This window comes from Streptomyces sp. NPDC046805 (assembly GCF_040645355.1).
GTDB lineage: Bacteria > Actinomycetota > Actinomycetes > Streptomycetales > Streptomycetaceae > Streptomyces.
Map to the genome: position 1 here is coordinate 1 of NZ_JBEYYC010000041.1, position 57,200 is coordinate 57,200.

Sequence of the window (57,200 nt, forward strand, 5' to 3'; positions counted from 1 at the left end):
CGGCCCGAAGAAACCCGCCACCACACCCAACGACCACCACCCGAAAAGGTCACCCATTCGACAGACAAACTCCAGTTCCCCACTGCGCGAGATGCGCACCCCGGCCCGTGCACTCGCTCATGCACACCAGAACACCCTTGTGTGCCGTCACGCATCAACAGCTCACAACCCCCTGACGTCGTCCCGGCCGGTCAGTCCTCCAGCCGGTCGATCTGCCGCAGTTTGTTGGTGGCGTCCAGGGCGGCGACCTTGTACGACTCCGCGAGCGTCGGGTAGTTGAACACCGCGTCGACGAGATAGTCGACCGTGCCGCCGCAGCCCATCACCGACTGCCCGATGTGGATCAGCTCGGTGGCCCCCGTGCCGAAGCAGTGCACGCCCAGCAGCGTGCGGTCCTCGGGGGAGACCAGCAGCTTGAGCATGCCGTGGGAGTCGCCGATGATCTGTCCCCGGGCCAGTTCGCGGTAGCGGGCGATGCCGACCTCGAACGGTACGCGGTCCTCGGTGAGTTGGTCCTCGGTGCGGCCGACGAAACTGATCTCGGGGATCGTGTAGATGCCGATCGGCTGCAGGTTGTGCATGCGCCCGACGGGCTCACCGCACGCGTGGTACGCGGCCGCCCGGCCCTGTTCCATCGAGGTCGCGGCCAGTGCCGGGAAACCGATGACGTCACCGACGGCGTAGATGTGCGGCACCTCGGTGCGGTAGTGCTCGTCCACCCTGATCCGGCCGCGCGGGTCGGCGGACAGACCGGCCTTGTCCAGGTCGAGTTCGTCCGTGAGGCCCTGACGTCCGGCGGAGTACATCACCGTGTCGGCCGGGATCTTCTTCCCGCTCTCCAGAACGGTCAGGGTGCCGCGGGGATGGCGTTCGACGGCGGCGACCGTCTCACCGAAGCGGAAGGTGACGGCCAGGTCCCGCAGGTGGTACTTGAGCGACTCGATGACCTCCACGTCGCACATGTCCAGCATCCCGGCGCGCTTCTCGACCACCGTGACCTTGCTGCCGAGCGCGGCGAACATGGAGGCGTACTCCATGCCGATCACGCCCGCGCCGACGATCACCATGGAGCCCGGCACCCGTTCCAGGGTGAGCACGTTGTCCGAGTCCATGATCGTCCGCCCGTCGAACTCGACGCTGTCCGGGCGCGCGGGCCGGGTGCCCGTGGCGATCACGATGTGCTCGGCGCTCAACAGCCGCTCGTGGCCGGTCACTTCGCGCAGGGCGACGGTGTGCGGGTCGACGAAGCGGCCGGTGCCGGCGTGGAGGGCGACATGGTTGCGGGACAGCTGGTTGCGGATGACGTCGACCTCGCGGCTGACCACGTGCTGGGTGCGCGCGGTCAGGTCGGCGACGGTGATGTCCTCCTTCAGCCGGTAACTCTGCCCGTACAGATCGCGCTGGGTGAGACCGGTGAGGTACAGCACCGCCTCGCGCAGTGTCTTGGACGGGATGGTGCCGGTGTGGATGGAGACCCCGCCGACCATGTCGGGGCGGTCGACGACGGCGACCCTGCGGCCGAGCTTGGCGGCGGCGATGGCGGCCTTCTGGCCGCCGGGTCCGGAACCGATGACGAGCATGTCGAAGTCGAAGTCGGGCACCTTCCGGAGTCTGTCAGCTCACCGCGTCCCTCCGTAAGGGTGAACTGCTATTTGATCCACGGGAGTTGACCGGCCCTGCCCGGCTCTCCTCGCCGTACCCGCCCCCCGGAGGGACAATGCGGGCATGGGCCGTCGACTCGGTGACGTGAGCGCACCCGCCCGGCTGGCCGGCCCCGGCGAGGGCATCGGCCGCGACGAACTCGCGCTCGCCGTCCGCAACCACGGCCTCCCCCTGGAGGCCCTGCGCCACGACGTCACCCCGCCCGGCCTGCACTACGTCCTCACGCACTACGACATCCCCTACGTCCCCGACGGCGCCGGCTGGACGCTCACCGTCGACGGCGCCGTCCGCCGCCCGCTCCGCCTCACCCCGGCCGACCTGCGAGCGTTCCCCCAGGTCACCACCCGGGTGACGCTGGAGTGCGCGGGCAACGGACGCGCCCTGCTGACGCCCCGCCCGGTCAGCCAGCCCTGGCTCGTCGAGGCCGTCGGCACCGCCGACTGGACCGGCGTACCCCTGCGGCTGCTGCTCGCCGAGGCGGGGGTCGCGCGGCGGGCCGTCGACGTGGCCTTCACCGGCGCCGACCACGGCGTGGAGCGCGGGGTCGAGCAGGACTACCGGCGGGCCCTGCCGGTCGCCGTGGCCACCGGCCGCGATCCCGAGGTGCTGGTCGCGTACGCGATGAACGGCGCCCCGCTGCCTCCGCAGCACGGCCACCCCGTGCGCCTGATCGTGCCGGGCTGGTACGGCATGGCCCACGTGAAGTGGCTGCGGTCCGTCGTCGTCGGCGACGTGCCGTTCACCGGGTTCCAGAACAGCGTGGCCTACCGGCTCAAGCGGGACTCCGGCGACGAGGGCGAGCCCGTCACCCGTATCGCGCCGCGCGCCCTGCTGGTGCCGCCCGGCTTCCCGGACTTCATGTCACGGACTCGGGTCGTACGGCCCGGACCGGTCACGCTGGAGGGACGGGCCTGGTCGGGGCAGGGCCCGGTGACGGCGGTGGAGGTCACCACGGACGGCGGCGCGACCTGGCACCCGGCGACCCTCGACCCGGCCGACGACCACCCCTGGGCCTGGCGCCGCTGGCACACGACCTGGACCGCGGAGCCCGGATCCCACGTCCTCGCCGCGCGTGCCACCGACGCCGCCGGCCACACCCAGCCGACGACCCAGAACTGGAACCGGGGCGGCTTCGCCAACAACGCGATCCACCCCGTCCCGGTCCTGTGCCTGCCCTGACGTCCCGACCGCCCCCGTCGATCCGCCCGACCGCCCTGGCGGGCGTCCCGACCCGCGCCGGGCGGTCCTACGGCAGGATCCGCTCGATGGCGCTCGATCCCTCGCTCTCCAGCTTGCGCTTGGCCCACTCCATGTTCGCCGGTGTGAGGTCCCTGCCCGAGGCCAGCACCAGGTCCTCCGGTGCCACTTCGGTGCCGGTACGGGCGTGGAGCAGGTCGTCCGGAGTGGCGCGCTCGCCGGACGACCAGGACGTTTCGGGTTGTGACGTCGACATGATGTCTCCTCCTCGGGTCCGCTTGGCCGCATCGGTACCCGTGCCGCGAGACCGTGGCACACTCTTACGATTCACCGGTTCGGCCCACCCTGCATCCGGAACGGTGGCGGGCCCGCGCCCCGTGCCGCTCGGCAGCCTTCGCTCCTAAGCTGGGAACACGCCGCAAGCCCGCGCGTACCCGCCTCCGGGAGGCTGCCGCGATGACCGAGACGCCGACGCCGTTTTGCCTGGACCCCTCCGCGAGCCCCCGCTATCTGCCGATCGCCGAGCACGGGCTGATCGGCGACCTGCGCAGCGTGGCCCTGGTCGGCAGCAACGGCACGATCGACTGGTACTGCTGCGCGCGCTTCGACGCCCCCAGCGTCTTCGCGGCGATCCTCGACGCCGAGCGCGGCGGAGCCTTCGAACTCGCCGCCGCCGTACCGGCCCGCACCAAGCAGTTCTACTTCCCCGACACCAACGTGCTGATCACCCGGTTCTTCACCGAGGAGGGCGTCGGCGAGATCCAGGACTTCATGCCGGTGACCTCAGAGGCCGACGGCCGTGACGAGGCCGCACGGCACCGGCTGATCCGGCGCGTGCTGTGTGTGCGCGGAACCGTCCCGTTCCGGGCCCGGATCGCCCCGCGTTTCAACTACGGCGCCGACCCGCACACCCTGCGGATCCTCGGCGACACGGTCCTCTTCGAGTCCCCGCACAAGTCCATCGCCCTCACTTCCACCGTGACGCTGGAGAGCGACGGCCAGGACGTCAGCGCCGACTTCAAGCTCGCCGAGGGCGAGTCCGCGGTGTTCGCCCTCGACCAGGCCGGGGCCGCCGTGGCACCCCGCGCCTGCGCCCACGCCGAGGCCGAGCGCCAGTTCGCGGCCACGGTCGCCTACTGGCGCCGCTGGCTCTCCCAGTCCCGCTACCGCGGCCGCTGGCGGGAGATGGTGCACCGCTCCGCCCTCACCCTGAAGCTGCTCACCTACGCGCCGACCGGCGCCATCGTCGCCGCCCCGACCACCAGCCTCCCCGAGCAGGTCGGCGGCGAACGCAACTGGGACTACCGCTACGTGTGGATCCGCGACGCCGCCTTCTGCGTGTACGCGCTGCTGCGGCTCGGCTTCTCCGGCGAGGCCGCGGCGTTCATGCGGTACGTCACCACCCACATCAGCCCCGGCGACGGCTGCCCCTCGGGCCCGCTGCAGATCATGTACGGCATCGACGGGCGCCGCGACCTGCCCGAGCGCATCCTCGACCATCTGGAGGGCCATCAGGGCTCCGCCCCGGTCCGGGTCGGCAACGGCGCCGCCGAGCAGCTCCAGCTCGACATCTACGGCGCGCTCATCGACTCGATCTACCTCTACGACAAGTGGGCCGAGCCCATCTCCAGCGGCCAGTGGGACGACGTGATCCACCTCGTGAACTGGGTCTGCGACCACTGGGACCAGCCCGACGAGGGCGTGTGGGAGACCCGCGGCGGCCGCAAGAACTTCCTGTACTCGCGCCTGATGTGCTGGGTGGCCATCGAGCGGGCCATCCGCCTCGCCAACCACCGCGGCCTGCCCGCCGACCTGCCCCGCTGGCGCCAGACCCGCGACACCATCTACCGGCGGATCATGGACCGCGGCTGGTCGGAGCGGCGCCACGCCTTCGTCCAGCACGAGGGCAGCGACGTCCTCGACGCGGCCGTGCTGATGATGCCGCTCGCCAAGTTCATCGCGCCCACCGACCCCAAGTGGCTGTCCACCCTGGACGCCCTCACCGAGGACCTGGTCTCCGACTCCCTCGTCTACCGCTACGACCCCCAGGCCAGCCCCGACGGACTGCGCGGCGACGAGGGCACGTTCTCGATCTGCTCCTTCTGGTACGTCGAGGCGCTGGTGCGCGCCGGACGCCTCGAGGAGGCCCGGCTGGCCTTCGAGAAGATGCTCACCTACGCCAACCATCTCGGCCTGTACGCCGAGGAGATCGGCCGCACCGGCGAGCAACAGGGCAACTTCCCGCAGGCGTTCACGCATCTGTCGCTGATCAGCGCGGCCTTCAACCTGGACCGCGCCCTCAGCTGAGGCCCGCTCGACCGCTGAAACCGCTCAACCGCCGGGCAGCGCCTGCTCCGCCCAGATGATCTTGCCGTGGGGGGTGTACCGGGTGCCCCAGCGGTCGGCGAGCTGCGCCACCAGAAACAGGCCGCGCCCGCCCTCGTCCGTGCTCGCCGCGTAGCGCAGGTGCGGCGAGGTCGTGCTGGCGTCGGAGACCTCACAGATCAGGGAGCGGTCCCGCAGCAACCGTACGCCGACGGGCGGACGGCCGTAGCGGATGGCGTTGGTGACCAGCTCGCTCAGGATCAGCTCCGTCGTGAACGTGAGCTCCTCCAGCCCCCACTCCGCCAACTGCCGTGTCACCGACGCCCGTACGTCCGAGACGGCCGCGGGTTCGCTCGGCACCACCCACTCGGCGACCTCGTCGGGGCCGAGCGCGCTCGTGCGGGCGACGATCAGGGCGACATCGTCGCTGGGCCGGGCGGGAAGCCGTTCGAGCACGGCCCGGCAGGTCTCCTCGGGGGTGTCGCCCGCCTGCTCCAGGGCGTCCCGCAGCAGACCGAGGCCGACGTCGATGTCCCGGTCCCGGTCCTCGACCAGGCCGTCGGTGTACAGCACGAGCCGACTGCCCTCGGGCAGCTCCAGATCGGCCGTCTCGAAGGGCAGGCCGCCGATGCCGAGCGGGGGACCCCCGGGCACGTCGGGGAACTCCACCGTGCCGTCGGGCAGGACCACCGCGGGCGGCGGATGGCCGGCCCGGGCCACGGTGCAGCGCCGCGAGACCGGATCGTAGATCGCGTACAGGCACGTCGCACCGGAGACCGCGTCACCGCTGTCCACGGCCGTCTCGTCCTGGTCGAGACGCCCCACCAACTCGTCCAGGAGGCCGAGGAGTTCGTCGGGCGGCAGGTCGAGCGCGGAGAAGTTGTGCACCGCCGTGCGCAGCCGCCCCATCGTGGCCGCGGCGTGCAGACCGTGCCCCACCACGTCCCCGACCACGAGCGCCACCCGGGCGCCGGACAACGGCAGCACGTCGAACCAGTCGCCGCCCACTCCGGACTGCGCGGGCAGATAGCGGTAGGCGATCTCCAGCGCGTCCTGCTCCGGCAGCGTGCGCGGCAGCAGGCTGCGCTGGAGCGTGACCGCCATGCTGTGCTCGCGGGTGTAGCGGCGCGCGTTGTCGATGGACACCGCGGCGCGGGCGACGAGCTCCTCGGCCAGCGCCAGCTCGTCCTGGTCGAACGGCTCGTGGCGCTCCGAGCGCCAGAAGTTGGCCAGCCCCAGGACCAGGCTGCCCGCCCGCAGCGGCACGGTGATCAGCGAGTGGATGCCGTACTGCACCACCCAGTGGGTGCGCTGGGGGTCCTGCGCCAGCCAGCCCGGCGCGTCGCCCAGCCGCGGCTCGACGACGCCCTGGCCGGTGCTCAGGCTGTGCGCCTGAGGGGAGGACGGCACGAACCGGATCGTTTCGCCCAGCGGGTACAGCGGGGCGTCCTTGCGGATGCCGCAGAAGGCCGCGCGGCGCATCACCGAACCGGGCCGCGGCTCCTCACCGTGCAGTACGGCGTCGTACAGGTCCACGGTCGCGAAGTCCGCGAAGCGGGGCACGGACAGCTCCGCCAACTCCTCGGCGGTGCGGGACACGTCCAGGCTGGTGCCGACGCCCACACCGGCGTCGTACAGCATGTCGAGACGTTCGCGGGTCAGCTCCGCCCGGCCGGACAGGGCGCGCAGCTCCGTGGAGTCGCGCAGCGTGGTGACGCTGCCCGGCGGTCCGCCGCGTACGTCCGTGGGCCGCTGGTTGATCGCCAGCAGCCGGTCCTTGACCAGGTGCACCTCGTCCGTCGCGACGCGCCCCGAGGCCAGCAGCCCGGCGGTCTCCGGGTCCAGCCCGAGATCGAGGACGGAGCGCTGCTCGGCGTCCTCGGGCAGGTCCAGCAGGCGGTGCGCCTCGTCGTTGGCGAGCAGCAGACGGCCGTCTCCGCTGACGATGAGCACGCCCTCGCGCACCGCGTGCAGCACCGCGTCGTGGTGCTCGTACATCCGCGTCATCTCGTACGGCCCGAGGCCTCGCGTCTGCCGCCGCAGCCGTCTGATCACCAGGGCCGTCCCCCCGGTGGCGAAGGCGAGCGCGGCCGCCGCGGCCGTCAGCAGGAGCGGCAGCTGCCGGTCGGCGACGCCACCCGCGTGCTCGGTCGTGATGCCGGCCGACACCAGGCCCACCACGGTGCCGTCGGCCGCCTTGACCGGCACCACGACCTGGACCAGCCGCCCTATGGTCCCGTTGATCTCCTCGACGACGGTCCCGCCCGCCCGGGCGGGCGCGATGGTCCCGACGAACTTCTTGCCGATGCGGTCCGGCTGGGGATGGGTGTAACGGATCCCGTCGGTGTTCATCACCACGATGAAGTCCACGCCGGACGCCTTGCGCGCCGCTTCGGCCCGCGGCTGGAGCACGGCCGTCGGATTCGGGCTGCGCAGCGCCGCGGCCGTACCGGGGGCGTTGGCGAAGCTCTCGGCGGCGGCGAGCGAACGGTTGCGGGCATCCTGTCCGCTGTCGTGCTCCACCTGGAGCACCTGCGCCGCGACGGCCGCCACGACGAGCAGCAGGACGATCACCACTTGCAGTACGAAGACCTGCGCGGCGACGCTGCGCCCGCTCAGCGCCGACCACAGCCGGGCCGGCCAGGCCCGGTGCTGCCCGTTCGCGTCGTGCTGCCGCGGGCCCGGCGATGCGTACGGCATCCCGGGACGACGGGGCTGCCGAGTCTTGGACCGGCCGGGCACTCGGACCATGTGCCCATATCTACACTGCCCGGCCTCAGTAGGCGAGAGACGTCACACGAGGTGACCGGCGACACCGCAAGCCACGCGCTCCGGCTACGCAGTGCTTCCCCTGCTTACGGCCCCGTCACCCGGGTGAGGCACGGGTGTGAGGGCACCGGGGAGCCCCGGTCGGACGCCGGTCAGATCCCGGTCCCGGTGCCGTCCGTCGGCAGGGCCCGAGCGGCGCGCATGCTGCGCAGCGCGAGCAGCAGGACGCCGATGTCGTCGAGGTACACCGGGTCGGGCAGCAGATCGGTCGGCAGGACCAGATAGAGGACGGCGCCCCAGAAGATCCAGCGCGGCCCGGTCGGGAGCCCGGCCCGCCGCAGGGTCCGGCGGGTGCGCACCAGCCGCACCAGCACACCGACGGCCACGGCGAGCAGCGCCGCCGCGAGCACGGCGGCGACCACGAGCACGGTCGTGGTGATGTCGTCCATGGGGGCCTCCTCGCCCAGGGGCACGGTCCCGGTCTCGTCCGCGTTCCCGGTCCTGCCGAAGGTACCGCGTACGCCGGCGGGTCACGACGAGCGCGTGCCCTTGGCGTTGCCTTTCAGGCGCTCGAACGTCCGCGTCAACTGCCGCAACGGGGAAGCCGTTTGGGTGAGGGAGCGCCCCCGCTCCAGCGCCTCGGCTTCCGGACCGGGCGCGTCACGGTAGGCGGCCAGCGCCTCGTGGGCCCTCTCGGCGGCCTCGCGGTACATGTCCCGGGACCGCGTCATCGCCTCGAGCGCCTCGGCGTACATCGCCACGAGCCCGCGCTCGCGGGCCAGTTCCTCCTCGTGGGTCATCAGCGTCCAGTGCTCGCGCAGAGCGTTCAGCGCGTCCTCGGCACCCTCGGGCAGCGGCTTCGGCAGCGCGACGAAGCGCCGCAGCACGTCGATGAGTTCGGTGGGCTCGGAGCCGTCGAGGAAGACGCTGCGTGCCGAGTGGGCCCAGCCGTCGTAGCCGGGCGGGGCCGGGGTCGGCGGCAGGATCAGGGCTCCGCCGCGCGGTACCTCCACGCCGAGGTCGCGCAGCGCCCAGTTGACCGCGCGCAGCTGCTGGGGCGTGGCCCGGTGCTCGACCACGCGGTGCCGCAGGCCCGGAGGGAGCAGGCGCGCGAGCGGCAGCCGTCCCTGCTCGTCCGGGGTCATGGCCTCGTGTACGACGATGTTGACGGACCAGGCCTCGCGCGCAGCGGCCTTGAGCACGCGCCGCACGGCCTTGTCGTCGTCGGGCAGCGGATGGACGTGCCGCAGGCGCAGCCCCTGGACGGCGTGATGGTGGTCCCAGGCGACGTCGTCGTCGGCCGGCCAGAACATGGTGGCGGGCGACGGCCACCGGTCGTCCCACGGCCGCTCCGCCTCCGCCACCAGCAGCCACTCGCACACCTCGTCACGGTCCTGCACCGGTGCGAGGGTCAGGCGGGCCCGCACGGTGACGTCGTCGTCGACCCGCCAGCGCGCCTCGAAGACATGCTCCTGGGTGTCTTCGGGCGCGGGCGGCTCGGTGAAGTCGTCGAGGGTGCCGCTGTCCTTGAGTCGGCCGAGGTTGCGCCGGAGGACGTCCTCGGGGGCGGGACCGACGTAATGGCCGCGGGCCGGCCACAGGGTGCCGGGCATGGTGGGGCGGTCGATGGCGGAGTTCGACATGGGCCAATCTGCGGGTGGGGTGCGTGCGCCTTCCAGTATCACCTGCCCGGGAACACGGCATGTCAGCCGGGGAGGCCGCCTGGGAAACGACACGAGTCCGGGAACGAGATACGAGTCCAGGAACGATACGGGGCCCGGGAAAGTCACGAGTGGGGGCCGACGCGGCACGCCGGCCCCCGACCGCGCGTCACGGAGATCCGTCACGGAAAACCGTGCGAGATGCGCGGGACTCGCGGGAGGTGGGGGGTCTTACGCCCCGCTCTCCCGGAGCATGTCCTCCCGCTCGACGAGCTTCACGCGCTCACGGCCCTGCGGCTCGCCCAGCGCCTTCTCGGCGGCGTCGAGGCGGTACCAGCCGTCCCACGTGGTGAAGCGGACGTCGCGCTCGGCGAGGAACGCGTCCACGGACTCCGGCGCGGGGGAGTCGGGCGTGTGCAGCCGGCCGTTCGCGTAGTCGTCGAGGAGGTTGGCCACCGTCTCGTTGGCGTCGCCCTTGGTGTGACCGATCAGGCCGACGGGACCGCGCCGGATCCAGCCGGTGACGTACGTCGACTGCAGATGCGAGCCGCCCTCCTCGACGACCCGGCCGCCCTCGTCCGGGACGGTGCCCGAGGCGGTGTCCCACGGCAGCTTGGGCAGCTCCTCGGACAGGTAGCCCACGGCGCGGTAGACCGCGGTGACGTCCCAGTCCTTGAACTCGCCGGTGCCCTTGACGTTGCCGGTGCCGTCGAGGGCGGTGCGCTCGGTGCGCAGGCCGGTGACCTTGCCGTCCTCGCCGAGGATCTCGGCCGGCGACTCGAAGAAGTGCAGGAACAGCTTGTGCGGCCGGTCGCCGACGTCCCGGATCGCCCACTTCTCCAGGGTCTTCGCGACCATGTCGGCCTGCTTGTTGCCGCGCCGGGTCTCGATCGAGCCCTCGTCGTAGTCGATGTCCTCGGGGTCGACGATGACCTCGATGTTGGGGGAGTGGTCGAGCTCCCGCAGCTCCATCGGGCTGAACTTCGCCTGGGCCGGGCCGCGGCGGCCGAAGACGTGGATCTCCAGCGCCTTGTTGGCCTTCAGACCGTCGTAGACGTTCGGCGGGATCTCGGTCGGCAGCAGCTCGTCCGCCGTCTTGGCCAGGACGCGGGCCACGTCGAGGGCGACGTTGCCGACGCCGAGCACCGCGACCTTCTCGGCCTCCAGGGGCCACGTGCGCGGCACGTCAGGGTGACCGTCGTACCAGGAGACGAAGTCGGCGGCGCCGTACGAGCCGTCCAGGTCGATGCCGGGTATGGACAGCTCACGGTCGGCCGTCGCGCCGGTGGAGAAGATCACGGCGTCGTAGAACGCGCGCAGGTCGTCGAGGCTGATGTCGCTGGGGTAGTCGATGTTGCCGAAGAGACGGATCTGCGGCTTGTCGAGCACCTGGTGCAGGGCCGTGATGATGCCCTTGATACGCGGGTGGTCGGGCGCGACGCCGTAACGGATCAGGCCGAACGGGGCGGGCATCCGCTCGAAGAGGTCGATGGACACGCCGGGTTCGGCGGCCACCTCGGACTTGAGCAGGGCGTCGGCGGCGTAGATCCCGGCGGGACCGGCTCCGACGATGGCTACCCGCAGGGGGCGCGGCATGATCAGATTCCCTTCGAGCGAAGAACAGACGACTCGAAGAGAAAGCCTAAACTAAGGCAGACCTAAGTTAGTACGCGGGTCAGCTCTATCACGTCATAAGCCGGCCTTATGGCCGTTCCGCGCGTCCGGCGCGTCCTCAGGCCGGCCGTATCACCCGGTGGATCGCCGACTTGCCGGCGCCGAAGATCGACTCCTCGCGTATCCGCGCCCCGGGTCCCGGCGCGTGGACCATCATGCCGTCGCCCACGTAGACGCCGACGTGGCTGTCGTTGTCGAAGAAGAAGACCAGGTCCCCGCCCTGGATGGCGTCGAGCGGGACAGGGGTGCCCGCGGTCGCCTGCTCGCGCGTCGACCGCGGCAGGGCGACCCCGGCGGCCTTCCAGGCGGCCCGGGTGAGACTGGTGTGGTCGTAGGAGTCCGGCCCGGTGGCACCCCAGACGCACGGCCTGCCGACCTGAGCACGAGCGAAGGCGACGGCCTTCATGGCCTTCGTCACCTGTTCCTGGTACGTCGGCTCCGGGACCTGTTCCTGGTACGTCGGCTCCGGGATCTGCTCCAGGTACGTCGGCTCCGGGATCTGCTCCAGGTACGTCGGCTCCGGTGCGGGTCGGGGCTCGGCGGCGGGGATCGTCGTGCTCTGCCGCGCGGCGTACGCGACGAGCAGCTCACGGGCCGCGGTCAGTTTTCTCCGGTTCTGATCCTTCGAGGTGGTCGGCGTGGGCCGGGGCGGCTCCGAAGCCACCGCGGGCAGCGCGATGACCGGCGGCGAGGTCAGCTCGAGGAGAGGGCGGGCCTCCAGTTCCGCCGCCGGGCGGCTCGTCAGCTCCGCCACCGGGCCACTGGACGTCCCGGCAGGCAGCGCGGGCACCACGGGTCGGCCGGTCAACTCCCTTTCGGACCGGGCGAGTCCGTCCCCCGCCGGGAGCGCGGGACGGCTCGCGACCGGACGGCGCTGCGGCACGCGGTCGGCCGGCAGTACGGCAGGGACGGTCGGCCCGAGCCTGGAGCGTGCCGCGTCGAACCACTGCCGGGTGATGTCCTCCAGGGCCGGGTCGGTGCCGCCGCCCGGCCCGCTGCCCAGGGGGACGCCGCGGGTCCGCGTCCGCGCGTTCATCGCCCGGGTCGCGTTGTAGTTCCCGGTGGCGAGCTCAGCCTCCTCGTAGAGGGCGTTGACACGCTGCCGAACCTCGTCGCGACTCTCCGGCGCCATGGGCGACCCGTTCCTTCCATGCAGTCTGATCGCCAACTTAGCCAACTTGTGCGCCCCTTGTGAAGGTTGAAGCGGAGACGCCCGACGGGGGTGCGACGTTTGCGGCAGGAAGGGGCGCCACGGCAGGGTTCGGGGTGTGGCTACCTTGCTGATCGTTCATCACACCCCGTCGCCCAACTGCCAGGCGATGTTCGAGGCCGTCGTGTCCGGCGCCACCACGCCCGAGATCGAGGGCGTCCGGGTCCTGCGACGGGCGGCGCTGTCCGCGACCGCGTCCGATGTGCTCGCCGCCGACGGATACCTGCTCGGCACCCCGGCGAACCTCGGATACATGTCGGGCGCCCTGAAGCACTTCTTCGACCAGGTCTACTACCCCTGCCTGGACGAGACGCGGGGCCGGCCCTTCGGCTACTTCGTGCACGGCGGCAACGACGTCACGGGCGCGGTCCGCGGAATCGAGGCCATCACCACGGGCCTCGGCTGGCGCCGCACCGCCGACGCCGTCACCGTGACCGGCGAGCCCGCCAAGGCCGACATCGAGGCGTGCTGGGAACTCGGCGCGACGGTGGCCGCCGGGCTGATGGGGTGACGAGAGCCGACCACGGCGATCACCTTGACCACCACGACGATGGTGACAGCCCCTCACACCACCGGCTGACCGATCGCCAGCATGTTCCCCTCGCTGTCCCGGAACCAGGCGCCCCGGTCGGCCCGGGCACCCGTGCTGGGAAAGTTCCCCTCGACCTCGGCGATCCCGTCCACCGTGCGCCCGCCGCCGTACACGGAGGTCAGCTCGAACTCCTCGAAGACGACCCCACGCCGTTTCAGCTCCGACACGACCGCGTCGATGTCGTCGACCCGCCACGACATCTGAGTGAACGTCCCCGGCGAGGCCTCCTCCGACCGGAACAGCTGGAATTCCCCGCTCGCGCACCGGTACAGCAGCCCGCCCGGCCGCTCCTCGACCGGCTCCAGGCCGAGCTTCTCGGCGTAGAAGCGCCGCGCCCGCTCCAGATCCTGTGCGGGGAGCCTGGTCGACACGCGCCCCTGGGCCAGAAGGTCCCTGCCGTCTGTGTTCATGTCCGCACTGTGCCCCGGACGGCGTGGGAGGCGCCCGGCCGGGGTGCGTCGGTAACCCGGCTGGGCGGCCCGTGTGGTGCGAGCGGCGGGGGTGACTGACGGTGGTTCATGTCGGGGGCCGGGTCGTCCCAGCTGATGGAGTATCGGCAGCCCGGGCCTCGGCGGAAGGACTCCCAGATGCGTTCTGCCCGCATGATCCTGGCCGCGACGGCCGCGACGGCCGCTCTCGCGTTCGCCGCTACCGGCGCCTTCGCCTCAGGGGATGACGACAGCGACGACGGCCATGACAAGTCTTCGTACAGCAAGGAAGAAGGTGACGGCAGCAGGCACCACGAGCCGCGCGGCGGCATGCACACCGGCGGCGGAGCGCTCGCCGCGGTGACGAGCAGGTACGACTGGATCGACGACAGCAGCGACAGCAGCGGCAGCAACGACAGCGGCGGCGACTCGGACAACAGCAAGTACGACCCCGAGACATACAAGGACAAGAGCGACGACGGCGAGGACAGTGGCAGCGACAAGGGCGGGTCCAACGGCGACGAGGACGAGGACTCGCCCCGCGGGGGGATGCACACCGGCGGCGGAGCGCTCGCCTCGCCGGGCGTCACCACCGGTGGTCTGGCCGTCCTGGCCGTCGGCGCCACGGGCGTGTACGCGCTGCGCCGCAGGAACTCCGCCGAATCGGCGTCCTGAGCCGCTTCCGATGTCCTAGGGCCGCGGCCGCCGCCGCGCACCTCGTGTCGGCGGCCGGCCTCCCGCATGACGTGACCGCTGCGCTGCCGTGCCCGAGTGAGGTGGTGTCCGATGGCAGCTTCTCCGTCGTCCCCGATCCCCGCAGTGCAGGGACCACGCTCCGGCGGGCATGGGGTGGCGTGGGGCGTCGCGCTCCTGCTCCTGGCCACCGGTCTGCTCGGAGGCAAACCGTCCTACACGGCGGAGCCGCCCCGTACGGGAGGCGCCGTGGCCACCGCGCACCCGGCGGGCAAACATCTCCCGCGTTCCCGGCCGACACGTCTGCGCATCCCGGAAATCGGTGTGGACGCCCCCTTCACCGACCTCACCATCGACGCGACGGGGCATCTCACGCCTCCGCCCGCCGCCGACACCAACCTCGTCGGCTGGTACAACAAGGGCGCCTCCCCCGGAGAGCCCGGTACGGCGATCATCGCCGGGCACGTCGACACGACCACGTCCGCGGCCGTCTTCGTCAACCTCGAAGAGCTGGAGCAGGGCGACCGCTTCAGCGTCGTGCGAGCCGACGGGCGGACGGCTAACTTCGTGGTGGACAGTGCCGAGACGTTCGAGAAGGACGAATTCCCGAGCCACCGCGTGTACGCCGACACGCCCCGCGCCGAGGTACGGCTCATCACCTGCGCCGGGAACTACGACCACACCGCCCAGGACTACACGGAGAACCTGGTGGTCTTCGCCCACCTCGTCTGACGGCGTCGGACGTACGGCGCGTCAGGGCTTGCGTGCGACCCCGACGTACAAGGGCTGCTCCTCGCGGATGCGCATCCCGGCGTCGGGGTGCCACCGCGTCGCCAGGACGACACCGGGGTCGCAGACCTCCAGCCCGTCGAAGAAGCGGGTGACCTCGTCGTGCGACCGGGCCATGACCGGGGTGCCCCCGGCGCGGTAGATCGCGTCGACGCGGTCCCAGATCTCGGGGTCGAACTCCCAGGTGACGTGCGAGAGCACGAGGTAGCTGCCGGGAGCCATGGGCTCCAGCGGCGCCCCGACGATCCCGTAGGGGTCCTCCTCGTCGGTCACGAACTGCATCAGCGCGACCAGTGACAGACCGATGGGCCGGCGGAAGTCGAGGTGCCGGCGCGCGTACGACAGGATGCCCTCCGGTGCCTTGACGTCGGCGTGGAGATACGCGGTACGGCCCTCGGGGGTGCCCCGGAGCAGGGCCTCGGCATGCCGCAGGACGATCGGATCGTTGTCCGTGTACACCACGCCGGCATGCGGCGTCACGCGCTGCACGATCTGATGGAGATTGGGCTCGGTGGGTATGCCGGTCCCCACGTCGAGGAACTGGGAGACTCCGCGGCTCGCCACGAAGCGGGCGGCCCGGTGCATGAACTCACGGTTGGCGCACGCCGTCTCCTTGACCCCCGGAAACAGCTTCATGATCTTCTGGGCCGCGGTCACATCCGTTTCGTAGTGGTCCTTCCCGTCCAGGAGGAAGTCGTACATGCGGGCCGAGTGCGGCTTGCTCGTGTCGATCTCGGTCGCGTCGAATCCGGTGTCCGTCACTTCACCCTCCACGCCTTCGGCTGCGCACCGGTCCCGGCCGGGTCCGGCGGAGCAACAGCATCTCGAAGAACACCGTGCGCCGTGAGCGGCGACGGTAGGTTGGGGCCGTGTATGCCACACGGGTCTCGCGGCGCGTGAACGCGCCCGCCGCGGCCGTGTACCGGGTGCTGGTCGACCCGGACGCGGTCGCCGCCTGGCGCGTGCCCGACGGCATGTCCGCGCGCGTCCACGCGTTCGACGCGCGTGAGGGGGGCACGTTCCGTGTGTCCCTCGGCTACGACGATCCGGGCCGCGCCGGAAAGTCCGGCGGCCACACGGACACGTACCGAGGGCGTTTCGTTCGGCTCGTCCCCGGCCGACTCGTCGTCGAGGAGATCGAGTTCGAGACGGACGACGACGCCCTGCACGGGGCAATGACCATGACGACGTCGCTCACCGAGACGGAGACCGACGGCGTCACGGACGTCGTGATCGTGCACGAGGGCATCCCCGACGCGATCCCCCGCGAGGACAACGAACTGGGCACCCGTATGGCCCTCGACAAGCTGGCCCGGCTGGCCGAAGGGGCCGTACCGCCGTCGGGCCGGATGTGAGCGATGCCGCCGACCGGGCCCGGTCGGCGGCATCGGATGGCTCGTCCCGCAGCGGATCGATCAGACCGCGGGCGCCGGGTACGTCGGGTACTCCACGCCGGAGACGTGCTGCACGACGCGGATGACCTGGCAGGAGTAGCCGAACTCGTTGTCGTACCACAGGTAGAGGATCGCGTTGTCGCCCTCCACCTTGGTGGCGCCGGAGTCGACGATCGAGGCGTGGCGCGAGCCGATGAAGTCGTTCGAGACCGCGTCGGGAGCGCTGGTGAAGTCGATCTGGCGGCGCAGCGGCGAGGTCAGCGACACCCCACGGAGGTAGTCGAGGACCTCCTCGCGGGAGGTCTCGCGCGCGAGCTGCAGGTTGAGGATCGCGATCGAGACGTCCGGCACCGGGACCCGGATCGAGCTGCCGGTGATCGTCGCCTTGAGGTCGGGCAGCGCCTTGGCCACGGCGGAGGCGGCACCGGTCTCGGTGATGACCATGTTGAGCGGCGCGGAACGGCCGCGGCGGTCGGACTTGTGGTAATTGTCGAGCAGATTCTGGTCGTTGGTGAACGAGTGGACGGTCTCCACGTGGCCGCGGAGCACGCCGTACTCGTCGTCCATCGCCTTCAGTGGCGGCACGATCGCGTTGGTGGTGCAGGACGCGCAGGACAGGATCTGCTCGTCCGGCTTGATCATGTCGTGGTTGACGCCGTGCACGATGTTCGGGACGTCGCCCTTGCCCGGCGCGGTCAGGACGACCTTGTCGATGCCGGGACGCAGGTGGTTCGACAGGCCTTCGCGGTCGCGCCACTTGCCCGTGTTGTCGATGAGGATGGCGTCCTTGATGCCGTACGCCGTGTAGTCGACCTCGCTCGGGTCGTTGGCGTAGATCACCTTGATCACGTTGCCGTTGGCGACGATCGTGCTGTTCGCCTCGTCGACGGTGATCGTCCCCTGGAACTGGCCGTGGATCGAGTCGCGGCGCAGCAGCGAGGCCCGCTTCACGAGGTCCTGGTCGCCGCCCCCGCGCACGACGATGGCCCGCAGCCGCAGACCGTTGCCCGAGCCCGCCTTCTCGATGAGCAGGCGGGCGACGAGGCGGCCGATGCGGCCGAAGCCGTAGAGGACGACGTCACGACCCTCGCGGTACTCCAGCTTGTTCGCGCCCGTGGCGCCGGCGACGGCCTCGGCGGTGAACGCCTCGACGGACAGGCCCCGGTCGTCGGTCCGGTACGTCGCAGCCAGCATGCCGATGTCGATCTGCGAGGGGCCGAGATCGAGCGTGGTCAGAGCCTCCAGGAACGGCATCGTCTCGGTGACCGAGAGTTCCTCGCCGGCGATCTGCCGGGCGAACCGATGGGTCTTCAGGAGGCTGACCACCGACTTGTTCACCAAGGAGCGGCTGTGCAGCAGGACCGTGACGTCCCGCTCACGATGCAGCTTCCCGATGATCGGGATCATCGACTCCGCGATCTCCTCGCGGTGCTTCCAGTTTGTGAACGAGTCCTCATTGACAGTCACAGATCTATCTTTCGAGCTAGGCGGCGCTCAGATGCAAAGCACACCCTACTTTGATGAGGTCAGCAGGCCACCCCCGGCCCCGTGTGGTTGCGGTCACCTGCCCGAGGCCGGGTCCTATCACTTGTCGACAGCCCTCATCCCGGCCTCGTCGTAGCGCTCCCCGGCGGTCGGCGGGAGTTCGGCGTCGATGCGCGCCAGATCGTCCTTCGTCAGCTCGACGTCGACCGCGGCGGCGTTCTGCTCCAGGTAGCCGCGGCGCTTGGTGCCCGGGATCGGGACCAGGTCCTCCCCCTGTGCCAGCACCCAGGCGATGGCCAGTTGCGCCGGGGTCACGCCCTTCTCGGCGGCGATCTCCTTCACCTTCTCCGCGAGCCGGAGGTTCGCCGCGAGGTTGTCGCCGGTGAAACGGGGACCCCGGCGGCGGAAGTCGCCCTCGTCGAGCTCCTCGGGCGAGGAGAACCGGCCCGCGAGGAAGCCGCGGCCCAGTGGCGAGTAGGGGACGAACCCGATCCCGAGCTCCCGGCACGTGGGCAGGACGCCGTCCTCCGGGTCGCGCGTCCACAGCGAGTACTCGGTCTGCACCGCCGTGATCGGGTGGACGGCGTGGGCCCGGCGGATGGTCTCCGGCGCGGCCTCGCTCAGTCCGATGTGGCGTACCTTGCCCTCCGCGACGAGCTCGGCCATCGCGCCGACGGTCTCCTCGATCGGCACGTTCGGGTCGACGCGGTGCTGGTAGTAGAGGTCGATGTAGTCGGTTCCGAGCCGCTCGAGCGAGCCGTGGACCGAGCTGCGCACGTGGGCGGCCGAGCCGTCCTGCCGTCCGACGGTGCTCATGTCACCAGGCACGGCGTCGTCCATCCGGTTGTTGAACTTCGTGGCGACGACGTACTGGTCGCGGTTTCCCCGGATCGCGCGCCCGACGAGCGTCTCGTTCGTGAGCGGCCCGTAGAGCTGCGCGGTGTCCAGGAAGGTGATGCCGAGTTCGAGCGCGCGCCGGATGGTCTGGACGCCCTCCTCCTCGTCGGCACTGCCGTAGAAGGCCGACATCCCCATGCAGCCGAGGCCGATGGCGGATACCCGGAGGTCTCGCAGACTGCGCTGTTCCATGCTGGTGTGATCCTTTCCTTGATTCACGTCAGGGACGTGGCGTGTGGATGTCACCGGTGATCGCGCCGCCGATGCTGCCGCCCGCTGCCACCGACCGTTCCCCGAATGCCGTGACCGACACCTCACCCTTTACCAGCATCAAGGGTGGCCCTGACCGGGGCACGTGGAGCGAACCGGCAGCACAGCCGGCGTACCGAACCGTACGGAGACGCCGGGGGAGTGGAGCACGCCGACCGGTGGACCCGTCGGGGGCGGCAGGCCGGCGGCGGGGACCAGGCCGTCGTCGAGTTCGAGCACGTCGGCCCGGTGTAGCGGCCAGGGCTCGTGCTCCATCGGCAGATGGACCGTGCGCCCGTACCAGGACGCGTGCAGCCCCCACCGTGCGGTCAGGAACCGTTCCAGCGGCGTGGGTTCGGCGATCGGCCGGCCGATGCGCAGCGCCACCCGGCTTCCGGTTCCCCGGGCCCCGGGACGCCGGCGGCAGGTGTACGTGACCACGTCGCCGTGGCGGCGCAGACGCAAGGACGACCAGACGTACGGCAGTCGGGCGCCCAGCCGGCCCGCCAGGACCGGCAGCAGCCGGGCCGCGTCCAGGGAGCGGAACACGACACCGCGCCGGCCCCGCTCGTCGACCGAGTACAGCCGTACGTTCGTCTGGCAGAAGGTGCCCAGGTACGGCAGGCCGGGTCCTCGGCCCAGACCGGCGCCGCGCATCAGGAAAGACACCAGGCCGACGTACGTGAGCCCGTCCAGGGTGTCGGGGCGGATGCCCCGCGGCAGCAGACCGGCCACCCGCTCCGGGGCCACCGGCCAGTGCAGGAAGGCCACTTCACGCAGGTCCTGGGTGAGCGTCGGCCGCCGCACGGGCCGGGGGGTGGACGGGGTGACCGGCTCGATCCGCATGCCCAGCGTCTTAGCACGGCGCGTCCTGGCACGGCGGCATCCGCCCGGCGTGCCTACTCGCCGGGGTGCTCGCGGATCTTCTTCACCAGCGTGGTCATCTCGAACGCCACCACCCCGACGTCCGAGATCCGGCCGGTGAGGACGGCGAGATGGGCGGCGCGTCCGGCGCAGGCCAGGAGCAGACAGCCGCTCGCCATCTCGATGAGCGTCTGGCGCACCGGGCCGCAGCGGAAGTCCATGCTGACCCCCTTGCTGAGGCTCATCAGTCCCGAGGCGGTCGCCGCGAGACGCTCCGCGTCGTCGCGCGGGAAACCGGTGGACCTGCCGACGACGAGCCCGTCGTCCGACAGCACGACGGCATGGTTGACGTCGGCGACCCGCTCGGTGAACTCCGTGAGGAGTTGGTCGAGTTGGGTACGCGGGGTGGGGCTGGGGCGGTTCATGTCGGCGTCCTTAGTGAGCGGTCGGCGAGCGGAGTCGAGGACGCGCGTCCCTCTGCTCGTGCGAACGGTGAAGGTGAACGGCGGATCGCGACCGGCGACTGGCGCAGCCGATGGGGAGGAGCGGAATCCGAGGACAGACGCGGTGGGTGATGGCATGTCCGTTGAGCGGCAAGGGGGTGCGCAGGATGCTATCCGCACGCGTGGCGGCATGGGCCATGAGTGCGCGAAGTCCTGTGTGTGAACGATCCACCCGCGCCGGCGAATGAGCGGCGGCGGAGGGAAACTCCCTGGCCCGAGGGGTTGACTGGCCGGGAGTTGGACGCCATCTTGAACGATCAAATAGAGCAGTGGGGCAGCCGTCGGAACAATTCGTTCATCTCTGGGCCCGCCACCTCTGCGGCTGAACAGCAAGGAGGACATGGTGAGCTCGGCGCAGACAGAGGCCCGTACGGGGCAGGTTGGTTCCGGTGCCAGGAGAGCGCGCGCGATGCGGTGGGGCGCGGTGGCCGCGACGTCGACGATATGCGCGTCGCTGCTCGTCGGCTGCAGCGGCAGCTCCGACTCCGGCTCGAAGGGCGCAGGCGCGGCGGCCTCCAAGGATCGCGGGCCCATCACCCTGGTCAGGGGCAAGGACACCACGGGCACCACCGAGGATGAGCTGAACCGCTGGAACAAGTTGCACCCTGACCAGAAGGTCACCCTCGTCGAGCTCCCTGAGAACGCCGACCAACAGCGTCAGCAGTTCATCCAGAACGCGCAGACCAAGTCGGACGCCTACTCCGTCCTCGCCCTGGACGTCGTGTGGACCGCCGAGTTCGCGGCCAACCAGTGGATCGACCCGCTCCCGGCCGACAAGTTCCCCCTCGGCCAGATGCTGCCCTCGGTCGTGAAGACGGGCACGTACTTCGGCAAGCAGTACGCGATTCCGTACAACACCAACGCCGGAATGCTCTTCTACCGCAAGGACCTGCTCGACAAGATCAAGGCCCAACCGCCCAAGACCTGGGCCGAGATGAAGCAGGACTGCGCGAAGGTCCAGAAGCTCCCCGAGGGCAAGGGCGTCAACTGCTACGCCGGTCAGTTCGACAAGTACGAGGGACTGACCGTGAACTTCTCCGAGGCCGTGTCCTCCGCCGGCGGCTCCGTCGTCGACGCGAAGGGCAAGGCCACGGTCGACACGGACGCCGCGAAGAAGGGCCTGCACTTCCTGGCCGACGGCTTCAAGGACGGCACCATCGACAAGAAGGCCGCCACCTACGAGGAGGAGGACGGCCGCCGCGCCTTCCAGTCCGGCAAGCTGCTCTTCCACCGGCAGTGGCCGTACCAGTGGGCCCTGGCCAACGCCAAGGACGGCTCCAGCAAGGTCGCCGGCAAGTTCGGCGTCGCGCCGCTGCCCGGCCTCGACGGCCCCGGCAAGTCGAGCCTCGGCGGACTGAACCTGGCCATCAGCAAGTTCGCCAAGCACAAGGCCACCGCCCTCGACTTCATCAAGTTCTTCTCCGACTCGGAGAACGCGCGCGCCAACCTCCAGATCAACTCGGCCGCCCCGCCGTACGCCGCCCTGTACGACGACCCGGCCCTGCGCAAGAAGTTCCCCTACCTGCCCGTCCTCAAGCAGTCGCTCGCCACGGCCACACCCCGCCCGGCCGTCGTCCACTACGGCGACGCCACGGCCGCCATCCAGGAAAGCGCCGCGGCCGCGCTGAGCGGCAGCAAGTCCGTCGACGCCGCCCTCGCGGACATGCAGAAGAGCCTCTCCACCGCGATCGCCGAGAAGTAGGCGACCGGAGAACGTCAGAAAGGCCTTCTGGTGTCCGTCTTGACATCGACTCCGGCCTCCGGCACCGGTTCCCGGCCCGCGCGCGCGACGCGCCGGGCCGGGACCGGCCGGCTGGCCGCCGCACTGCTGTCGCCGACGCTGCTGGTGCTCGGGCTGGTCATCGCCTATCCGGTGGTCGCCGCCCTGCGGCTGTCCTTCCAGGTGTCGCACGACTCCATCGACCCGCACACCGGGTTCAACGTGACGACGTCCACCTTCGGACTGGGCAACTACGCCACGGTCTTCAGCGGCGACCGGCTCCTGCGGCCGTGGTGGAACACCACCTCGTTCGCGCTTGCCTCGGTCACGCTCGAGGTCTTCATCGGCGTGGCCATGGCGCTCGTGATGCACCGGGCGTTCCAGGGGCGCGCCCTGGTCCGCGCCGCCGTCCTGGTGCCCTGGGCCATCCCGACGGCCATGTCCGGCCTCCTCTGGAAGTGGATCTTCAACAGCCAGGGCATCGCCAACGACCTCCTCGGCACCCAGGTGCTGTGGAGCCGCGACGGGTTCCCGGCCTGGCTGTCCATCGTCGTCGCCGACACATGGAAGACCGCGCCGTTCATCGGACTCCTGGTGCTGGCCGGACTCCAGGTCATCCCCGGTGAGTTGTACGAGGCGGCCAAGGTCGACGGCGCGTCGCCGTGGCGCGCCTTCTGGAAGATCACCCTGCCGCTGGTCCGCCCGGCCCTCGTGGTCGCGGTGCTCTTCCGCCTGCTGGACGTGCTGCGCATGTTCGACCTGCCGTACGTCCTGGTCGGTCCGCACAAGGACTCGGTGGAGACGCTGTCGATGGTCGCCTTCGACGAGATGACCAATCTGCGCTTCGGTACCGCAGCCGCGTACGCGATCGTCCTCTTCTGCTACGTAGCGGTCGTCGCCCTCGCGTTCGTCAGGCTGTTCGGGGCCGACTTGATCGGCCGGGGTACGAGGAGCGAACGATGAGTACGACACACATACGCGCCCGGGCCCGCCGCGGCGCGCGCCTGGTCCCGCACATCGGGACCGCCCTGATCGTGGGCTACTGCCTGGTGCCGTTCTACTGGATGGTGGTCTCCAGCCTGCGCCGGCCCACCGACCAGTTCTCCAACGCGCCGTTCCCGTCCCCGATTTCCTTCGCGAACTACGCCGCGGCCTTCGACCCGCACAACGGCTTCGGCCGGGCCCTGCTGAACAGCCTCGTGGTCGCGGGCGTCACCACCACGCTCACGCTCCTCGTCGCCGTCTTCGCGGGATACTCCCTGGCGCGGCTGCAGTTCCGGGGCAAGACGCTGATCATGACCCTGATCATCGCCGCCTCGATGTTCCCGCCGATCATCCTGGTGGTGCCGCTGCTCCGGCTCTTCACCGACATCGGCTGGATCAACACGTACCAGGCGATGATCGTGCCCAGCATGAGCTTCACCCTGCCGCTGGCCGTGTGGAACCTGACCGCGTTCTTCCGGCAGATGCCGGCCGAACTGGAGAAGGCCGCCCAGGTCGACGGCTGCACACCCGGGCAGGCGTTCCGCAAGGTCGTCCTGCCGCTGGCCGCGCCCGGCGTCTTCACGACGGCGATCCTGGTCTTCATCTGCGCCTGGAACGAGTTCCTCATCGCGGTCAGCGTGGTGAACCGGCGCGACATGATGACGGCGAACGTGATCGTGTCCCTGTTCACCGGCCAGTACAAGTACGACCAGCCGTTCGGCACACAGATGGCGGCCGGGGTCGTGGTGACCCTCCCCCTGGTCATCGCCGTGCTGCTCTTCCAGCGGCGCATCGTGGACGGCCTGACGGCAGGAGGAGTCAAGTAGATGTCTGTGACAAGGAGCGCCGTGGAGCCGGACGACTGGGTGCTGGCCACGGACGACCCGCTGACCGACTATCACCCGGCGTTCACGGGCAACGGCTGTCTGGGCGCCCGTGTGCCGGCCGCCGGCAACGGCTTCGCCGACGCGCCGATCCGGACCCAGTTCCATGTGGCCGGCTTCTACACGCGTGCCGCGGGCGCGTGGTCGCGCAAGGCCTCCCTGCCGGCCTGGACCACGCTGGACATCGGCGACGGCAGCGGCACGTTCAACACGGCCTTCGCCTCCGAGGGAGGCCAGGCCGAGACCCCCGCCGTCGGCGGCGACTGGGCGCCGGTGGACAGCCCCCTCGCCACGGTGGCCGACGGCATGGCCGACTACCGGCAGGCCCTCGACCTGCGCACCGGCGTCATCGCCACGTCCGCCCGCTGGACCTCTCCGGCCGGGCGGGTGACCGATGTGCGCTACGAGGTCCTCACCGCCCGCCACCGACGCCACACCGCCGCCGTCACGGTCACGGTGACCCCGCACTGGGACGGCACCCTCGACGTCACGGACGCGCTCGACGACCGCGGTTCGTTCCGCACCCGCGACACCCGGCAGGGCGTGGGGCAGGACCTCACCTGGCTCACCACCACGGCGGAGGGCAGCTCCGTGACGGCCGCCGTGACCGCGGTCCTGCACGCGCCCGGCGGCGCATCCGTCGAGGAGGGCGACGGACGAGCCGTCCGCCGGATCCGCTGCCGGGTGGCGTCCGGTGCGTCGTACACCTTCACCAAGTACGTCGGTCTCGCCACCAGTCATGACACGGACGACCCCCTCGCGCTCGCGCGTGAGGCGGCCCTGGAGGCCGCGCGCGGCGGGTACGAGCGGCTGGCCGAGGACAACCGGGCTGCCTGGCAGCGGGAGTGGGACGGCGACATCACCGTCCACGGCGACGCCCGCCTGTGCCGCCAGGTGCGCGCCGCCAAGTTCTATCTGCTCACCAGCGCCCGCGCGGGACTTCCGTGGTCGCCGTCCCCGGCGGGGCTGTCGAGTGACGGCTACAACGGGCACGTCTTCTGGGACACCGAGACCTGGATCTGGCCGAGCCTCCTCGCCCAGCACCCGGACATCGCCGAGAGCGTCCTCGACTACCGCGTGGACCGGCTCGACGCCGCGTACGCCTATGCCGCGGGCGAAGGGGACAAGGGGGCACGCTTCCCCTGGGAGAGCAGCCTGGACGGCGACGAGGACACGCCCGACTGGGCGCCGTTCGGCCGCTACGAACTGCACGTCACCTCCGATGTGGCCCTGGCCTTCTGGCAGTACTGGCTCGCCACCGGCGACGACGACTGGCTGCGGGCCAAGGGCTGGCCCGTCCTGCGCGGCGTCGCCGACTTCTGGGCGGCCCGCGCGGTCCTCGGCGAGGACGGCCGGTACCACATCAACGGAGTGATCCCGCCGGACGAGTACGCGATCGAACCGAACGACGACTCCGCCTACACCAACGCCTCCGCGCGCGCGGTGCTGCGCTTCGCCGCCGAGGCCGCCGAGGTGCTCGGCGAACCGGCCGACCCGGCGTGGCGCGAAGTCGCCGAGGGCCTGGTCGTGCCCTTCGACGAACAGCTCGGCGTCCACCCCGAGTTCGCCGGATACGCGGGCCAGACGATCAAACAGGCCGACGTCGTGATGCTCGCCTACCCGTGGGAGCATCCGCAGCCCGAGGACGTCACCCGGGCCGACCTGGAGTACTACCTGCCCCGCACCCACGAGGACGGGCCGTCGATGACGGACTCGGTCCACTCCATCGTGTACGCCCAACTCGGCGACACATCACAGGCGTTCGCGTGCACCCGGCGCAGTGTGGAGCCGTTCGTGAGGGGCCCCTTCGAGCAGCTCGCGGAGGCCCGCCAGGGAGGCGCGTTCACGTTCCTCACCGGACACGGCGGCTTCCTGCAGGAGTTCCTGTACGGCTACTCGGGGCTGCGCTGGCGCGCGGACCGGGTCGTACTGGCGCCGGCGCTGCCCGGTGCACTGGACGGCATCACCCTTCGCCGACTCCGGTGGCGGGGACGCGTCTTCGACGTCGACATCCGGCACGACGGGACGACCGTACGGCTGCGCTCGGGCGAGGCACTGCCCGTCGAGGCCGACGGGGCCCTGCACAGCGTCCCGGCCGACGGGCAGATCACGGTGCGCACCCGCGGCTGACGCCGCTGCGCCGGTGGGCGGCCGTGATTCGGCGGCCGCCCTACCGGGGCGCGGGTGCGGTGCGGGGCGCCGAACTGGCGCGGACCACCAGCTCCGGAGCGAGCAGCCGGTTCATGTGGCTGCCTCCGTCCGCGTCGGGGTCCGGCGCGCCGGTGAGCCGCAGCAGCTCCGCCATGATCAGACGGCCGACGTCCTCGATCGGCTGACGGACGCTGGAGAGGCCGAGAGCGGCGGCGGCCGGGGTGTCGTCGAAGCCCACCACCGCGAGGTCCTCGCCGGGACGCCGGCCCCGGTGCTGCAGGGCATGGAGCGCTCCCACGGCGAGCGTGTCGGTCGCCGCGACCACGGCGGTGGGCGGATCGGGCCGGTTCAGCAGTTCCGTCATGAGCTGGGTGCCGCTCGACATGTTGTCGGGGCCCCTGACATCCAGCCGGTGGCTGCCCGCCAGCGTCCCGTGCCGGTCCATGGCGCCGAGCCAGCCGCGCGCCCGGGCGTCACCGAGCCGCGTGCCCTCCGGCCACCCCAGGAAGCCGATTCGCCGGTGCCCCGCGGCGACCAGGTGGTCGACGGCCGCGGCGGTTCCGGCCTCGTTGTCGATGTCGGCCCAGCTGTAGCTCCCGACGTCCCGTGCCGTGCGCCCGAACGCGACGAACGGGACGCCGGCCGCGGTCAGTTCACGCGGCCTCGCATCGTCGCGGGCGATGTCGTACAGCACGACTCCGCGTACCGCCCCCGCCCGCCACAGCGCGATGCTGCGCTCCGTCTCCGACAGCGCGTCGGAGGCCGTGAACAGCAGGACGTGGCAGTCGCTGCGCTGGCCGGACTCGGCGAGCGCGTGCAGGAAGCGGTCCTGGATGGAGGCGACCGTCCCGGCGTTCACGGGCAGAATCCGGCAGCCCACCATGCCCGGCATGCTGGCTCTGAGGGAGCGCGCCATCCGGTTGGGGTGATAGCCGAGCTCCGCGATGACGCGCTCGACGCGCTCGCGGGTCGTGGCACGGACGCGATGCGGGGCGTTGAGCACGTTCGACACCGTCTGGCGCGACACCCCGGCGGCCGCGGCCACGTCCGTGATCGTCGCGGATCCTCCCCCGCCGGAGCGGCCCCGCTCCGAGTTGAGCGACATTCTCTCCCCCGCTGTCCGGCCGGCTGCACAACGACGTCACGACGCGTCGACGGATGAACGGATCGACGGCACGACGTCTCGCGGGTACGCGAACGCACCCGGTGAGCGGATTTTATCGTTCAACTGGCTGCTGTCGACACGTATGTGTTGCGCGACAGTTCAGCCCCACGCAGCGGCTCGGTTCCACACAGCGGTTCAGGTCCACACAGGGGCTCAGGTGCACAGCGCTCAGTTCCAGAGCGGGTAGTTCATCACCTGTGTGTAACCCTCCGGCTTGCCCGTGTGGTAGGTCAGGGTCATCCGCGTGAAGTGCTCACGCACCGGGTTCTTCTTCCAGGACTGCGGGCTGTCCAGCCGCACGGTCACCGTGTACGGGTGGAATCTGCCGGCCGCGCAGTACGGCTTGCAGTCGTTCACCAGGTTGACGCCCTCGGCCGTCGCCGACTGCGTACCCCAGTGCGACCAGCGCAGACCGGTCAGGCGACTGTTGCCGTCGCCGCAGGCCAGAATGAAGTCGGTCGGCCGCACGTTCGAATGCCAGGTGCAGTCGACGAGGATGGGTGTGGACGCCTCCCGCACGGTCGGCGCCGGCGCCGACCGGGTCGCGGACGCGGTGGTCATCGTTCCTGCGAGCACCACGCCCACCCCGAGCATGATCGCTGTACACCGCACTGGTCTGCGCATCTTCGCTCCCGCCCGTCGCCCGGCACTTTCACGGCACCGCTTCGCTGATCGTCGTACGCGAGCGCCGTTGTTTCGACGCTACGACCGTCTCGGGGGATGCACCACTCGCGCGAAGCGCCGCGGCGCGCCTCTCCCGCCCCGGTGGTGGGAGAGGCGCCGGACGGACCGGGAGCGGGCGGCTACGTGCGGTAGCCGAGGACGGTCATCATGCCCGACTCCGAGTGGTACTGGTTGTGGCAGTGGAGCATCCAGAGCCCGGGGTTGTCGGCGTCGAACTCGAGGACGAGTTTGCGGTGGGGGAGCACCAGCGCGGTGTCCTTGCGGGCTCCCTCTCCGTCGAGGCCGTACACGGCGAAGGTGTGGCCGTGCAGATGGACGGGATGCCACATGTCGGTGGCGTTGATGACGGTCAGACGGACGCGCTCTCCCTGGCGGACGGGGTGGCGCTGGGTGACCGAATAGGACTGGTGGTCGATGCCCCAGTCGTACTGCTTCATGCCGCCGGTGAGCCTGACACGGAAGCTGCGGTCGGGCTCGCGGGTGCTCAGCTCCACGGACTCGTGGGGCGACAGGCGGCGGGCGGGTACGACGATTCCGTCGAGTTCGTCGGGACGGGCGTTGTGCGGGGGAGCGGCGGCGCGGTTGCTGGTGCGCAGCACGGCGAAGGCCCTGGAGTCCTTGCCCTCCGCGAGGGCGACCAGGGGGAAGGCGCCGTCCTTGGCGGTGACGAGCACGTCGTAGCGCTCGGCCATGCCGATGAGGAGGGCGTCCGTCTGCTGGTGCTCCACCGGGTAGCCGTCGGTGTGGGTGACGGTCATCTTGTGCCCCGCGAGCGCGACGCGGAAGGCGGTCTCCGAGCCGGCGTTGATGATGCGCAGCCGGATGCGGTCGCCGGGGCGGGCCCGGAACACCGACGGGTCCGTGGGCAGGCGCCCGTTCGCGAGGTAGTACGGGTACGCGACACTGCCGCCCTCGCTGTGCAGCATGCTGCTGTGGGAGCCGTGGAGGAGGCGGGAGGGGCCGCCGGCCGACTTGGCGGAGGCCGACGTGTGCGGGCTCGCGGAGCCGCTGTGGCTGGGCCCCATGCCCATGCCTGACTTCTTCGTGTTCATGCCGGAGTCGTCCATCGACATGTGCCTGCCGTGCACGAGCTGGGTGAGGACACCGTCGGGGGTGGAGCCGCTCACGCCGTCGAGCCAGTCGTCGAGGACGAGGATCCATTCCTTGTCGTAGGCCAGGGGCTCCTTGGGGTCGTCGACGATGAGCGGGGCGTAAAGGCCGCGGTCGGGCTGCATCCCGGAATGCGAGTGCACGAAGTAGGTGCCGGGATGGCTGACGGTGAAGCGGTAGGTGAAGTCCGTACCGGAAGGGATCCCTTCCTGCGTCAGGTTGGGCACCCCGTCCATGTCGCACCGCAGGCGCACGCCGTGGGAGTGCAGCGTGGTGTCGGTGGGCAGGTGGTTGGCGAGGGTGAGGCTGAGGACGTCGCCGGCGGTCACGCGGATCAGCGGACCGGGCACGGTGTCGTCGTAGGCCCAGGTGCGGACCGATCGCCCGTGCAGGTCGACGGTGGTCTCGGCGGCGGTGAGCTTGTGCGTGCGCACGGGGCCGGAGCCGCGTTTGCGCTCCACGGCGTGGACCTCGGGACCGGACGGGGCCACATACCCCTTGGGTCCCGGGGGGACGAAGTCTCCGCCGCCGACTCTGCCGGTCGCGCCCTCGGGATGCGATGCGGGGTGCGGGTGCGAGTCGGATTCGGTGCAGGCGGCCAGCAGTCCCGAGCCGAAGGCCGCGACCGAGGCAGTGAGCAAGGTACGCCGCGAAGGTTTGTGCATGACTGAATAACACACGTTTCATGCTGATATGTGCGGTATCTGGGGCGGCGCGTCTCGCGATCCGGGGGTCGTTTCACGGTCGCGGGCCGCTCCTTTGGCCAACAGATTGTCAGTGGCGGCTGCGAGCCTGCACAGCATGGATGCGCAGGAGTTCATGCACGGCCGGGTGTACGGCGCCGATCATGACGACGCCGGTCCGCGGCCGGACCGCACGTATGCGGAACTGGTCGGGGGCCCGCTGGACGGGTTGCTCCTCGACGTCACCGACCGGCCCGCCCGTTCCGAGGGGGAGCAGGTGGCACTGGTGACGGAGATAGGCCGTTACGGCCCTGGCGGCCGGGCGCTGTACGCCGCGCGGCGCGGCGACGGCCGTCGCTACGACTGGCGCGGGGACTCGCCGTGACGGCGAGCGGGGCTGCTTCAACGGCCCCTGGTCATACACGAGTTGGTGGGCCCAAGGGCGCAGGCCCCTGCCGTCGCACTGCCGGAGGGCAGGAGGTCGGGCAGGGCGGCCTGCGCTCAGGCGGTGTCGTCAGACGGTGCCGCTCTCCTTGATCATGACCTTCGCCGAGGGGCGGCCGCTCTGGCTGCCGAGGCTCTCGATCTTGTCGACGATGTCCTGTCCCTCGACGACCTCGCCGAAGACGACGTGCTTGCCGTCCAGCCACGGGGTCTTGACCGTGGTGATGAAGAACTGCGAGCCGTTGGTGTTCGGGCCCGCGTTCGCCATGCTCAGCAGGTACTTGCGGTCGTGCTTGAGGTTGAAGTTCTCGTCGGCGAACTTCTCGCCGTAGATGCTCTTGCCGCCGGTGCCGTTGCCCTTGGTGAAGTCGCCGCCCTGCAGCATGAACTCGGGGATGACCCGGTGGAAGCCGGAGCCCTCGTAGCCGAAGCCGTTCTGACCGGTGGCCAGCTCGCGGAAGTTCCTGGTGGTCTGGGGCACCACGTCATCGAACAGGGTGAACACGATCCGGCCGGCCGGCTCGTCGTCGATGGTGATGTCGAAGTACACGTTCTCGCTCATGGCGACCAATTTATCGCCAAGCGTCCGGTGAACCGACTCAAGGGGCCCGGCGTGTGAACGCCGCGCGCGCCCCCGCACCCCGGCGCGGACCGCTCTCCCGTTTCTGTGTACGCCGTTTCCCTCTGGCGCCCTGCGCGTTGGGCCGGACGGGTGAGCCGGCGCCGGAGGAGGGGCCGACCTGCCGGTGAGAAAGATCACCAAGTCTCTCCGCCCGCGCGCGGCGGAGAGGCCCTGGCGACCTGCTCGTGGCTCGCTCGGAGTTACAGCGGGTCCCCGAGCGGCCCGTGCTCCGTCTCCAGAGTGTCCGCCCAGTGGGCGAGCCAGTCCGGTTGCGTGCCGTCCGCGTCGGTGAAGCCGTACTCCTTGTACAGGCCCCAAGTGGCCAGGGCTCGACCGGACTTGGACATGATCGCGGGGTCGGCGGCCAGCGCGGCGACCGCTCTCCCCACGTACGCGGGGGTCTCGGAGTGGGCGAAGTGCGGGTCCCTGGCCGCGCCGTCGCGCCAGCTCGCCTCGGTGACGCCGAAGTTCTCCAACATGGCCTCGGAGCGCAGGAAACCGGGCGTGATGGCCACCGCCGCGATGCCGTGCGGCCTCAACTCCTCGGCCTGGGCGACGGCGAGGCGGATCACCGTGGACTTCGCGAGGTCGTAGAAGAAGGAGCCGCGGTAACGGGCGGTGTTGCCGTCGGTCACCTCCACCACCAGACCGCTCCCGCGCGCGACCATCAGCGGAAGGGCGAACCGGCTGGTGATGATGTGGGTGTCGACCGCCCGCCGCAGCAGTCGCATGCCGGTGTCCAGGTCCTGCTCCCACAGGGGCCGCTCCCAGTCGGCCCAATGGTCCGCGCCCCACACGGAGTTGACCAGGATGTCGAGCCGGCCGTCCTGGTCCGCCGCGATCCGGTCGACCAGTGCGCGGACCTCCTCCGGGCGGCTGTGGTCGGTGCGCACCGGGATGCCGGTGCCCCCGGCCGCGGTGATCCGCTCGGCGGTGTCCTCGATGGTCTCCGGGCGGTCCAGGTCGGAGCGTCCGGCCTTGCTGGTCCGGCCGGTGACGTACACGGTGGCGCCCGCGGCGCCGAGTTCCACGGCAATGCCCCGGCCGCCGCCCCGGGTACCTCCCGCGACCAGGGCCACCTTTCCGGCGAGCGGCTGTGCGTCGTCGGTCATGCTTCCTCCGCAGTCGGGTCGTCAGGGGACAGGGCGTACGGCGACAGGACGGCGCCGAGTGCGCGCCGCAGTCGGTGCGGCAGGGTGCCCTGCCGGTCGAGGGCCCAGGTCAGGCCCGTACCGGCGAGGACGGCCTGGACGGTGGCGGTCAGGGATGCCGTGTCCGTCTCCGGGCGCAGTTCCTCCTCGGCCACCGCCTCGGTCAGCAGGGTCCGGACGGCGGTTTCCTGTGCCCGGTGGATCGTCAGGGCATGCTCGTGCAGCTGGGGATCGGTCAGGTCCATGCACAGGAACGCGAGATGGTTGGCAAAGCTCTCCGGCGTCGTCATGGGGGCCATCGACTCCACGGCCAGCGCTTCGAGCGCCGCCAGGGGGGAGGCGTGCCCGTCGCGCAGGCCGTCGTAGCGGGCGTCCGCGGCGCGCGCGGACTGCTCGGCCAGTGCCACCAGGAGGCCGTGTTTGGATCCGAAGCGCTGAACGAGCGTTCCGGGCACGAGCCCCACCTCGCCGGCCACCGCGGCCAGCGTCAGGCCCGCCGGGCCCACGCGGCCGATCACCTCGGCCGCCGCACGCAGGATCACCGCATCATCGACCCCTCGAGGACGTCCCGCCACTCTTGGCCTCCTTTATAAATGCCCGTTCATTTATTAAAGCACGACACCTCGGCCGGACAACCCCGGCGGCAGCGTCCGGCAGCACGCACCCGCCGGGGCGTACTCGCGTACCCAGGCCCCGACGAGGAAAGATGAGACGTTCAGCGACCCACCAACCCCCGCGGAGGAACGGACCCATGCCGCACGAACGAGCGGGCCAGCCTGCCGGTCCCGACGATCTGGTCGACGTGGCCCGGCTGGTCACGGCGTACTACGCACTGCACCCCGACCCGGCCGAGCCGGGGCAGCGGGTGGCGTTCGGTACGTCGGGACACCGCGGATCGTCACTGGCGAGCGCGTTCAACGAGGACCACATCGCCGCCACCAGCCAGGCGATCTGCGAGTACCGCGCCGCCCAGGGCACCGACGGGCCCCTCTTCCTCGGGGCCGACACCCACGCGCTCTCCGAGCCCGCGAAGGTCACCGCACTCGAGGTGTTCGCCGCGAACGGCGTGACGGTGCTGATCGACAGCGCGGACGGCTACACCCCCACGCCGGCGGTGTCGCACGCGATCCTCACGTACAACGGGGGCCGCACCTCGGGTCTGGCGGACGGTGTGGTGGTCACGCCGTCGCACAACCCGCCCGCCGACGGCGGCTTCAAGTACAACCCGCCGAGCGGCGGCCCGGCCGCCTCCGACGCCACCGCCTGGATCCAGGACCGGGCCAACCGAATCATCGCGGGCGGCATGAAGGACGTACGGCGCATCCCCTACGCCCGCGCGCTCGCCGCGCCCACGACACAGCCGTACGACTTCCTGGGCACCTATGTCGCCGACCTGCCGAGCGTGCTGGACCTCGACGCGATCCGGGCGGCCGGAGTGCGCATCGGCGCCGATCCGCTCGGCGGGGCGTCCGTGGCCTACTGGGGCCGGATCGCCGAGCAGCACGGGCTCGACCTGACCGTGGTCAACCCCCACACCGACCCCGCCTGGCGGTTCATGACGCTGGACTGGGACGGGCAGATCCGGATGGACTGCTCGTCGCCGTACGCGATGGCCTCGCTCATCGGGCAGCGCGACCGCTTCGACATCGCCACCGGCAACGACGCCGACGCCGACCGGCACGGCATCGTCACCCCGGACGCGGGGCTGATGAACCCCAACCACTACCTCGCCGTCGCCATCTCCTACCTCTACCGCCACCGCGAGCAGTGGCCGGCGGGCACCGGGATCGGCAAGACGCTCGTGTCGTCGTCGATGATCGACCGCGTCGCAGCCGACCTCGGCCGTGAACTGGTCGAGGTCCCGGTCGGGTTCAAGTGGTTCGTGGACGGGCTGGCCGACGGGACGATCGGGTTCGGCGGTGAGGAGTCGGCCGGCGCGTCCTTCCTGCGCCGGGACGGCTCGGTGTGGACGACGGACAAGGACGGCATCCTCCTGGCCCTCCTGGCGTCGGAGATCACGGCCGTCACGGACAAGACGCCGTCCGAGCACTACGCCGACCTGACCACCCGCTTCGGCGAACCCGCGTACGCGCGCATCGACGCCCCGGCGACCCGCGAGGAGAAGGCCCTCCTCGCGAAGCTCTCTCCCGCCCAGGTCACCGCCGAGACCCTGGCCGTAGAACCTGTCACCGCCGTCCTCACCGAGGCCCCGGGCAACGGCGCCCCCATCGGCGGCATCAAGGTGACCACGGAGAACGCCTGGTTCGCGGCCCGCCCCTCCGGCACCGAGGACGTCTACAAGATCTACGGTGAGTCGTTCCTCGGGCCCGACCACCTGGCCCGGGTGCAGGAGGAGGCCAAGGCGGTGGTCCTGGCGGCGCTCGGCGGCTGACGACTCGTCGGCCGCCGCGTGGCCGTGCCTGCTCAGGGGTGATTCGGGCCCTTGGCGCGGGGGCGGGAGATCTGTTCACGGGCCGTCTGCCAGCGTGAGCGCGCCTGCGCGACCACGCTGTCCCACTCGCTGCGGACCTCGCGGTCCGAGGGACGGTGGCCCGCACGGATCCGCGTCAGCTCGTCCCACACCTCCCGCCCCAGCGCCGCCGACCCGACAAGGACGACCATGCCGCCGAAGAGAACCGAGATCATCGCGAAGACGGCTCCGACCGCGCCGTAGCGCTCGGTGGAGGAGTTGAACAGGCGGGGGAGATAGACACTCGCCCCCACCGAGTAGACCGCCGTCAGGACGGCCGCGAGCAGCGCGAACGGGAGCAGTTCCCGCCAGGTGAGCCGCCCGGCGGACAGCAGCCGGCCGCTCCAGAGGAGGAAGACGACGGTCACCGGCACATTGCACGCCGAGGCCACCAGGTCCAGGCGGCTCTTGCCCAGCGCCGTGTAGAGCCACGCGTTGACCACCAGATAGCCGCCCAGCACGAGGATCCACCACAGGCCGTTGCGGGTGTTGCGCACGCTGAGGGGCCTGAGCTCCCAGGTCTGCTCGAACAGCCGTTGCGCGGCCCTCGCGAAGCTCAGCAGCGAGATCATCAGGAACACGACCCCGAAAGCGCTCACGCTCGCCGAAGTGGCGTCCACGGGGGAGAAGAGGTACTTGACCGAGTCGGCGCCTTCGCCGGTGAGGCCGTAGCGGTGGATGATCCGGTCCGCGATGTCCTGGCCGCTGATGCTGTACAGGACGGCACCGCCGAGGATCATCAGCGGCACCAGAGCGGTCAGCGCGCTGGACGCCAGCGCCATCGAGCGGTCGAAGCCCACGATCCGCTGGAAGCGGCTCACGACGCGCAGCGCGAAGGCGGGACGCAGCCAGAACGTCAGCGTTCTGACGAGGCGTTCACGGTTGATCCCCGACGTGCTGCCCTCCGTCGCACTCAGGACCTGTACGGGCCATGCCACCCTACGAGACCGGTTCTGCGCAGGGCGGCGACGACACGGGTGGGAACGGGCGCGCGCGGGTACCCAGCCATGCGTGGCACTGTCAATGTGATGTTTGCCGCCTTCAGTAGCTTGTCCGCGCGCCCCTAACGTTGCGGCGTGGCAGGGCACGCGCGCGGCCGACACGATGGTGTTCGTCGCCGACGGCTGAAGGGGTCGAGGATGTTCCGCAAGGTGCTGGTCGCCAACCGTGGAGAGATCGCGATTCGGGCGTTCCGCGCCGGCTATGAGCTGGGTGCACGCACGGTGGCCGTCTTCCCCTACGAGGACCGCAATTCGCTGCACCGGCTGAAGGCCGACGAGGCGTACGAGATCGGCGAACCGGGCCACCCGGTGCGCGCCTACCTCTCCGTCGGGGAGGTCGTGGACGCCGCGCGCCGGGCCGGCGCGGACGCCGTCTACCCGGGCTACGGGTTCCTGTCCGAGAACCCGGAGCTGGCCCGTGCCTGCGAGGAGGCGGGCATCACCTTCGTCGGGCCCGACGCGGACACCCTCGAACTGACCGGGAACAAGGCGCGGGCGGTCGCCGCCGCCCGCGCGGCCGGCGTCCCCGTGCTGGGGTCCTCCGCCCCGTCCACCGACGTCGACGAACTGGTTCGCGCCGCCGAGGACATCGGGTTCCCGGTGTTCGTGAAGGCGGTCGCGGGCGGCGGCGGCCGCGGCATGCGCCGCGTCGAGGACGCCGGTCAGCTGCGCGAGTCCATCGAGGCGGCCTCCCGTGAGGCGGCGTCCGCGTTCGGCGATCCCACCGTCTTCCTGGAGAAGGCGGTCGTCGACCCGCGCCACATCGAGGTGCAGATCCTCGCCGACGGACACGGCGACGTCATCCACCTCTTCGAGCGGGACTGCTCGCTGCAGCGCCGCCACCAGAAGGTGATCGAGCTCGCTCCCGCGCCCAACCTGGACCCGGAGCTGCGCGACCGGATCTGCGCGGACGCGGTCCGCTTCGCCCGCGAGATCGGCTACCGCAACGCGGGCACCGTGGAGTTCCTGCTCGACCGGGACGGCAACCACGTCTTCATCGAGATGAACCCGCGCATCCAGGTCGAGCACACGGTCACCGAGGAGGTCACCGACGTCGACCTGGTGCAGGCGCAGATGCGGATCGCGGCCGGCGCGTCACTGGCCGACCTCGGGCTCTCCCAGGACGCGATCACCCTGCGCGGCGCCGCGCTCCAGTGCCGTATCACCACCGAGGACCCGGCCAACGGCTTCCGCCCGGACACCGGCCGGATCAGTGCCTACCGCTCGCCCGGCGGCTCGGGCATCCGCCTCGACGGCGGAACCACCCACGCGGGTACGGAGATCAGCGCCCACTTCGACTCGATGCTGGTCAAACTCACCTGCCGCGGCCGGGACTTCAAGGCCGCCATCGACCGCGCCCGGCGTGCCGTCGCCGAGTTCCGCATCCGCGGCGTCGCCACCAACATCCCCTTCCTGCAGGCTGTGTTGGACGACCCGGACTTCCAGGCCGGGCGCGTGACGACGTCGTTCATCGAGCAGCGCCCGCACCTGCTCACCGCGCGCTCCTCCGCCGACCGCGGCACCAAGCTGCTCACCTACCTCGCCGACGTCACGGTGAACAAGCCGCACGGTGAACGGCCCCACCTGATCCACCCCTCCACCAAGCTGCCCCCGCTGCCCGCCGGCGAGCCGCCCGCGGGCTCCCGGCAGCGGCTCGCCGAGCTCGGCCCCGAGGGCTTCGCCGGCTGGCTGCGCGAGTCGCCCCTCGTCGGCGTCACCGACACCACCTTCCGCGACGCCCACCAGTCGCTCCTCGCCACCCGCGTGCGCACCAAGGACCTGCTCAACGTCGCCCCGGTGGTCGCGCGGACCCTGCCCGAGCTGCTGTCCCTGGAGTGCTGGGGCGGCGCGACGTACGACGTCGCCCTGCGTTTCCTCGCCGAGGACCCCTGGGAGCGGCTGGCCGCGCTCCGCGAGGCGGCGCCCAACATCTGCCTCCAGATGCTGCTGCGCGGCCGCAACACCGTCGGCTACACCCCGTACCCGACCGAGGTGACCGACGCCTTCGTGCACGAGGCCGCCGCCACCGGCATCGACATCTTCCGCATCTTCGATGCGCTCAACGACGTGGGTCAGATGCGGCCCGCCATCGACGCCGTACGGGACACCGGCACGGCCGTCGCCGAGGTCGCCCTCTGCTACACCGCCGACCTCTGCGACCCCTCCGAGCAGCTCTACACCCTGGACTACTACCTGCGTCTGGCCGAGCAGATCGTCGACGCCGGCGCCCATGTCCTCGCGGTCAAGGACATGGCGGGACTGCTACGCGCCCCCGCCGCGGCCAAGCTCGTGTCGGCCCTGCGCCGCGAGTTCGACCTGCCGGTGCACCTGCACACCCACGACACGTCGGGCGGTCAGCTCGCCACCTACCTCGCCGCGATCCAGGCGGGCGTCGACGCGGTGGACGGGGCCGTGGCATCCATGGCCGGTACGACCTCGCAGCCGTCCCTGTCGGCCATCGTGGCCGCCACCGACCACTCCGAGCACCCCACCGGCCTCGACCTGCAGGCCGTCGGTGACCTGGAGCCGTACTGGGAGGGCGTGCGCAGGATCTACGCGCCCTTCGAGGCGGGACTGGCCTCGCCGACCGGACGCGTCTACGACCACGAGATCCCCGGCGGGCAGTTGTCCAACCTGCGCACCCAGGCGGTCGCGCTCGGCCTCGGAGACCGCTTCGAGGACATCGAGGCGATGTACGCCGCCGCCGACCGCATGCTCGGCCGGCTGGTCAAGGTCACCCCGTCGTCCAAGGTGGTCGGCGACCTCGCCCTGCACCTCGTCGGCGCCGGGGTGTCCCCCGAGGACTTCGAGGCGACGCCGGGACGGTACGACATCCCGGACTCCGTCATCGGCTTCCTGCGCGGCGACCTCGGTACGCCGCCCGGGGGCTGGCCGGAGCCGTTCCGCACCAAGGCGCTGGAGGGCCGCGCCGCGGCCAAGCCCGTGCAGGAGCTCACCGCCGAGGACCGTACGAACCTGGAGAAGTCGCCGCGCCCGACGCTCAACCGGCTGCTCTTCCCCGGCCCGACGCGCGACTTCGACACGCATCGGCAGGCCTTCGGCGACACGAGCGTGCTGGACAGCAAGGACTTCTTCTACGGGCTGCGTCCCGGCGCCGAGTACGCCGTCGACCTCGAACCCGGCGTACGGCTCCTGATCGAGCTGCAGGCCGTCGGTGACGCCGACGAGCGGGGCATGCGCACGGTGATGTCCACGCTGAACGGCCAACTGCGGCCGATCCAGGTGCGCGACAAGGCCGCCGCCTCCGACGTCCCCGTGACCGAGAAGGCCGACCGGGCCGACTCAGGCCATGTGGCGGCGCCGTTCGCCGGTGTCGTGACGCTCGCGGTCGCCGAGGGCGACGAGGTGGAGAGCGGGGCGACCATCGCCACCATCGAGGCGATGAAGATGGAGGCCGCGATCACCGCCCCCAAGGCCGGCCGGGTGTCGCGCCTCGCCATCAACCGGATCCAGCAGGTGGAGGGCGGCGACCTCCTCGTCGAACTCGCCTGAGCGTCCGGGGTCCGTCCCGCACGGGGCGGACCCCGCGCCGGCGGTTGCCGCCGGAGGTCAGATCAGGCGCGGGCGCCGGTCGGCAGCATGGCCCAGACCGCCTTGCCCGCGGGGGTGCGCCTGGTCCAGCCCCAGTGGTCGGAGAGGGCCTCGACCAGGCGCAGACCGCGGCCGCGCTCGTCCAGGGGATCGGCCGAGTGCGGGTACAGGGGCGGGCTGTCGCTGGGATCGCTGACCGCGCACACCACGTGGGCGCTCCGGAGGGAGAGCCTCAGCCTCACGTCCGTCTCCTCGGCGGGGGCGTGCGGCGCGGCGTGGACGACGGCGTTGGCGACGAGTTCGGTGACGACGGCCACGACGTCGTCACCGCGGTGCTCCAACGCCCAGCCGTCCAGGGCGCGTCGGGTGAAGTCCCGTACCTCGGCGAGGCCTTCGCGGTCGGCGGTGACGCGCAGGACGACGGACCTGGGCGCGCGCGCAGGGAACGCACAGCCGTCCGGGGGGCCTTCCCAGGCGACACGGAGCGGGTTGGTCCGGTCCGTCTGCGAAACGTTCCTGTCGAGCGGACGGGGTGCTTCGCGCGCAGGTAGTGACACGGCCTCTCCCCGATGTGGCGTCAGGACGATGCGGTCCAACTTCCGTTGGTGCCCTGGCTATTATCCCCGCTGACGGTGGCGCGTACGCAATTTCACGTGAAATTGCACGCGCGTCGCGAACCGTGAGCGAGGAGAGTGCGATGGCAGCAGTACGCAACGGAGTACGGGCGAGCTCGCTGAACGCCCAGTGGATCAGGACCCGGCACGGCGGCACGGAGGACGACTGTCTCGAACTGGCCCCGCTGGCCGGCGGAGGGATCGCGGTACGCAACTCCCGCGACCCCGACGGTCCCGCCCTCGTCTACACCGAGGCCGAGGTGGCGGCCTTCCTGGCCGGTGCGAAGGAAGGCGAGTTCGACCACCTGCTGTGAGGCATCGGGGTGTTGCCCTAGCAGAGGCGGGCCACTCCTCCGAACTCGATCCATTCCTGCGTGAGTTGACGCGCGGTCACCTCACTGTCCGGGCGCCACGTGGACACCTCCACGAGGCCGGGCGCCAGGATGTCCATGCCCTCGAACAGCCCCGCCACGTCCTTCTCCTGCCGGACGCGGCCCCAGTGCCCCTGAGTGGCCTTGTCCATGAAGTCGGTGACGAAGCCGCGGACTTCGGGGTCCTCGCTCACCAGCTGGCACATCAGCACGTAACTGCCCGGCGCGAGCCGCTCGGTGACCCGGCTGACCACGGCCGGCGGCCCGTCGGTCTCGCTGTCCGGGATGCAGTGGAACACCGAGTTGAACAGCACGGCCACCGGCTGCGAGAAGTCGATCAGCCGCTGGGTGTCGGGGTGGGAGAAGATGGTGTCCGTGTCGCGCAGGTCGGCATGGATGACCGCCGTGCGGTCGTTCTGGTCCAGCAGGGCCCGGCCGTGCACGATCACCATCGGGTCGTTGTCGACGTACACGACGCGCGACTCCGGGTCGATCCGCTGGGCGACCTGGTGCACGTTGTCCTGGGTGGGCAGGCCGGAGCCGTGGTCCAGGAACTGGCGGATGCCGTGGTCCTCCGCCAGTGTCCTGACCACCCGCTGCAGGAAGCGCCGGTTGTTGAGGGCCAGGGCGCGGGTGCTGGGGACGACCTTGTCCAGCTCCTCGCAGGCCGCCCGGTCGGCCGCGTAGTTGTCCTTGCCGCCGAGGTAGTGGTCGTACATGCGCGCCGCCGTCGGAACGGAGGCGTCGATCTTCGTGGACAGCTGCTTCCCAGGTTCCATGACCTTCCCCAGCTCCGCGCGACGTCGAGCGGACCGGCCCGACTGGCAACACATACTAGGGAAAGGCAAGTTGTCGCTGCCAGGACTTCTGTCAGGTCGTGATCGAACGACGTACCGGACGCATGCGCTCAGGGTGCGGTGAAGAGGTTCGGGAAGCGGGGCGCGAGCCACGGCTTGCGTCCCCAGGACAGCACCCGGCCGCGCGCGAGGGCCTGCCACGGGCCCTGCCGGCCCAGCGCCATGAGCAGGAACGTGACGGGCTCGGTGAGGATGGTGCAGTCCGCACGGTCCAGCGGCTCGGGCGTCACGGCGACTGCGCCGTCGGTGAAGGCGACGCCGAACGCCGAACCACCCTGGATACGGAGCGTGTACCGCGCCGTGAACCCGGCGACGGCCGAGCTGTCGGCGACCCGCGGCATGACCGCCTGCAGGAAGGGGAGGCACAGTTCCACGCGGGCGCGATCGATCATGTGCGGTCGGCCCAGCGCGCGGGCGAGGTCGTAGCCGTGGCCCAGCATGTGCGTCAGGAGGTACGAGGCGAAAGTGGCCCGGTCCAGGGGTCCCAGAGGCGTGTTGAACGACAGGTCGTCGAGCACCTTCGGGGCTGTGGTGGACGCGCCGGTGTCATGGGCCGCGGCGGTGTCGCGGTCCGCGTCGTCGCGGGCGATGGCGTCCAGGAACGCCTCCGCCTGCTCCACGATCATCGCCGCCAGCGGCTCCCCCGCACGCTCCCCGAACACGGCGAGGCTCCGCTCGTTGGCCACGGCCAGGCTCTGGGGCGTGCCGTCGCCGTAGGGCCGTTCGTGCCCGGCCGCGACCTCGGCCATCAACTCGTTGGCCAGCGCCAGGTGGGCGGCCGCCTCCCCGACCGACCACTCCGAATCCGGTACCGCTATGCCCGTGTCGGCGGCACCGCGCAGCAACGCGGCGATGTCACCGGCGGTCTCGCGTATCGCCTGCCCGAGCCCCTCCGGCAAGGTACCCCTGGTGTCCAGACCCGTTCCCGGTTCCACCCCGACCGCTCCCCTTCCACCGGCCGCGCCGATTGCGCGCACACAGCGCGGTACCCAACCAGACGCACGGGGTGGGCCACAAGCCGCGCAAGCCTGGAGGAGCAGGTGAGGAGGGGAAGGGGCGGCCTTGTCCTCCCGCTACTGCAGTTCGGCTTCCAGCGCCTGCTCGTTGAGCGCCTTCTCGCGCTGGTTCACGATGAGGAAGGCGCCCACGGTGCTCGCCGCGAACGCGAGGAGCATCAGCGGGGGACGGTTGAGGCGGTGGCGAGTGAGCTGGTCCAGCGAGAGGCGGCCCGGGCCGGCCAGCCCGAGACACGCGGCCATGAAGCCGAGGTAGGCCGGGTACTCGTAGCCGCCGGCGGTGGCGAAGAAGCCGGCCTTGCGGTGGACCGCGACGGCACCGGCCATGGCGCCGGCCGCCGCGGCACCCGCGACCGGCGTGGCGAGGCCGAGTGCGAGCAGCAGGCCACCGCCCGCCTCGCCGGCTCCCGCAGCGATCGCGGCCGGCTTGCCGGGCCAGAAGCCCATGGACTCCATCCCCTTCGCGGTGCCCTCGATGCCGTGACCGCCGAACCAGCCGAACAACTTCTGCGTGCCGTGTGCGAAGAGCACGCCGCTGGTACCGAGGCGCATAGCCAGCAGTCCGAGATCCTTGCGGGAGAGGTGGGCCATGGCGGGGTCCTTCCGTGAGTCGAGGAGTCTGTTCCAGTGTTCGACGGGGGCGGCCCGTCCGCTGCTCGGGTTGGGCCAGACAGGGCGTTGCCGGGCCGAATCGCTTCGCCCACCTCATCCGCATCACCGGAATCCCCCGGTTCACTCCGTGTTGGCGTGCGCCTTGCGGGCCGTTTCGTTGTCCACGGCCAGCAGGTCGGCGAGCCGGAGCGCGACGACGTCGAGGGCGAGGTGAGTGGCCTGGTCGAACAGGCTCGACAGGGGTTGGATGCTCGCGGCCTCGCCCGGCCTGCGGTGCTTGGTGGCCGCGGGGATGACGAGGCGGCTCTTGGCGAGACCGGCCAGCGGGGAGTCGGCTGCGGTGGTCACGGCGTGCACCTGAGCTCCGACGCGGACCGCCTGCTCGGCCACGCGGACCGTCCCGGCCGTGGTGCCCGAGCCGGAGACCGCGACCACCGTGTCGCCCGGTGCGACGGCCGGCGTCGTGGTCTCGCCGATGACGTGGACGCGGAGGCCGAGGTGCATGAGCCGCATCGCGAAGGCCTTCGCCATGAACCCCGAACGCCCCTCGCCGGTCACGAAGACGCGGTCGGCCCGCAGCAGCGTCTGCGCCAGGGATTCCAACGAGGCCTCGTCGATGGCGGCGAGCACTCCGGTGACTTCCGCGAGGACGGTGTCTTTGAGGTGAGGGGTGGCGGCGATGCCGGGGGTGGCGTGGTCGGTCATGGTGTGCTCGGTTCTCTTTCTCGTGTCGCTTGTGTCGCTCGTGATGCCGAGTCGGGCTTGCGTGGGCGCTACGGCCGATCGCCCGCTGCCGCTCGCGCGAGGCGGCGGGCGGCTTCCAGTGGGTCCGTGGCAGCCGTCACGGCCGAGCCGACGATCACGCGGAGGTCGCGGGCTCCGGCGAACCGGGGCAGGTCGTCGGGCGTGAGTCCGCCCGCCACCGCGATGCGGCGCTCGCGGCTCCACGGGCCGAGGAGGGCCAGCGGATCGGCTCCGGTGTGCTGTGCGTCCTTGCCGACGTGCGCGGCGAACACGGCCTGCGCGGGCAGCAGGGAGGCGAGCTCGATGCGGCGTTGCGCGGTGGTCTCCATCAGGTCGACGATGACCTCGCCGCCTCGCTCGTCCGCGAGGCCCGCGGCCTTGAGGAGGGTCGCGTCCGCGGCTACGCCCAGCACACTCACCGAGGAGGCCCCGGCCTCGTACGCCAGGGAGAACTCGAACGCGGCGTCGTCGGCCGTCTTGAGGTCGGCGACCACCGGCACGCCCGCGGCCGCCTCGACGACCCGGCGGACGGACTCCATCCCGTACTTCTTGACGAGAGAGGTGCCCACCTCGATCCAGTCGGTGTGGGGCGCGACTGAGGCGGCGATCCGTACGGCCTGCTCCAACGGCATGCGGTCGAGGGCGATTTGTGTCTGTAGGGCCATGAAGCCTTGTCCTGTTGCTGTCGCTGTCGGTCTTGCTTCGGTCTCGGTCTTGTTTTTGTGTCCGTGTACGGCGATGGGTGTCAGGCCGCCGCGTGTGCGGCGAGGAACCTCGTGAGGCCCGACCGGGTCGGCAGCCCGTCGCTGTCGCCGCGCCGTGTGGTGGCCAGGGCGCCGACCGCGGCCGCCCGGCGCAGGCTCTCGGGCGCGTCGAGGGCGTCCAGGTGCGCGCTGATCAGCCCGGCCGCGAAGCCGTCGCCGGCGCCGACGGGGTCGACGGACTGGACGGGGAACACCGGCTGGACGCAGCAGCCGTCGTCCTCGAACAGCAGGGCTGCTCCGCGTGCGCCGTCCTTGACGACGACGCGGCGCGCCCCGGCCGCCTGGTAGAAGCGGGCGATGCCGGCGGCGTCGTCGCACCCGGTGAGCAGCCGGCCTTCCGTGAGGCCCGGCAGGACCCAGTCGGCGCGGGACGCCAGCTCGTTGACGACGCGGACCATCTCCGCGCGGTCGGGCCACAGCACCGGCCGCAGGTTGGGGTCGAAGGAGATGCTGAGCCCGGCCGCACGGGCCTGCTCCAGCGCCTCGAACGCGAAGGACCGCGCGGTCGGCGACAGGGCGGGCGGGATGCCGGTCAGGTGCAGGTGCCGTGCGCCGGTCAGCCGGTCCGTGGCCGCCGCGGTGGGGGAGAGCAGGCTGCCGGCGGAGGCGCGGCGGAAGTAGGCGACCTCCGGATCGCCCACCTCGGCGCGGCCCTTGAGCTGGAAACCCGTCGGGGCCCGCGGGTCGACGCTGACCGCTCCGGTGTCGATGCCCTCGCCCCGCAGCGCGGACAGGACGTACGCACCGAAGGGATCGTCGCCGACGCGGCCGATCCAGGCGGTGGCGTGCCCCAGCCGGGCGAGCCCGGTCGCGACGTTGACCTCGGCACCGGCGAGGGCGCGGGCGTAGCGGTCGGCCTGCGCGAGGGGGCCGTACTCCTCGGCACGGAACATAACCATCGCCTCGCCGAACGTCACGACGTCCAGAGGGGGTTGGGGCGGCACGGCGGGGTTCACGGGCACGCGGTGTCTCCGGAGGGGATCGGGGTGGGGACGTGCCGGTCGGGGGCGCGGCCCACGGGATTGGCCAGGGTGCCGATGGCGGGAGCGCTCGCCGAGACGCTCCCGCCCGCACGCAGTGGCCCGGTCTCTCCCGGCGCGCCCGTGAGGACGACGTCGCCGGGGCCGAGCGGAAGGTATCCGGCGAGGTGGCAGAGGATCTCGGCCACGCCGCGCGCGAGGTGGGCGGTCGAGCCGGGGGACAGCTCGACACCGTCGATGCTCAGCCGTACTTCGACGTCCGTGGCGTCGAGGTCGGTTTCGATCCACGGTCCCAGCGGGGTGAACCCGTGCCCGGACTTGGCGCTGGTCCACAGCGGGTCCGACTGCTGCAGGTCGCGGGAGGTGACGTCGTTGGCGATCGTGTACCCGAACACGGCCTCGTGGACGGTCTGTTCGGTGTGCCCGGTGAGCGACGCGGCGAGGACGACGGCGAGTTCGGCCTCGGCCTCCACCCGCTCCGACCCCGCCGGCAGCCGGACGGGCACGCCCGGCCCGACGACCGAGCGCGGGGGCTTGAGGAAGGCCTGCGGCGGCCGGAGCCGGTCGGCGAGGCCCGTGTTGTGGGCCATGCCGACGACGGTGCGGGGCACCACGGGAGCGAGCAGCCGGGCGTCGGCCAGGGCCACCCGCCGGCCGAGCCGCCGCAGCGGGCGGCCGGCGGGGGAGCCGTACGACGGGGAGAAGCGAGCGGTGTACGGCGCGGTGGCGGCCGGCTCGGCGAAGGGGTCGGCTATCAGCTCCGCGACCTGGCCGTCGAGTACGGCGTAGTCGACACCGTCGGCGTGCGCGAGGCGTGCGATGCGCATCCGGTCTCCCTTATGCCTGCGCCGGTTCGGACGCGGTGACTCCGGCGGTCCGCGGGGTCTTGGCGGCGACGGTGAGCACGGCCGCGACGGCCAGGCAGCCGGCCATGGTCAGGAAGGCGGCGGCGGTGGAGCCGGTGACGTCGTTGAGCATGCCGATCAGGTAGCTGCCCGCGAACCCGCCCAGCGCGCCGAAGGAGTTGATGAGCGCCACCGCGGCGCCGCTGACCCCCTGCGGCAGGAACTCCGGGATGGCCGCGAAGAACGGTCCGTACGGCGCGTACATCGCCGCCCCGGCCACGCACAGCAGCGGATACGACAGCCAGAACTGGTCGCCCAGCAGATACGAGCCGTAGAAGGCGAGGGCGGCCAGCAGCAGCCACGGCCACACGAACCGGGCGCGGCGCCCGGTGCGGTCGGAGGCGCGGCTGTTGAGCAGCATGGCCACGCAGGCGAGGAGGTAGGGAGCGGCGGAGATGAGGCCGGTGGTGCCGATGCCCTCGTCGCTGCCGGCCTTGACGATGGACGGCAGCCAGAACACGAAGCCGTACACGCCCAGGCTCCACAGGAGGTACTGCACGCTGAGCAGGATGACGCCGGGGGAGCGCAGCGCGGCCCCGTAACCGCGCACGCGGGGCAGATGGCGCTGCTCGGCGGCGAGCGCGTCCTGGAGGTCGGTGCGCTCGGCGTCGGTGAGCCAGGTGGCGTCGGCGGGCCAGTCGTCGATGAGGCGGTGGAACACCCAGGCCCAGATGATGGCGGGGACGCCCTGCGCGATGAACATGCCGCGCCAGCCCACCCATTCGGTGAGGTAGCCGGAGACGACGGTGAGCCACAGCACGGTGGCGGGGTTGCCGAGGATCAGCCAGGTGTTGGCGCGGCCGCGCTCGCGGGCGGTGAACCAGTGCGTGATGTAGATGACCATCGCCGGCAGTACGGCGGCCTCGGAGACGCCGAGGACGAAACGTACGGCCATCAGCACGTGGACGTTCGGGATCAGGCCCTGCGCCGCGGCGAGTACGCCCCACACGGCGAGGCAGCCGACGATGAGCCGCTTGACGCTGCGTCGCTCGGCATAGACCGCGCCGGGTATCTGGAAGAGGAAGTAGCCCAGGAAGAACAGCGAACCGAGCAGGGCCGAGACGGTGCCGGTGATGTGCAGGTCGTCGGCCATGCCGCCGGCCGCGGCGATGGAGAAGTTGGAGCGTTCGAGGTAGGCGAAGCTGTAGGTGACGAAGACGACCGGCATCAGCCGCGTCCAGCGCCGGGCGCTGAGCGTCGGGGGCGTGTGGCCGGGTGCGGGTGGGGCCGCGGGGGGACGGGTCGACATCGGGGGGCCTCTCTTCCGGGGCGTCGTTGCCAGCCGTTGCATCACGCGTACGAGGGTGCATTGAGGGCGCGCTTTGAGGGCGCAGATTTGCCACTATGTGGCAAGTGATGCCGCAGCTCGGGAAGTTGGGAAGAGCCTGGAGTGGCGGCGACGCCCATGTCAATGGCAGGTTCCAAAAAACGGCAAGTGTTGCCACCATGCGGAAAGAGTGTGCTTGGATGGCCGCATGAGTGCCCCCACCACCGCTTCGGACATGGTCGGCAAGGCCCTGCGCGTCCTGACCCTGCTGGGCGGTCACCCCGGCGGGGTGACCCTCTCCGAACTCGCCCGCGTCTCGGGCTATCCGACGAGCACGTGCTATCGGCTGCTGAAGTCACTGGGCCGGGACCACTTCGTGGCCTTCGACGCGCGCACGAAGCAGTACACGCTCGGCCTGCGCGTCTACCAGCTGGGCCAACAGGTCTCCCAGGCACACGGGTTCACCGGAGTCGCCCTGCCCGTCATGCGCCGGCTCGCCGAACTCTCCCGCGAGGCCGTGCTGATGTCCGTCCTCGACGGCGACCGGCAGCTCTACATCCACTACGTGCCGGGGCCCCAACAGGTCAGCGTGCGCGGCGAACCCGGCAGACACGGCCCGGTGCACTGCACCTCGATGGGCAAGGTCCTCGTCGCCTTCGCCCCGCGCGAGGAGCGCGAGAAGCTCCTCGACACGCTCGAACTCACGCCCCTGGCACCCAACACGATCACCGACCGGCACCGCTTCCGCGCCGAGATCGACAAGGTCAGGGCCGAGCGTCACGCCGTAGCGGACGAGGAGCACGAGGCGGGCATCCGGGCGCTCGGCGTGCCGATCGTCGGCCCGGACGGCACCGCCCGCGCCGCCCTGTCCATCGCCGCCCCCGCCTTCCGCATGCCGGTCTCCGACCTCCTCGGCCTGCGCCTCGCGCTGACCAACGCGGCTCACGAACTGGCGGTCGCGCTGCCGACCGGACCGTACTGAGGGAGCGGTGGGACAACGGCCGGATCAGTCGTTCGGTGTGGGTCCGGGCGGGGCCGCCGCCGGGCCGTGCGCCCCGGCGAGGAACCGTCGCCGGTCGACGATCGCCCGGTCGATCTCGCCTCGCGCGACGGTCGCTCCCGAGTCGTCGACGGCCCGTACGGGGAAGGTGAGCCGACCGCCGGACGTGGCGGCGGCCGGCGGCTCGGCGGTGACCTCCACCCGGGCGCCCACCCGTGTGGCACGCAGATGCTCGACACGGATCGCGGTCCCCACCGTCGTCCGGCCCATGACGGTGAACGGCGCGGCCGCCCGCACGGTTTCCGCCTCCAGCCAGGAGATCAGCCGCGGGGTGGCCAGCACCGGAACGTCACCACTGCCCAGCATCACCGCGGTATCGGCATCGGTCACCTCATGGATCATGACACCACGCTAGCGCTACGACCCCCGTGACGCCGTCACGGCGTGACGAGGGCCGTAACACTCGCGTTCTCTCAGCCCTCTTCCTTGTCGGGGTGGCGCACGCTCAGGTGCAGCGCGCCGTCCACCACGTCGGCCACGATGGTGTCGCCCTTGTCGGCCTCGCCCGCGAGCACCAGCGAGGCGATCCGGTTGTCGAGCTCGGACTGGATGGTGCGGCGCAGCGGACGGGCGCCGAACTCCGGCTTGTAGCCGTGCTCGACCAGGAGCTTCTTCGCGGCCTCGGTGACCTCCAGCTCGAAGCCCTGCGCCCGCACCCGCCTCCTGCTCCGCTCCAGCAGCAGGTCGACGATGTGCCCCAGGTCCTCCTGCGTCAGCCCGTGGAACACGATGGTGTCGTCGATGCGGTTGAGGAACTCCGGCGGGAACTTCCCCTGCAGCACCGACATCAGCTGGTCGCGGATCTCGTCCACGTTGCCCTGGTGGGACAGGATCAGCTGCGAGCCGATGTTGCTGGTCAGGATCACCACGGTGTTGCGGAAGTCCACGGTGCGGCCCTGGGCGTCGGTCAGCCGGCCGTCGTCGAGGACCTGCAGCAGCGTGTGGAAGACGTCCGGGTGAGCCTTCTCGACCTCGTCGAAGAGGACGACGCTGTACGGCTGGCGGCGCACCTTCTCGGTGAGCTGCCCGGCCTCCTCGTAGCCGACGTATCCGGGCGGCGAGCCGACCAGCCGCGAGACCGTGTGCTTCTCCTGGAACTCGCTCATGTCGAAGCGGATCAGCCGGTTCTCGTCGCCGAAGAGCAACTCGGCCAGCGCCTTGGCCAGTTCCGTCTTGCCCACCCCGGTGGGGCCGAGGAAGAGGAAGGAGCCCACGGGGCGGCCCGGATCGCCCATGCCGGCCCGGCTGCGCCGCACCGCCTGCGAGATGGCGAGGACCGCCTCGTCCTGGCCGACGACGCGGTCGTGCAGCGCGTCCTCCAGCTTGAGCAGCCGCTCCTTCTCGCTCTCCGTCAGCTGCGAGACGGGGATGCCGGTCCTGCGGGAGACGATGTCGGCGATGTCGTGCTCGGTGACCGTGACGACGCCCTCGCGGCGCTCCTCGACCTGCGTGATCTCGTTCTCCAGCTCGGCGATCCGCGCCTTGAGCTCCTTGGCCCGGTCGAACTCCTCGCTCCGTACGGCCTCGTCCTTCTCCCGGCCCAGCCGGGCCAGGCGGTCCTCGCGCTCCTGGACCTCCGTGGACTTGCCGCGCGAGCGCAGCCGTACCCGGGCACCGGCCTGGTCGATCAGGTCGATGGCCTTGTCGGGCAGGAAGCGGTCGGCGATGTAGCGGTCGGACAGCTCGGCCGCCGCGACCAGCGCCTCGTCGGTGAACCGCACCTGGTGGTGCGCCTCGTAGGCGTCGCGCAGGCCCTCCAGGACCTGGATGGTCTCCGCGACCGTGGGCTCCGGCACCTGCACCGGCTGGAACCGGCGCGCCAGGGCGGCGTCCTTCTCCACGTACTTGCGGTACTCGTCGAGCGTGGTGGCACCCACCACGTGCAACTCGCCCCGGGCCAAGGCCGGCTTGAGGATGTTGCCCGCGTCCATGGAGCCCTCGCCGCCGGAACCGGCGCCCACGACGGTGTGCAGCTCGTCGACGAAGACGATCACGTCGTCGGAGGCGGAGGTCACCTCGTCGATGACCTTCTTCAGGCGCTCCTCGAACTCGCCGCGGTACTTGGCCCCGGCCACCATCCCGGCCAGGTCCAGCTCGACGACCCGCCTGCCCTCCAGGGTCTTCGGTACGTCCCCTGCGACGATGCGCTGGGCCAGGCCCTCCACGATGGCGGTCTTGCCGACGCCGGGCTCGCCGATCAGCACCGGGTTGTTCTTGGACCGGCGGGAGAGGATCTCGACCGTCTCCTCGATCTCCTCACCGCGGCCGACGACCGGGTCGAGCCGCCCGGACTTCGCCTCGGCGGTGAGGTCACGGCCGTACTCGTCCAGGGTGGGCGTCTGGCTGGGTTCCTGCGGGGACTCGGCGCGGGCCGCGGACTCCGCGCCCCGGGCCACCTGTTCGGTGTCCACCCCGAGGTTGCGGGCGACCGCCCCGGCCTGGTCGTTGCTGGGGTCGAGCAGCGCCTGCAGGATGTGCTCCGGCCCGATGTACGAGGCGCCGGTCGCCTGCGAGCGGGCGTGCGCGCCGATCAGGACGCGCTTGGCGGCGGGGGTGAGGCCCGGCTCCGCGGAGGGCGTGCCGCTGCCGGCGCTCAGCGCCCCCTCGAGTTCCTTGGCCAGCGCGTCGGGGTCCGTCCCGGCGCGGGCGAGCAGCGAGCGCGAGGGCTCGACCTGTGTGGCCGCCCACAGCAGGTGCTCGGTGTCCAGGTCCTCGCTGCCGTCCTCCGCCGCCCGCTGCGAGGCGCGCGCGATCAGCTCACGCGAGGACTCGGTCAGCAGGCGTCCGACGGGGACGCGTTGGACGGCGGGCGGCGAGGACGCCGCGGATATGCCGAAGAAGCGGTTCAGCAGATCGGAGAAGGGATCCGGTGACCCGAACGAATCGAACGACCCGAAAGAACCCGCAGGTGGCACTGACATGCGAAAACTCCCTTCTCGACCCCCCTGTTCGAAGCCCCAGCTAAACACAGGGATCTGTCGACTTCCCAGAGATCAGCAGAATCCCGGTGCGAATCAACGCAGTTCACCGGTGCTTTCGCCGGGGTTCGCCGAGTGGTGATCGCCGTCGTCACCGGGGCTCGTGATGGAGCCGCTCCAGCAGGAGATAGGCACGCTGCTCCGCGGCCGCGAGTTCGGCGGGGTCGATGCCGGCCGGCCACAGTTCCCCCGCCGCGGCGTCGTCGGCCTCGCGCAACTCCACCACCGTCACGGCCAGATGCACCTGGACGACCGGGAGCGGCGGACCGGCGCGGTCGGTCAGCGCGCGCTCCGCCCGCTCGGCCGCCTCGGTGCACGCGGCCAGCGCCCGCTCGACCCGCACCGCGGCCTGGTCGTGGACCACCAGGAGCGCGCAGCCCAGCCCGACGGCGATGCCCAGGACGCTGCCCAGCACCCGGTCGTGGACCAGGTCTCCGGCGGCCGCGGGGGCGGCCAGGTCGCTCAGCAGCAGTGCCAGCGGGGTGAGGAAGACGACGCCGAGGCCGTAGTTGCGGACCACCACGTACTCCAGCAGAAACTCCAGCAGCACGATCACCAGGGCGAGTTCGACGGGCTGCGGGTCCGCGGCCAGCACACCGAGCGCGAGCAGCAGCCCGACGACCGTGCCGAGGGTGCGCTGGACGGCACGCTGCGCCGTGGTGCGGACGTTGACCGCGTGCAGCACGGCGGCGGCCGAGATCGCCGCCCAGTAGCCGTGCTCCAGGCCCAGGGCGACGGCGAGCCCGCCCGCCACGCCGGTGCCGAGGGTCATCCGCAGCGCGGGAACGGCCAGGACCGCCAGGTGACCTGGACCTCCGGGGCGGCGTCCCACCAGCAGTTCGGCCGCGCGCCGGGCGGCGGGATCGACCTGCGCCACGGCCGTCTCCGCCACGCAGCAGACCGCGCCCTGGCCTGCCGTGGTGGACGGGGGCGCCAGCTCGGGCAGCGCCTCGGGCAGGCCGCGCTGCCGGTCGGTGAGGAGCCGGGCCTGCCGGCGCAGGTGCTGCGCGGTGGCGGTGAGATCGTCCGGCGTCCGCCGCGCGGAGCCGACCAGCAGCGACCAGCACAGGTCGGTCAGGCGCACACAGGGCCCGGTCCGGCCGGCCTGCCCGGTGTCCGTCGGCGGTGCGAGGCCGAGGGAGTCGTACGCGTGCAGGACGGCGACCGTCGCACGGTGCCGCGTCCGCCCGGCCTCGGCTTCTTCGCTCAACGCCTCCAGCAGTACGGCGAGTTCGCTCAGGGCGGTGGCCACCGCGAGGCGCTGCGGGCGGTCCGGGTGCACGAGCCGGCCCGCCACGGCCAGGGCCCAGGCCACCGCCGCTCCGGCCGCGGCCAGCCCGGCCTGCGGGAGGACATCCGCGAGCGTGGTCGTGTCGTTGGCCGCCACCGCGAAGGAGAAGAGCAGCAGCACCGCGCCGAGCCCGCTGAGCCGCGTCGCGTCGCAGACGAACTTCGCCGACCCCGCGACCAGGGCCGTCGCCGCCACGACCACGGCCGCCCCCGTGCCTCCCGTATGCGGACGCGCCACCGCGGCGAGCGCCGAACCACAGCCCACACACGCCGTCATGGCCGACGCGACCACGGCGAGGACGCGCGCACGGCGCGGGTAGGGCAGGTTGCGCCCGAACGTCGTGGTGAAGGAGCCGAGCATGGCGTAGACGGCGAGATCCGGCCGGCCCGCCCACACGACCGGCAGCGCCACCAGCGCCATGGTGACGGCCGCGCGCAGCCCGAACAGCAGCGCGCCCTCCACCCGGTGCAGGGCGAGCGCACCGCGCGGGGAGAGCACCCGCGCCACCCCGGCGGCCGCACGCCGCCATGCGTTCCAGCTCAGGGCAGGTATGGGAGGGCGCGAAAGGACCATGCACCGGTGTATATCACCTGCTGTTCGCCTGGTACTTGATCGCTCAACCAACCCTTGGGGTTTCGCTCCGGCATTCCTTGAGTTTTCGTCAGGCGATGCGGCCTCCCAGGTGGCGCAGTGCGGAGGCCGCCGCTCCGGCACCGCACATGCCGTGTGCGCCGGGGCCGGGCGGGGTGGCCGCCGAGCACAGGTACACGCCGGGCATGCCGGTGGAGTACGGGTCGAGTGCGGGACGTGGGCCGAGCAGGAGCTGGGGGACCGTCTTGGCTCCCGTGATGATGTCACCTCCGGTGAAGTTGGGGTTGGCCGCGGTGAAGTCGGCGGGGCGGGTGACCTGTTGGCCCACGATGCGCTCACGGACGCCGGGGGCGAACCGCTCCAGCTGCCGGATGATCGCCTCGGTCGCGTCCCCGTCGTACTCGTGCGGCACATGGGCGTAGGTCCAGACGGGGTGGATGTCGCCGACGGAGCGGGTGGGGTCGGCCAGATACTGCTGGGCGACCAGGACGAAGGGGCGTTCGGGCATCCGGCCGGCCACCACGTCCCGCTCCGTCCCGGCCACCTCGGCGAGCGGGCCGCCGAGGTGCACGGTGACGGCGCGACGGGCGTGCTCGTTCGCCCAGGGCACGCCGCCCTCGACGGCGAGGTCGAGCTTGAAGGCGCCGGGGGCCCGCCGGAAGCGGCGGTAGGCGCCCCGCACCCGGGCCGGCAGCCGGTCGCCGTACAGGGCGGCGACCTGGCCCGGGTCGAGATCGAGCAGGGTCACGTCGGCGGGCGGGATCTGCGCGGCGTCGGTGACGCGCACGCCGGTGTGGATCGTGCCGCCGTGTGCCCGCAGCACGCTCTCCAGCGCGCGGGCGATGGACTGCGAACCGCCCTCGGCGACGACCCATCCGGACGCGTGGCCGGCGGTGAGGATGCCGAGCGGGATCGCCGAGGTGAAGGGACGGGACAACGGGCGGAAGTTGTGAGCCGCGACCCCGGCCCACAGGGCCTGCGCCTGAGGGCTGTTGAAGAGTCGGGCGAGGACGGTCGCGGGCAGCGCGGTGGGCAGGCCGAAGCGCGCGAGGAGCAACGGGTGCGACGGGATGCGCAGCAGGGGGCCCATGGTTTCCTGGGCGAGCGCGTCCCAGTTGCGCACCGACGTCGCGAAGAGCGCCCGGTACCGGGCGCCGTCGGCACCCAGCAGACGGGCGGTCTCGTCGACGGACCGCAGGAGCACGCCCGCCGTGCCGTCGTCCAGCGGGTGCGCGCAGTCGACGTCCGCCGACCGCCAGCGCAGGCCGTGCCGTTCGAGGTCGAGCGAGCGCAGCGCCGGCGAGGTGACGGCCATGGGATGGATGGCCGAGCAGTGGTCGTGCAGCAGTCCGGGCAGGAGGGCCTCGTGGCTGCGGGTGCCGCCGCCGACCTCGTCCGCGGCTTCCAGGAGGGTGACCTCCAGCCCTGCCTTGGCGAGGAGGGCCGCGGCGGCGAGCCCGTTGGGCCCGCCGCCGACGACGACGGCCGAGGTCATGAGGCCGTGTCCAGGGGCGGCAGACCCGCGGAGCCCTGCGCGTCGGGCACCGGCCGCAGCGGGTGGCGGGACTCCACGTCGTAGACCGGGTAGTCGGGGCCGTCGGTGGGCCACGGCTGCCGTTCGATCATGTCGCGCACCTTGACGATGCCGCTCTCCAGCAGGCCGAGGGCGGCGTCGTGGACCTCGTACGCCTGGGTCTGCCGCTGGATGGGCTGGCCCTCCAGGCAGATCACGCGGACCTCGCCGGGTGCGAAGCCGCAGCGGGCCTGGATGGCGCGCAGCAGCTGGCCGTTGTGGAGGTGGCCCTCGCCGAAGTTCCAGCCGATCGCGAAGCCGGCGACCACCTCTCCCTCGATGGTCACGAAGTCGTCCTGCCCGTGGGTGACGCGTTCGACGAGCCCGTTGAGGGCGCGGCCGTGGGAGTGCATGGACCGGAAGGCGTCCGCCTTGCTGATCGTGAGGAGCGCGGTGTCCGCGTCGTAGAGGGTCTCCAGTTGGTTGGCGGCGAGCCGGGTCGCCGTGGTGAGGCCCGCCTCCAGGCGCTCCATGGCGTCGCCGGTGAACACCCAGATGCTGGTCGCCCAGTTGCCGGCGTAGTAGCGCATCGCGGGCAGGAAGGAGACGAGGTCGGGACGGAGGTTGCCGAGGAGGGGCAGCAGTACCAGGCTCGGCAGGATCACGGCGAGCAGCCAGGGCGAGTGGAGGTGCCAGATCGTCAGGTCGCCGTGGGCGCCGAAGAGATAGAACAGCGAGAAGACGAAGAAGATGTTCCACTCCAGCGGCACGCCCATCGGGACGGTCGACAGGATGTGCAGGTGGAACACGGCCATGTAGAGCACGGCCGCCCACGTCCACCAGCCGCCGTCGCCGAAGAACACGAGGTAGAGCGGGACGAGGTACTCGGTGGCGGTGCCGACGTGCGCGAGCAGGAACGGCAGCTTCGAGGGGCGCAGGTCGCGCGGGAAGTCGCGGTAGAAGAGCCGCTTCAGGCGGCGCGAGGGGACCAGGGGGGCGTTGCTCATCATCGTCGCCACCACGAAGGGGAAGTGGTGGTTGAGCTTGGAGGTCGCCGCGCCCCACCAGATCGCCAGCATGACGAGCTTGAAGCCGATGAACTGGTCGTTGTACGGGAAGAAGAAGATCAGCAGCGACAGCCAGTACTGCTCGGCGCGCGCCGCGAGGAAGACGGTCTTGTCGCGCAGCCCCAGCACGGCCACCGTCGCGATGAGCGGCACGGCCGCCAGCGGGTCGATGAGGCCCAGGTGGCCGAAGTTCGTGATGCGGCTTCCGTCGCCGGGGCGGCCGAGCAGCCAGATGCCCGAGGCGAGGACGGCGGCGTACAGCAGGACATCGAGGACGCTGCGGCGGTCACCGCGCGTCAGCGGCACCTTGTCCGGCCACGGAGGCAGCCGGATGGTGCCCGGGCGCAGCCAGTACAGGATGGAGCCGATCGGCGGGTTGAAGCGGGAGGTCAGCGGGCCGGATCCGCAGCCCAGACCGATCACCTCCCACAGGAGGGTGAAGACGATCAGCTTCTGGTAGACGATCGGCTCGGACCACCAGTCGGCGATCCCGGTGACCGAACCCAGGCCCGGGGTCAGCGAGATGACGAGGGCCGCCCCGCCGACGTAGAGCAGGCACTTGACGACGTAGAAGAGGAACACCGCGTACGGGCTGCCGAAGCCGTTGTCCACCCAGTCCCGGGTGAGGATCTCCAGGCGCTCACGGCGTGGCAGGGTGCGGAAGGTGCCGGCGTCGACCGGCGGCAGTTGGGGTTTCATGAAGCCCATGAGGGTCACACCTTTGTGTCTCGTGGAGGCGGGGGAGGGGCTCAGAGGGCGGGCGTGAGGGCCTGGTGACGCAGCGTCGGCTTGTCGATCTTGCCGACGGGGTTCTTCGGGACCGCGGGGACGAGGAGGACCTCGACGGGCCGCTTGTACGGGGCGATCCGCTCCGTGAGGAACTCGGCGAGCTCGCCGGGCGTGGCTGCCGTACCGTCGCGCAACGACACGAAGGCGACCGGGACTTCACCCATCACCGGGTCGGGACGTCCCACGACGGCGGCCTCGAACACGGCTGGGTGGTCGTGCAGGACCGTCTCGATCTCCTTGGGGTAGATGTTCTCCCCGCCCCGGATGATCATGTCCTTGACCCGGTCGACGAGGACCAGGTAGCCGTCCTCGTCCAGGCGGCCCACATCGCCGGTGTGCAGCCAGCCGTCCCGGATGGTCCTGGCGGTCTCCTCGGGCCGGCCGAGGTAGCCGCGCATCACGGTCGGGCCGCTGATGACGACCTCGCCGATGCCGCCGTCGGTGACCAGCTCGCCGTCCTCGCCCATGACGGCCACCGTCTGGCCGGGCAGCGGCAGTCCGACCGTGCCGGGCTTGCGCAGGCCGTCCAGCGGGTTGACCGTCGACGCGCAGGTCGCCTCGGACAGGCCGTACCCCTCGATGAGCTGGACGCCGTACCGCTTCTCCACCACCTCGATGAGCTGCGGGGGCATCGGGGCCGCGCCGCAGACGACGAAGCGGAGCGAGGAGGTGTCCGGCTGCACCTCCGGCGGCAGGTTCGCGAACATCGCGTACATCGCCGGGACACCCGAGAAGAAGGTGGGGCGGGCCTGCTCCAGGATCGTGAAG

Annotated in this window: 50 protein-coding genes (1 of these 50 running past the window's edge); 15 read left to right on the forward strand and 35 right to left on the reverse strand. The window is 71.3% G+C overall.

The window, feature by feature from the left end:
* Positions 1–191: 191 nt before the first annotated feature.
* Positions 192–1,601: a Si-specific NAD(P)(+) transhydrogenase gene (gene sthA / locus ABZ910_RS32150; RefSeq protein WP_361372147.1), complete on the reverse strand. Its 1,410-nt coding sequence runs from the start codon at positions 1,599–1,601 to the stop codon at positions 192–194.
* A 124-nt stretch (positions 1,602–1,725) separates the two neighbouring features.
* Here sthA and ABZ910_RS32155 point away from each other — a divergent pair, with 124 nt between their 5' ends.
* Positions 1,726–2,841 (forward strand): sulfite oxidase, encoded by a 1,116-nt coding sequence (locus ABZ910_RS32155; RefSeq protein WP_361372150.1) that lies wholly within the window; start codon positions 1,726–1,728, stop codon positions 2,839–2,841.
* Between the two features lie 67 nt (positions 2,842–2,908).
* Here ABZ910_RS32155 and ABZ910_RS32160 read toward each other — a convergent pair whose 3' ends face one another.
* Positions 2,909–3,115 (reverse strand): hypothetical protein, encoded by a 207-nt coding sequence (locus ABZ910_RS32160; protein ID WP_361372153.1) that lies wholly within the window; start codon positions 3,113–3,115, stop codon positions 2,909–2,911.
* A 200-nt stretch (positions 3,116–3,315) separates the two neighbouring features.
* Between ABZ910_RS32160 and ABZ910_RS32165 the strand changes: the two genes are divergently transcribed.
* A complete protein-coding gene (locus tag ABZ910_RS32165; protein WP_361372155.1) occupies positions 3,316–5,166 on the forward strand; it encodes a glycoside hydrolase family 15 protein in 1,851 nt (616 codons plus the stop codon).
* Between the two features lie 24 nt (positions 5,167–5,190).
* On the opposite strand, the gene ABZ910_RS32170 is transcribed toward ABZ910_RS32165, so the two are convergent.
* From ABZ910_RS32170 to ABZ910_RS32190, 5 genes are all read right to left on the reverse strand, one after another.
* Entirely contained in the window at positions 5,191–7,935 is a 2,745-nt protein-coding gene (locus ABZ910_RS32170; RefSeq protein ID WP_361372158.1) for a SpoIIE family protein phosphatase, read from the reverse strand.
* A gap of 170 nt (positions 7,936–8,105) precedes the next feature.
* Positions 8,106–8,402 carry a DUF1232 domain-containing protein gene (locus tag ABZ910_RS32175; protein ID WP_361372161.1) on the reverse strand — a complete coding sequence of 99 codons (297 nt, stop codon included), beginning with the start codon at positions 8,400–8,402 and terminating at the stop codon, positions 8,106–8,108.
* Positions 8,403–8,483: 81 nt separating this feature from the next.
* Entirely contained in the window at positions 8,484–9,596 is a 1,113-nt protein-coding gene (locus ABZ910_RS32180) for a hypothetical protein (RefSeq protein ID WP_361372164.1), read from the reverse strand.
* Positions 9,597–9,845: 249 nt separating this feature from the next.
* Positions 9,846–11,210, reverse strand: a complete 1,365-nt coding sequence (locus tag ABZ910_RS32185; RefSeq protein ID WP_361372166.1) for an FAD-dependent oxidoreductase — start codon at positions 11,208–11,210, stop codon at positions 9,846–9,848.
* Between the two features lie 136 nt (positions 11,211–11,346).
* Positions 11,347–12,420: an NlpC/P60 family protein gene (locus ABZ910_RS32190; protein ID WP_361372169.1), complete on the reverse strand. Its 1,074-nt coding sequence runs from the start codon at positions 12,418–12,420 to the stop codon at positions 11,347–11,349.
* 136 nt (positions 12,421–12,556) lie between these two features.
* Between ABZ910_RS32190 and ABZ910_RS32195 the strand changes: the two genes are divergently transcribed.
* Positions 12,557–13,009, forward strand: a complete 453-nt coding sequence (locus ABZ910_RS32195; RefSeq protein ID WP_361372172.1) for an NAD(P)H-dependent oxidoreductase — start codon at positions 12,557–12,559, stop codon at positions 13,007–13,009.
* Between the two features lie 53 nt (positions 13,010–13,062).
* Here the strand turns inward: ABZ910_RS32195 and ABZ910_RS32200 are convergent, their stop codons facing one another.
* On the reverse strand, positions 13,063–13,500 hold the full coding sequence (locus tag ABZ910_RS32200) for a VOC family protein (RefSeq protein ID WP_361372174.1): 438 nt from the start codon (positions 13,498–13,500) through the stop codon (positions 13,063–13,065).
* Positions 13,501–13,677: 177 nt separating this feature from the next.
* On the opposite strand from ABZ910_RS32200, the gene ABZ910_RS32205 reads away from it, so the two are divergent.
* Positions 13,678–14,193, forward strand: coding sequence for a hypothetical protein (locus ABZ910_RS32205; protein ID WP_361372176.1), 516 nt, complete (start codon positions 13,678–13,680; stop codon positions 14,191–14,193).
* Positions 14,194–14,304: 111 nt separating this feature from the next.
* Complete coding sequence (locus ABZ910_RS32210; protein ID WP_361372179.1) at positions 14,305–14,943, forward strand: class F sortase; 639 nt, start codon at positions 14,305–14,307, stop codon at positions 14,941–14,943.
* Between the two features lie 21 nt (positions 14,944–14,964).
* Here ABZ910_RS32210 and ABZ910_RS32215 read toward each other — a convergent pair whose 3' ends face one another.
* On the reverse strand, positions 14,965–15,762 hold the full coding sequence (locus ABZ910_RS32215; RefSeq protein WP_361372182.1) for an SAM-dependent methyltransferase: 798 nt from the start codon (positions 15,760–15,762) through the stop codon (positions 14,965–14,967).
* A gap of 107 nt (positions 15,763–15,869) precedes the next feature.
* Here ABZ910_RS32215 and ABZ910_RS32220 point away from each other — a divergent pair, with 107 nt between their 5' ends.
* Positions 15,870–16,355, forward strand: coding sequence for an SRPBCC family protein (locus ABZ910_RS32220; RefSeq protein WP_361372185.1), 486 nt, complete (start codon positions 15,870–15,872; stop codon positions 16,353–16,355).
* 60 nt (positions 16,356–16,415) lie between these two features.
* Here ABZ910_RS32220 and ABZ910_RS32225 read toward each other — a convergent pair whose 3' ends face one another.
* From ABZ910_RS32225 to ABZ910_RS32240, 4 genes are all read right to left on the reverse strand, one after another.
* A complete protein-coding gene (locus ABZ910_RS32225) occupies positions 16,416–17,861 on the reverse strand; it encodes a glyceraldehyde-3-phosphate dehydrogenase (RefSeq protein WP_361372188.1) in 1,446 nt (481 codons plus the stop codon).
* A 117-nt stretch (positions 17,862–17,978) separates the two neighbouring features.
* Entirely contained in the window at positions 17,979–18,968 is a 990-nt protein-coding gene (locus ABZ910_RS32230; RefSeq protein ID WP_361372190.1) for an aldo/keto reductase, read from the reverse strand.
* 138 nt (positions 18,969–19,106) lie between these two features.
* Complete coding sequence (locus ABZ910_RS32235) at positions 19,107–19,871, reverse strand: DUF2071 domain-containing protein (RefSeq protein ID WP_361372192.1); 765 nt, start codon at positions 19,869–19,871, stop codon at positions 19,107–19,109.
* Positions 19,872–19,924: 53 nt separating this feature from the next.
* Positions 19,925–20,314, reverse strand: a complete 390-nt coding sequence (locus ABZ910_RS32240; protein WP_361372195.1) for a roadblock/LC7 domain-containing protein — start codon at positions 20,312–20,314, stop codon at positions 19,925–19,927.
* Between the two features lie 487 nt (positions 20,315–20,801).
* On the opposite strand from ABZ910_RS32240, the gene ABZ910_RS32245 reads away from it, so the two are divergent.
* Genes ABZ910_RS32245 through ABZ910_RS32260 form a run of 4 tightly spaced genes read left to right on the forward strand, consistent with a single transcriptional unit; the run spans position 20,802 to position 26,110 of the window.
* Positions 20,802–22,094 (forward strand): ABC transporter substrate-binding protein, encoded by a 1,293-nt coding sequence (locus ABZ910_RS32245; protein ID WP_361372198.1) that lies wholly within the window; start codon positions 20,802–20,804, stop codon positions 22,092–22,094.
* 39 nt (positions 22,095–22,133) lie between these two features.
* Positions 22,134–23,075, forward strand: coding sequence for a sugar ABC transporter permease (locus tag ABZ910_RS32250; protein WP_361372201.1), 942 nt, complete (start codon positions 22,134–22,136; stop codon positions 23,073–23,075).
* Entirely contained in the window at positions 23,072–23,923 is an 852-nt protein-coding gene (locus tag ABZ910_RS32255; protein WP_361372204.1) for a carbohydrate ABC transporter permease, read from the forward strand. Before ABZ910_RS32250 ends, ABZ910_RS32255 begins: the two co-directional genes overlap by 4 nt.
* Positions 23,924–26,110 (forward strand): glycosyl hydrolase family 65 protein, encoded by a 2,187-nt coding sequence (locus ABZ910_RS32260; protein ID WP_361372207.1) that lies wholly within the window; start codon positions 23,924–23,926, stop codon positions 26,108–26,110.
* A gap of 40 nt (positions 26,111–26,150) precedes the next feature.
* On the opposite strand, the gene ABZ910_RS32265 is transcribed toward ABZ910_RS32260, so the two are convergent.
* The 3 genes from ABZ910_RS32265 to ABZ910_RS32275 all read right to left on the reverse strand — a co-directional run bounded on the left by ABZ910_RS32265 (position 26,151) and on the right by ABZ910_RS32275 (position 29,755).
* Entirely contained in the window at positions 26,151–27,236 is a 1,086-nt protein-coding gene (locus tag ABZ910_RS32265) for a LacI family DNA-binding transcriptional regulator (RefSeq protein ID WP_361372210.1), read from the reverse strand.
* A gap of 228 nt (positions 27,237–27,464) precedes the next feature.
* Positions 27,465–27,920 carry a hypothetical protein gene (locus ABZ910_RS32270; protein ID WP_361372213.1) on the reverse strand — a complete coding sequence of 152 codons (456 nt, stop codon included), beginning with the start codon at positions 27,918–27,920 and terminating at the stop codon, positions 27,465–27,467.
* 179 nt (positions 27,921–28,099) lie between these two features.
* Positions 28,100–29,755, reverse strand: coding sequence for a multicopper oxidase family protein (locus tag ABZ910_RS32275; RefSeq protein ID WP_361372217.1), 1,656 nt, complete (start codon positions 29,753–29,755; stop codon positions 28,100–28,102).
* A 136-nt stretch (positions 29,756–29,891) separates the two neighbouring features.
* On the opposite strand from ABZ910_RS32275, the gene ABZ910_RS32280 reads away from it, so the two are divergent.
* Positions 29,892–30,158 carry a hypothetical protein gene (locus ABZ910_RS32280; RefSeq protein ID WP_361372219.1) on the forward strand — a complete coding sequence of 89 codons (267 nt, stop codon included), beginning with the start codon at positions 29,892–29,894 and terminating at the stop codon, positions 30,156–30,158.
* A 129-nt stretch (positions 30,159–30,287) separates the two neighbouring features.
* On the opposite strand, the gene ABZ910_RS32285 is transcribed toward ABZ910_RS32280, so the two are convergent.
* From ABZ910_RS32285 to ABZ910_RS32295, 3 genes are all read right to left on the reverse strand, one after another.
* Complete coding sequence (locus tag ABZ910_RS32285; protein ID WP_361372222.1) at positions 30,288–30,779, reverse strand: peptidylprolyl isomerase; 492 nt, start codon at positions 30,777–30,779, stop codon at positions 30,288–30,290.
* Between the two features lie 260 nt (positions 30,780–31,039).
* The gene (locus ABZ910_RS32290) at positions 31,040–31,951 is read right to left on the reverse strand and encodes an SDR family oxidoreductase (protein WP_361372225.1); all 912 of its coding nucleotides are present in this window, start codon (positions 31,949–31,951) and stop codon (positions 31,040–31,042) included.
* Positions 31,948–32,565, reverse strand: coding sequence for a TetR/AcrR family transcriptional regulator (locus tag ABZ910_RS32295; RefSeq protein WP_361372227.1), 618 nt, complete (start codon positions 32,563–32,565; stop codon positions 31,948–31,950). Before ABZ910_RS32295 ends, ABZ910_RS32290 begins: the two co-directional genes overlap by 4 nt.
* 176 nt (positions 32,566–32,741) lie before the next feature.
* On the opposite strand from ABZ910_RS32295, the gene pgm reads away from it, so the two are divergent.
* Positions 32,742–34,382 carry a phosphoglucomutase (alpha-D-glucose-1,6-bisphosphate-dependent) gene (gene pgm, locus ABZ910_RS32300; protein WP_361372230.1) on the forward strand — a complete coding sequence of 547 codons (1,641 nt, stop codon included), beginning with the start codon at positions 32,742–32,744 and terminating at the stop codon, positions 34,380–34,382.
* A gap of 32 nt (positions 34,383–34,414) precedes the next feature.
* Here pgm and ABZ910_RS32305 read toward each other — a convergent pair whose 3' ends face one another.
* Positions 34,415–35,398: a YhjD/YihY/BrkB family envelope integrity protein gene (locus ABZ910_RS32305; protein ID WP_361372233.1), complete on the reverse strand. Its 984-nt coding sequence runs from the start codon at positions 35,396–35,398 to the stop codon at positions 34,415–34,417.
* A 201-nt stretch (positions 35,399–35,599) separates the two neighbouring features.
* Between ABZ910_RS32305 and ABZ910_RS32310 the strand changes: the two genes are divergently transcribed.
* On the forward strand, positions 35,600–38,974 hold the full coding sequence (locus ABZ910_RS32310) for a pyruvate carboxylase (RefSeq protein ID WP_361372236.1): 3,375 nt from the start codon (positions 35,600–35,602) through the stop codon (positions 38,972–38,974).
* A gap of 62 nt (positions 38,975–39,036) precedes the next feature.
* On the opposite strand, the gene ABZ910_RS32315 is transcribed toward ABZ910_RS32310, so the two are convergent.
* Positions 39,037–39,570, reverse strand: coding sequence for an ATP-binding protein (locus ABZ910_RS32315; protein ID WP_361372238.1), 534 nt, complete (start codon positions 39,568–39,570; stop codon positions 39,037–39,039).
* 140 nt (positions 39,571–39,710) lie between these two features.
* On the opposite strand from ABZ910_RS32315, the gene ABZ910_RS32320 reads away from it, so the two are divergent.
* Positions 39,711–39,941 carry a DUF397 domain-containing protein gene (locus tag ABZ910_RS32320; protein ID WP_361372241.1) on the forward strand — a complete coding sequence of 77 codons (231 nt, stop codon included), beginning with the start codon at positions 39,711–39,713 and terminating at the stop codon, positions 39,939–39,941.
* 17 nt (positions 39,942–39,958) lie between these two features.
* On the opposite strand, the gene ABZ910_RS32325 is transcribed toward ABZ910_RS32320, so the two are convergent.
* From ABZ910_RS32325 to ABZ910_RS32360, 8 genes are all read right to left on the reverse strand, one after another.
* The gene (locus tag ABZ910_RS32325) at positions 39,959–40,777 is read right to left on the reverse strand and encodes an SAM-dependent methyltransferase (protein WP_361372244.1); all 819 of its coding nucleotides are present in this window, start codon (positions 40,775–40,777) and stop codon (positions 39,959–39,961) included.
* Between the two features lie 128 nt (positions 40,778–40,905).
* On the reverse strand, positions 40,906–41,790 hold the full coding sequence (locus tag ABZ910_RS32330) for a maleylpyruvate isomerase family mycothiol-dependent enzyme (protein WP_361372246.1): 885 nt from the start codon (positions 41,788–41,790) through the stop codon (positions 40,906–40,908).
* 138 nt (positions 41,791–41,928) lie between these two features.
* Entirely contained in the window at positions 41,929–42,462 is a 534-nt protein-coding gene (locus tag ABZ910_RS32335; protein ID WP_361372249.1) for a DoxX family membrane protein, read from the reverse strand.
* A gap of 141 nt (positions 42,463–42,603) precedes the next feature.
* The gene (hxlB, locus tag ABZ910_RS32340; RefSeq protein ID WP_361372252.1) at positions 42,604–43,188 is read right to left on the reverse strand and encodes a 6-phospho-3-hexuloisomerase; all 585 of its coding nucleotides are present in this window, start codon (positions 43,186–43,188) and stop codon (positions 42,604–42,606) included.
* A gap of 68 nt (positions 43,189–43,256) precedes the next feature.
* Positions 43,257–43,892 carry an orotidine 5'-phosphate decarboxylase / HUMPS family protein gene (locus ABZ910_RS32345; RefSeq protein ID WP_361372256.1) on the reverse strand — a complete coding sequence of 212 codons (636 nt, stop codon included), beginning with the start codon at positions 43,890–43,892 and terminating at the stop codon, positions 43,257–43,259.
* A gap of 80 nt (positions 43,893–43,972) precedes the next feature.
* On the reverse strand, positions 43,973–44,953 hold the full coding sequence (locus ABZ910_RS32350; RefSeq protein WP_361372258.1) for a sugar kinase: 981 nt from the start codon (positions 44,951–44,953) through the stop codon (positions 43,973–43,975).
* A complete protein-coding gene (locus ABZ910_RS32355) occupies positions 44,944–45,798 on the reverse strand; it encodes a fumarylacetoacetate hydrolase family protein (protein ID WP_361372261.1) in 855 nt (284 codons plus the stop codon). The genes ABZ910_RS32350 and ABZ910_RS32355 overlap by 10 nt, the downstream gene beginning before the upstream one ends.
* 10 nt (positions 45,799–45,808) lie before the next feature.
* Entirely contained in the window at positions 45,809–47,125 is a 1,317-nt protein-coding gene (locus ABZ910_RS32360; RefSeq protein ID WP_361372264.1) for an MFS transporter, read from the reverse strand.
* 226 nt (positions 47,126–47,351) lie between these two features.
* Here ABZ910_RS32360 and ABZ910_RS32365 point away from each other — a divergent pair, with 226 nt between their 5' ends.
* A complete protein-coding gene (locus tag ABZ910_RS32365) occupies positions 47,352–48,125 on the forward strand; it encodes an IclR family transcriptional regulator (RefSeq protein ID WP_361372267.1) in 774 nt (257 codons plus the stop codon).
* Between the two features lie 24 nt (positions 48,126–48,149).
* On the opposite strand, the gene ABZ910_RS32370 is transcribed toward ABZ910_RS32365, so the two are convergent.
* From ABZ910_RS32370 to ABZ910_RS32395, 6 genes are all read right to left on the reverse strand, one after another.
* Complete coding sequence (locus ABZ910_RS32370; protein WP_361372269.1) at positions 48,150–48,533, reverse strand: thioesterase; 384 nt, start codon at positions 48,531–48,533, stop codon at positions 48,150–48,152.
* Between the two features lie 83 nt (positions 48,534–48,616).
* Entirely contained in the window at positions 48,617–51,124 is a 2,508-nt protein-coding gene (locus ABZ910_RS32375; RefSeq protein WP_361372272.1) for an ATP-dependent Clp protease ATP-binding subunit, read from the reverse strand.
* A gap of 148 nt (positions 51,125–51,272) precedes the next feature.
* The gene (locus ABZ910_RS32380) at positions 51,273–53,045 is read right to left on the reverse strand and encodes an FUSC family protein (RefSeq protein ID WP_361372274.1); all 1,773 of its coding nucleotides are present in this window, start codon (positions 53,043–53,045) and stop codon (positions 51,273–51,275) included.
* 88 nt (positions 53,046–53,133) lie between these two features.
* Positions 53,134–54,558: an NAD(P)/FAD-dependent oxidoreductase gene (locus tag ABZ910_RS32385; RefSeq protein WP_361372277.1), complete on the reverse strand. Its 1,425-nt coding sequence runs from the start codon at positions 54,556–54,558 to the stop codon at positions 53,134–53,136.
* Positions 54,555–56,351: a DUF3556 domain-containing protein gene (locus ABZ910_RS32390; RefSeq protein WP_361372280.1), complete on the reverse strand. Its 1,797-nt coding sequence runs from the start codon at positions 56,349–56,351 to the stop codon at positions 54,555–54,557. Before ABZ910_RS32390 ends, ABZ910_RS32385 begins: the two co-directional genes overlap by 4 nt.
* A 41-nt stretch (positions 56,352–56,392) precedes the next feature.
* On the reverse strand, positions 56,393–57,200 hold the 3' portion of the coding sequence (locus ABZ910_RS32395; RefSeq protein WP_361372283.1) for an AMP-binding protein. 686 nt of this gene lie beyond the right edge of the window; 808 of the gene's 1,494 nt are visible here — the last part of the coding sequence; its start codon lies beyond the right edge, outside the window; its stop codon occupies positions 56,393–56,395.

Coding starts and splice junctions, on each gene's coding strand:
- ABZ910_RS32155 (WP_361372150.1), top strand. CDS start 1,726: ATGGGCCGTCGACTCGGTGACGTGAGCGCACCCGCCCGGCTGGCCGGC.
- ABZ910_RS32160 (WP_361372153.1), bottom strand. CDS start 3,115: ATGTCGACGTCACAACCCGAAACGTCCTGGTCGTCCGGCGAGCGCGCC.
- ABZ910_RS32165 (WP_361372155.1), top strand. CDS start 3,316: ATGACCGAGACGCCGACGCCGTTTTGCCTGGACCCCTCCGCGAGCCCC.
- ABZ910_RS32170 (WP_361372158.1), bottom strand. CDS start 7,935: ATGGTCCGAGTGCCCGGCCGGTCCAAGACTCGGCAGCCCCGTCGTCCC.
- ABZ910_RS32175 (WP_361372161.1), bottom strand. CDS start 8,402: ATGGACGACATCACCACGACCGTGCTCGTGGTCGCCGCCGTGCTCGCG.
- ABZ910_RS32180 (WP_361372164.1), bottom strand. CDS start 9,596: ATGTCGAACTCCGCCATCGACCGCCCCACCATGCCCGGCACCCTGTGG.
- ABZ910_RS32185 (WP_361372166.1), bottom strand. CDS start 11,210: ATGCCGCGCCCCCTGCGGGTAGCCATCGTCGGAGCCGGTCCCGCCGGG.
- ABZ910_RS32190 (WP_361372169.1), bottom strand. CDS start 12,420: ATGGCGCCGGAGAGTCGCGACGAGGTTCGGCAGCGTGTCAACGCCCTC.
- ABZ910_RS32200 (WP_361372174.1), bottom strand. CDS start 13,500: ATGAACACAGACGGCAGGGACCTTCTGGCCCAGGGGCGCGTGTCGACC.
- ABZ910_RS32205 (WP_361372176.1), top strand. CDS start 13,678: ATGCGTTCTGCCCGCATGATCCTGGCCGCGACGGCCGCGACGGCCGCT.
- ABZ910_RS32210 (WP_361372179.1), top strand. CDS start 14,305: ATGGCAGCTTCTCCGTCGTCCCCGATCCCCGCAGTGCAGGGACCACGC.
- ABZ910_RS32230 (WP_361372190.1), bottom strand. CDS start 18,968: ATGGAACAGCGCAGTCTGCGAGACCTCCGGGTATCCGCCATCGGCCTC.
- ABZ910_RS32235 (WP_361372192.1), bottom strand. CDS start 19,871: ATGCGGATCGAGCCGGTCACCCCGTCCACCCCCCGGCCCGTGCGGCGG.
- ABZ910_RS32240 (WP_361372195.1), bottom strand. CDS start 20,314: ATGAACCGCCCCAGCCCCACCCCGCGTACCCAACTCGACCAACTCCTC.
- ABZ910_RS32245 (WP_361372198.1), top strand. CDS start 20,802: ATGCGGTGGGGCGCGGTGGCCGCGACGTCGACGATATGCGCGTCGCTG.
- ABZ910_RS32255 (WP_361372204.1), top strand. CDS start 23,072: ATGAGTACGACACACATACGCGCCCGGGCCCGCCGCGGCGCGCGCCTG.
- ABZ910_RS32260 (WP_361372207.1), top strand. CDS start 23,924: ATGTCTGTGACAAGGAGCGCCGTGGAGCCGGACGACTGGGTGCTGGCC.
- ABZ910_RS32265 (WP_361372210.1), bottom strand. CDS start 27,236: ATGTCGCTCAACTCGGAGCGGGGCCGCTCCGGCGGGGGAGGATCCGCG.
- ABZ910_RS32270 (WP_361372213.1), bottom strand. CDS start 27,920: ATGCGCAGACCAGTGCGGTGTACAGCGATCATGCTCGGGGTGGGCGTG.
- ABZ910_RS32275 (WP_361372217.1), bottom strand. CDS start 29,755: ATGCACAAACCTTCGCGGCGTACCTTGCTCACTGCCTCGGTCGCGGCC.
- ABZ910_RS32280 (WP_361372219.1), top strand. CDS start 29,892: ATGGATGCGCAGGAGTTCATGCACGGCCGGGTGTACGGCGCCGATCAT.
- ABZ910_RS32285 (WP_361372222.1), bottom strand. CDS start 30,779: ATGAGCGAGAACGTGTACTTCGACATCACCATCGACGACGAGCCGGCC.
- ABZ910_RS32290 (WP_361372225.1), bottom strand. CDS start 31,951: ATGACCGACGACGCACAGCCGCTCGCCGGAAAGGTGGCCCTGGTCGCG.
- pgm (WP_361372230.1), top strand. CDS start 32,742: ATGCCGCACGAACGAGCGGGCCAGCCTGCCGGTCCCGACGATCTGGTC.
- ABZ910_RS32310 (WP_361372236.1), top strand. CDS start 35,600: ATGTTCCGCAAGGTGCTGGTCGCCAACCGTGGAGAGATCGCGATTCGG.
- ABZ910_RS32320 (WP_361372241.1), top strand. CDS start 39,711: ATGGCAGCAGTACGCAACGGAGTACGGGCGAGCTCGCTGAACGCCCAG.
- ABZ910_RS32325 (WP_361372244.1), bottom strand. CDS start 40,777: ATGGAACCTGGGAAGCAGCTGTCCACGAAGATCGACGCCTCCGTTCCG.
- ABZ910_RS32335 (WP_361372249.1), bottom strand. CDS start 42,462: ATGGCCCACCTCTCCCGCAAGGATCTCGGACTGCTGGCTATGCGCCTC.
- hxlB (WP_361372252.1), bottom strand. CDS start 43,188: ATGACCGACCACGCCACCCCCGGCATCGCCGCCACCCCTCACCTCAAA.
- ABZ910_RS32345 (WP_361372256.1), bottom strand. CDS start 43,892: ATGGCCCTACAGACACAAATCGCCCTCGACCGCATGCCGTTGGAGCAG.
- ABZ910_RS32355 (WP_361372261.1), bottom strand. CDS start 45,798: ATGCGCATCGCACGCCTCGCGCACGCCGACGGTGTCGACTACGCCGTA.
- ABZ910_RS32360 (WP_361372264.1), bottom strand. CDS start 47,125: ATGTCGACCCGTCCCCCCGCGGCCCCACCCGCACCCGGCCACACGCCC.
- ABZ910_RS32365 (WP_361372267.1), top strand. CDS start 47,352: ATGAGTGCCCCCACCACCGCTTCGGACATGGTCGGCAAGGCCCTGCGC.
- ABZ910_RS32375 (WP_361372272.1), bottom strand. CDS start 51,124: ATGTCAGTGCCACCTGCGGGTTCTTTCGGGTCGTTCGATTCGTTCGGG.
- ABZ910_RS32380 (WP_361372274.1), bottom strand. CDS start 53,045: ATGGTCCTTTCGCGCCCTCCCATACCTGCCCTGAGCTGGAACGCATGG.
- ABZ910_RS32385 (WP_361372277.1), bottom strand. CDS start 54,558: ATGACCTCGGCCGTCGTCGTCGGCGGCGGGCCCAACGGGCTCGCCGCC.
- ABZ910_RS32390 (WP_361372280.1), bottom strand. CDS start 56,351: ATGGGCTTCATGAAACCCCAACTGCCGCCGGTCGACGCCGGCACCTTC.